Genomic DNA, 57,671 nt, shown 5'->3' on the forward strand with positions numbered 1-57,671 from the left:
AGGAAATCGGTCTTCCCAATACCTATCCAGAACAGCTTCGGGTGCTTGCCGAACAGCCGGTCGATTTTCTGATTACGGTTTTCATAGATGGATTGGACGCCTCCCTGCCGGCCCTGGTCCACCGCCGCGGAGAAAAGACCTACGTAATCGAAGGTGTCGGGATTGTTGATGGAGATGAACAAGGAGTGGAAGCCACCCATCGACAAGCCTGCAATGGCGCGGTGGGCCTTGTCTTTCCGCACGCGATAGGTGCGCTCCACAAACTTGATTACGTCGGGGAAAGCCTGCTCGAAGCAGCCGTCCATCGTCTTGGGCAACATCATGGAAGGCACCTTGAAGCCTTCCGACGTTTCGCCCGGACATGCTTCCTGCGAGATGTTGCCATTGGTCATGACCACAATCATGGGCTTGGCTTTGCCCTGCGCAATGAGATTGTCCATGATTTGGGCAGCCCGGCCCAGTTCGCTCCAGGCATTCTCGTCGCCACCGATACCATGCAGCAGGTAAAGCACGGGATAGTCCTCCTTGCTTGCCTCGTAACCTGCGGGCGTATAGACCGTGCAGCGGCGGGTCAGACCGGCCGTCGGGCTGTCATACCACACCTTCGATACGGTGCCGTGGGGCACCTTGCTCACCTGATAAAGGCCGTCCTTGCCGCCACCTATCATGAAAACATTGAACACACTCGTGATGTCTCGGATGGAATAGACGTTCAAGGGATCGGTCACTTTCACGCCATCTACTATTATATTATAGGTGTAGAGCTCGGGAGCGAGGGCCTCCGAAGTGAACGACCACACCCCTTTGTCGTCCTTGGTCAGGTCTGCCACGCCCGGAGCGTCGTACTCTCCCATCGGCGTCTTCACCTTCTGTGTCGGCAGAAAGTCGCCCGTCACCTGCACCTTCCGGGCCTCCGGGGCCATCATTCGGAAAGTGACGCTGTTGTCTTGGTTCACTTCTGGAGACACCAACGGGTTCTGTCCCCACGTAAGCGCTTGCTGCGCATGGCCGGCCAGTGTCAAAACGGCCAGCATTACGGCTAAGATGATTCTTTTCATTCGCATTTATTTAAAATAGTTTCCTAATCGTTTCATGAACTTCGGGTAGCATTCTTTCCAGAAATTCCAGTCGTGCATGCCCGCCCGCTCGATGTAAGTGTAATTTGAAAGGCCCATCGTCTGCATGCCTTTGCCGAACGGTGCGGCCATGGCATAGACCGTTGCGTCTTCCGTCCCCACCTCGATGGTGATGTCGGGATAGTCATTTGTCTTGAGATTCTTCATCTCATCCTTCAGATTCGTCTTGCCGTTTCCCGTCGCCGGGCTCATGGCATAGGCGCAGCAGAACAGCTCATGGTGCTTGAAAGCATAGAGCAACGTGCCGAATCCGCCCATCGACAAGCCGCCGACGGCACGGGAATTGCGGTCGGTCTTCACGCTATAGGCCTTCTCCACGGCAGGCATCAGTTCCTGAAAGAAGTAGTCTTCATACTTCATAGCTTCCTGAACACCGTTGCTGTAGAAGCTTTGGAGCGCGTCGGGCATGACGACAATCATCTTGCCGACCGTGCCGTCGTCGACGGCTTTGGTGGTCAATGCGGCCAAGTTGCCCTTGTCGAGCCACGCGTTGTTGTCGTCGCCGTAGCCATGAAGCATGTAGAGTACCGGATATTTCTTGTCCGCAGTGTAACCCTCGGGCAAATATATGGAATATTTCATTTCCCTATTACAGTATGTACTCTTTATTTTGAGGTCGCGCAACAGGGTTCCCTTCGCCTCCAAGAGCTCTGCATAGCTGATGTTGAACGGCACGGGCGTCTGGATTTCGGCACCGGTGGCGTCGAGAACCTTTGTGTTTTTGGAGCTGATGGAGTAGAGTGTACGGCCTTCGACGTCCTTGGCGACGGCCAAAGTGACGTCTCCTGCCGCGAGATACTGCTTGTTTCCTTTGGCGTCGGCAATATAGGAGCCACCCGCTACATTATATTGCGGAACGACATAGCCGTTCCCACACAGGCCCGCAGCGGCCGGACTACCCTGAATCTTGTACGTTCCTACCAGTTCGGATGGTTTCAGCTTCTCCTTGGCCACCAGCTCGAACAAGCCGGCCGGCTTGCCTTCGGGGTCACTGAAGGTGACGACATACTTTGTAATACCTGGGATGACGGTCTGTTGGTAGGTCGTCATGTCCATCACCGTGACGGGTTGTGTCTGTACACTCATCATGCAACCGCTGGCTTCGGGGTCGTCCTGGCCCACGACAAAGGGCAGCGTCCCCTGGTAACTCACGTGATACGACTTGCCGTCGGCCGTCTTCACCAATCCGTTCAGGAAGTAGACGCTGTCCACTTGGTTCACGTCGAGGTCGCCTCCGGCTATGGCCGCACCGTTCACCGTGCCCGAATAAGTGTTGGCGGACGAGACTTCGGCCACCGGCGTAAAGCTTCCGCCGGACAAAACCCATTCCTTGCTGCCCAGACGCAATGTCATGGCCTGGTTGTCTGCTCCCGAAAGAGTGATGTTCAGAGCCTTGACGCCCTTGCGAAGCTTATCGGTCGGAGCCACGGCAGCCTTGGTGAAGGCACACTGTCCTACTTCGCTGAACCGTCCTTCCAAATCGCTGACCGCGCTTTCCGTGCATCCTGCGGTGCAAAGGAGCACACACAATGCGAACAAATACTTTATCGTTTTCATGATTCTGTTAGCTTTTTAAATGAGATTACCAATTCGGATTCTGCTTCATGTTGGGGTTCAGGTTGATCTCCTTCAATGGAATGGGCAGCAACTTGTTGCGTTCCTTGAAGCCGTAAGACTCGTTCTTATAGTTCCATTCCACACCCGTGGTCGTGAAAGAAGGTATCTCCTTGCCCTGTCGGCCCAGCATCTTCTCGCCATCCCCCCAGCGCACAAGGTCCTGATAGCGCACGCCTTCCAGGCAAAGTTCCAGCCGCTTCTCGGTCTTGATGGCCTCAAGCGTCACGTCGGAGAGCTGCGGCAGCTTGGCACGCTTGCGTATCTGGTTCACATATTCCAATGCTTTCGCCTTGTTGCCGGCCTGCAGATGGGCCTCGGCAGCGAGCAACAGCACTTCGGCGTAGCGCATCACGCGGTTGTCGGTGTACTGCATGGTCTGGAAAGCGGGGAAGTTGATGATCAGGTCGCTCTGCAATATGCGGTTCTTCCAGAAGAAGTAGCCTTCATTGCCGGGCAGGAACACGCCTGCCTTTAGCGTTATGCCATACGCTTTCATCTGCTCATACGTGCGCATCGTGCTCTTCAGCCGATATCCGTCCTTGCCTTCGGCGGCCACGAAAGCGTCGTAGAGCGACTTGCGGGGTGAGCAGAAGCCGTATGTCCCTTGGGCAATCTCGGCCGCGGCCTGGCCGCTATACTGCAAATGGTCGGTGCGCCAGCCCTGCATGATGTAGGTCATCGACATGAACGTGTTGGCCTGCTTCGGGTCGTTGCGGCTCTGCCATTCAATCATCGACTCGCAGTTGTTGTTGTTCACCGCATGTTGCATCATGTCGTATTCGCCCGTGAAGAGCGCATACTTGCCCGAGGTGATGACTTTCTCCAGTTCGGCGGCCCCTTCCTTGTACTTTCCTTGGAACACGTATGCCTTTCCCAGCAGGGCTTCGGCCAGCTCCCGGGTCACCCGAATGGTCGTTTCCCGGTCGTCGGCGTCCTTCTTCGACGGCAGCGCGTCGGCGTTGATGGCCTCAGTCAGGTCTTTTTCGATGAACGCCCACATCTCTTCAGGCTTGGAATTGCCCGGCCGATACTCGCTCGGAGCAAGCAGATGGTCGACGATGGGGGCCGTTCCCCAGAGGCTGACGAGCTCAAAGTCGGCCCATGCACGATAGAACTTGGCCTCTGCTATGCAGCGTTTCTTCTCGGGGGTGTCGCCTTTCACCTGGTCGACAATCAAGTTGGCTTGGTAGATAATGCCATACATGCTCTGGTAATAGCCGGCAACCGAGCCGTCGTCCGTGCCGAAAGTATATTCATTGAGCTTCTCCAATCCGGCGTTGTCGCCCCGCGAACCGCCGCCGGCCCACACGTCGTCAGAGAGGCAATTCTTCATGAAGAACCAGTTGAAGTAGCTGCCTTTCAATGCAACATACAAACTGGCGAGGGCTTCCTTGGCTTCTTGGTCGGTCTTGTAGAAGTCCGACTGTCCACCCATGTTGCCATGCTTCGCGATATCCAGCCGGTCTTCGCAACTTGACAGGCCACCGGCCAGCAGCACGGACGCCATGGCGATATATAAGAATGACTTTTTCATATTGAGTGATTGATTAAAATTCGATGTTGAAACCTAATACCAACTTCTTCGACAGGGGGTAGGCACCCTTGTCTATGCCCATGCCCGACGTGGCGTTGGTCGACGCTTCGGGGTCGAAACCTTTATATTTAGTGAATGTAAAGAAGTCGTCGAGCGACACGTAGAGGCGCACGTTGTTGAGCGCGGCCCGCCGGACGAGGGCCTTCGGCAAGGTGTAGCCCAGCTGTATCTGCTTGATCTTGAAGTAGGAGCCGTCGAACACCATCGCATCTGACACCGCATACTTGTCCATGTCGGCCGCGCCGGCCTTCGGTTGGGTGGCATTTGTGTGGTCGGGAGTCCATCGGTCGGTGTAGAAAAAGTCCTTCAGTTTGTTGCTGGCAGCGTAGTCCGGGCGGTTCACACAGTTGAAAATCCTGTTGCCGTGTGAGCCTGTACCGAAGACGGTAAGGTCGAATCCCTTCCAGGCGGCGGTCAAAGTGAGTCCATAGGTGTAGTCGGGGATGGCGTCACCGATGTCCGTCAGGTCGCCATCATTCACCGTTCCACTGCCATCGAGGTCGGCAAATGTGGGGTTGCCGGTCTGCGGATCGATGCCTGTGAACCGATAACCGCGGTAGTAATAGACCGGATATCCCTGTTCGAAATAGGTGATTGTATAGGTGTGGAAGGTAGAGCCGGGCAGCCGGGTGATGGACGGGTCGATGTAGGTCACCTTGTTGGTGAGGGTCGCCAGATTGGCTTTCACGCTGTAGTTGAAGTCCTTCACGTGGTCGCGCCAGCCGATTTCGAACTCCAGTCCCTTGTTGCTGACGTTGCCGGCGTTGATGGGCGACGTGGCGCCGCCGATTTCCAACGAGGGCGTCGTGCCGCTGACGAGCAGGTCCTTGGTCTTTTTCACGAAGTAGTCGACGCTGAAATTGAGCCGGCTGTTGAAGAGATAGGTGTCCAGACCGATGTCGGTCTGCTCCGAAGTCTCCCACTTCAGGTCGGGATTGCCCATCGTCGAGGGCTTCACGGCATTGGTGTAGTCGAGGCCGCTGCCGAAGGGATAGAAGCCGCCCTGCGCCATGTCGGTGCTGTAGGAGTAGCCGCCGAGGGCCGCCAGACTGCCGTTCTGTCCCCAGCTGACACGCAGCTTCAGGCTGTTGACAGCGTTGCGGAGCGGCTCGAAGAACCTTTCCTCAGAGACGGTCCAGCCCAACGAGGCGGCGGGGAAGTAGCCCCAGCGGGTCGTCGTGGGCAACTTGGAGAGGTCGGCGGCGTCGGCACGCAGCGAGAACTGCGCGAAATACTTGTTGGCGTAGTTGTAGCCCAGGCGGCCGAAGTACGACAACTTGGCCGAACGGCTCTTCTCGCCACCCGTTCCCTTGGTGGCCGAGGTGGAGGCGTAGTTCAAATAGTAGAACAGCGGGTCGTTCTTCTTGATGGCGTCTTCGTTGTTGGCGCTGAGACTGCCGCTGGTATAGTCGTTCGTAGCCTCCTGATAGGACATGCCCACCATGCCCGTGACGGTGTGAAGGCCCATCCGCCTCATGTAGTTGGCGAAGTTTTCCCACTGATAGTAGATGCTGGTGGAGTTCTGCCCGTTGAGACTTACATAGTCGTTGCCTTGCACGGCATTGCCATAAAAAGGCAGGGAGACGGAGCTCTGGCGGCCGCCGCTCAGGCGATAACCGAAGCGGGAGGTGAGCGTAAGGCCCTTGACGGGCGTGAAGTCGGCATAGATGGAGCCGTTCACATTGAAGCCGCTGTTGCGCGAAAGGCCATTGTCGCGCATGATCATCGGGTGCGTCTGCTCGCCGGCATAGAACTTGGAAATGCCATAGTAGCCACCTTCGGCGTCGGTCATGAGCTTCTTTCCCTGTGCCAAAGCGTAGCGCATGTGGTAAGGCAGGGCGTTGGGGGCATAGGTGTAAGGCGTCAGCGGGTCGAGCACCATGACCGAAGTGAGCAGCGAACCATACTCGTTGTTGCTCGAAACGGAGCGCACATTGTACTTCTCTATCTGGTTGGTGGTGCCCACGGTCAGCCATTTCTTCACCTTGTATTCCGAGTTGATGGTGGCTGTCAGGCGGCGATAGACGTCGGCATTGCCCTTCACAATGCCATTATTATCAAGATAGGTGAGGCTCAGATAGTAGTTGCCGCGCTCGCTTCCGCCCTCGAACGCGATGTTGTGCTTCATCATCTTGCTGCTCCCGAAGGTGCGGTCTATCCAGTCGGTGTTGGTCTTGCCGTCCCAGTTCTTCAGCAAGTAGTCCTTCGTGAATGTCTTTCCTTCGCTCATATATTGGATGTATTCCTCGGCATTCAACATCTTCGGCGTGCGTGCGATGGACTGTCCGGCAAACTGGAAGTCGTAACGGATGCGGCCTTCGCCCACCTTTCCCTTCTTCGTCGTTATCAAAACGACGCCGTTTCCGGCCTCTGCGCCATAGATGGCGGCACTCGCCGCGTCCTTCAGAATCTCCATTGAGGCGATGTCGTTGGGGTCGATGCCGCTGATGTCGCCCAACCGCACGCCGTCAACGACGTACAAAGGTTCGGAACCTACGTTGGAGGAGAAGCCGCGGATGCGCACCGTGGGCGAGGCTCCGGGGGCCGAAGAGGCGGAGATGATCTGCACGCCGGCGGTCTTGCCTTGCAGCGCCGACTTGGCATTGGTGATGGTGCGGTTCTCCATATCGGCCGCCTTCACCTGCGAGATGGCCCCCGTCACGTCGCTCTTCTTCTGCACGCCGTAACCGACGACGACCACATCTTCCAGCGTTTTGGAATCTTCCTTCAATACAATCCTAAGGTCTGTGCCCGCCTTCACTTCCTGCGTGGCGTAACCGATGTAGGAAATGACGAGCGTGGAGCCCTTGTGCGCCTTGAATTTAAACGTGCCGCCGAGGTCTGTCACAGTGCCATTGCAGGTGCCTTTCTCGACGACACTCACGCCGATCATCGGCTCTCGCGAACCGTCGACCACCTTTCCGGCCACACTGACCAGCTCCTGCGCCCATGACGGCAGGCTGACCAGCGCAAAAAAAACAAAGGTTAGATACCTGATAGATTTGATTTTTTTCATGTTGATGGTTTTAGTTTGACAACTGCGGCAAAGTTACTGCATCCCGCCGCCACGCCCTTGCTCACAAATTCTTTTCTGTTTCATTTTTGTTCAACGTGCCTTTCACGGTTGTTCAAAAGTTTTAGAATGCGTGCAAGGCGGCCCATGACTCCGCCGGAGTGGGTCGGTTCCAAAACAAACGCAGCCCTTTTGCACGGGCAAAGGGCTGCTTTTGGATTGCCAAAGGGCTGCTTTGAGCCGCTGAAAGCATGCTGATGAAAACGCAACGGACAAGCGGTGACAAATCGCCGGAGCGGTCATTTGTATTCGCTCGGGGCTACGCCGAACTGGCGCTTGAAGGCCGTGGAGAAGTAGGAAAGCGAACTGAAGCCCGTCATGTCGGATATTTCCGAGACGTTGCAGGTGCCCTCGCGCAGCAATTCAGCCGCCCGGTTGAGCTTGTAGGTGCGGAAGAAAGCCGCCGGTTTCTCGCCCGTCAGCCCCTTCATCTTGTAATAGAACTTGGTGCGCGACATGTGCAACATCTCCGTAACGCGCGTGATGTCGATGTCGGCATTGGAGAGTTCCGACTCCATCACCTCGTACAGCTCCTTCATGAAACGCTGGTCCTGCGGCGCCAACACCTTCTCTACGGCTGCATCGGTCTGTGTCGACTGGTTCAACAGGGCGTGTATCTTCTTCCTGTTTTGCAGCTGCGAGTTGACCAAAGCCAGCAGCAGCTTGGGTTCGAAAGGCTTGGTGATGTAGGCATCGGCCCCCGTGTTGAGCCCCGCAATCTGGTCTTCGACCGTCGTTTTGGCCGTGACGAGCACCACGGGGATGTGGCACAGCTGGGCGTCGGCTTTGATTCGCCGGCAGAACTCGTAGCCGTCCATGCCCGGCATGACCACGTCGCTCAGCACGATGTTGGGGTTTTCCTCGCCCAAAGCCTTGAAAGCGCTCTCTGCATCGAAGCGATAGATGACGCGATAATGGGGCGACAGCAGCGTCTGAAGATAGTTCACCACGTCCGCGTCATCATCGACCACCAGTATCAGCGGCTTTTCCTCGTCCGCATCGCCGCCTGCCACCGGCTGCCGCACGCCGATGGGGTAACGTTTCTCCTGCACTTCGAGCTGCGCTTCGCGCTCTTCCTCGGTGTACATCCGGTCGCCCACGGGCAGCAACAGCGTGAAGACGGCGCCCTGCCCGTTGTCGCGGTTGCCTGCCGTCAGGCTGCCATGGTGCAGCCGGGCCAGCTTGCGGGCGTAGTAGAGGCCTATGCCGGTGCCCCAGTTGAGCGTCCCCGCCGCCTGGTCGTTGAGCTGATAGAAGCGTCGGAAGATGTTTTCGAGTTCGCCGGAGGGAATGCCCTTGCCCGTATCGGCCACGACAATCTTCACAAAACCGTCGTCCACGTCGAGCGTCACGTCGATTCGACCTCCGCTGGGAGTGAACTTCATCGCGTTGGAGAGCAGGTTGCTCACGATCTTGTCGAGCTTGTCGGCGTCCACCCACGTGAGCAGGCAGTCGTCAAGACCATGCTTCTGCATGTCGATTCCCTTCTCGTGGGCGTTGAAAAGGAAGATGTCGCAGATTCGGTTCATCAACGCCGTGACGTCCATCCGCCTGACATTGAGCTTCAAGGTGTCCTGGTCGAGCTTGCTGAAGTCCATCACCTGGTTGACCAGCCTCAGCATGCGCTGAATGCTGTGCTGCACGATGAGCAGCAGATGGCGGTCGTTTCCTTTCAGGTCGGCGCTCTCGCCGAGCATGCTGACAGGCCCGGCAATCATCGTCAGCGGTGTGCGGAACTCATGGGAGATGTTGGCAAAGAAGCTCATGTTCATCTTGTTGACCCGCTGTTCCTGCTCCTTCTCCATCTTTTCGCGCTCCACGGCCCGCTTGTCGGCGGCGATGCGGCGGCGTATCCTGACCGTAAAGTACAGCGCGACAGCCGCCACGACGATGTAGACGAGCCACGCCCACCACGAGTTGAGCGGCGTGGGAGCCACGTAGATTTCGATGGCATTCTCGGAAATGGGCTTCTCCCGGTCGTTGTTGGCCACTTTCACGCGGAACGTGTAATGGCCGGCGGGCAGGTTGGCGTAGGACGCCTCGTGGCTCGTTCCGGCGTCGTTCCAGTAGCAGTCTATGCCTTCGAGCTTGTAGAAATAATGTACACGCTCGAACTCGCTGTAGTCTATGGCCGCGTAGGATATGGAAAAGCTGTTCTGGTCGTGCCGCAGGCGAATCTCGGGATTGTTGTCCATGCTCTTGTCGATACACTCGTCGGCGTAGGCGTGCACCTGTTGGTTGTGCACCTTCAGCGTCTCGAACACCAAAGGCAGGTTGCGGCGGGTGGTGATGTCGATGGGATTGAAGGTGGTGATACCGTGGGTTCCACCGAAGACGAGCGTTCCGTCGGCCAGACGGCAGACCGCACGGTCGTAGAACTGGTTGCCGCCAATGCCGTCGGAGACATAGAACTGCGTCACTTTGCCGACGGTGCGGTCGTATTTGTTGAGCCCGTACATCGTACTGACCCACAGATTGCCCTGGTTGTCCTCGATGATGGCCGACACGTCGGAGCACGACATGCCGCCGATGGCGTCGAGCTTGCGGGTGCGGGGATTGTAGCGCAGCAGGCCGTTGCTGTCGGTTCCTATCCAGACAAGCCCGCCCATGTCCTGATACAGGTCGGTGGGGATGAACGCCGGGCGGCGCATGCAGCTTTTCATCTCCTCCCTGCTGATGGGAAAGTCGGCGACGGTCATGGCGTCGGGACGAATGACCTTGACGTTGTCCATGAAGCTCGCCACGAGCACACGGCCGTCCTTCAGCGACAACAGGCTGGGCGAGAACGAGACGGCGCCGACATCCAGCCGCTCGAAAGCGCCGCTACGGGGGGCGTAGCGTGTGACTTGATTGCCCAGACCGGTGCTCCACACGTCGCCGTGGCGGTCTTGTGTCATGTCGAGTTGCAGTCCGCCGGGATATTGGCGCACCACGCAGAGCGTGCCGCCGTCGACCTTGCACTGCAGCACCCCTTTGCCAGTGGTGACCCAAAGGCCGCCCTGGCGGTCGACAAACAGGAAGTAGGGGCCGGCGGCACGCAGTTCGGGAAGGGCCACGGGGGCCGCTTTCTTGGACTGGATGTCGTAATGGACGAGCCCGCTGTGCTTCGCCAGCACCCACAGGTGCCGCTGCCGGTCGGTGGCCAGCGACAGAACGGGCTGCTGACCGATGTAGTCGTGCAGATGACTGTTGTTGTTGAAGAGCTTGTGGTCGCGATAGTTGATGATGTATCCTTCATCCGTGGAGCCCATCCAGATGTTGTTGCGGGAGTCACGGAACAGACAGGTGGGCCAGAACTTGTCGGCTTTCACGGGGAAATCGGGGCGGTCGGGAGCGGTCAGCGTGTTTCTCCTTATATTATATAGATACATCTTGCCCGCCCCGGTCGATATCAGAATGCTGACCGCGTCGTAGGGGTGGATGCAGAGCGGACGGCTTTTGGCGATGTCGGCGTTGGCCTGCAACACGTCGGGCAGCGGCTCCAGCCGACGGGTGCGGGTGTTGTAGCAGGCCATTCCCGAACGCAGACAAAGCCAGAGCCTGCCGCCGGCGTCCAGATAATGGATGTTGGAGTCGGAACTGTAGAACGGCAACGCCTCGAAAGCCATCTGCCGGAAGCTGCCGTCGAAGCCGTAGAGCCCCTTTTCGGTGGTGACCCAAAGGCAATCGCTCCGGTCTATGACGAGCCTCATGAAGCTTCCCCGCGTCAGGTCGGCGTCGATGGCCGGCTCGAAACGCTCTCTTGCGGCGTCGTAGACCATCACGCCGCCCGAATTGCATACGAAAATGCGCCCGCGACTGTCCTGCGCCAGATTGTTGCAGTTGCCGGTTTCGCGCACGAAAGGCACACGGACGAAGTTGTCCTGGTCGGTTCGGCGGCACACGCCGTTGAGGCTGGCGGCCCACAAGCGGTCCTGACGGTCGACAAGGATGTCGCGAATCTGGTTGTCGGGCAGCCCCGTGCTGTCGTCGTTGCAGAAGTATTGCTGGTACTGGTGGCCGTCAAACTTGTTGAGTCCTCGGAAAGTGGCGATCCAGACGTGGCCTTTGCCGTCTTCGGCAAAGGCGTTGACATGATGGTTGGAGATGGTTTCGGTTATCAGCGGATTGCGTTTCACCTCCCTGTCGCCCTGTTGTGACGGGCCCTGACAGGCGCACAACAATGTTGAGAGACAAACGAAAAACAGATGACGGTGAAGCTTGTGGGAAGGGATTTTCATGTTGTGATGTATTATCAAGGCCCAAAGTTAAGCAATATTTCGAGCAATCCGCTTGCCGAAAAACATGTTTTGAACACAGAGACAAAACTTTATACGCCTGCAAAAGCACGGATGAATGAAAACAAAAGCGAAAAGAATGCAGGCGCATCCCGTGTTCGCCTAATCACACTAACTTTGCGAAAAGGAAACCAAACATCCATCTCTATCTTATGAAAACAAAACGAATCGTTGCGGCCTTGGCCGCGTTGGCGTGCCTGCACGCCTGTGGCCATCTCACGAAAGAAGGACGAACGGCCGCGGAAAACACAAGTGAAGTCGTTGCAGACTCGACCACCATCGTCGCCAAAGTGAAGCAAGGCGAGATAGCGGGCTACCAAACGATGGGCGTCAACGTGTTCAAGGGCGTGCCCTACGCCAAGGCCGAACGCTTCATGCCCCCCACGGCACCCGACAGTTGGACGGGCGTGCGCAGTTGCAGAGCCTACGGCCCCACGTGTCCGCAGGTCGTCCGCACGGGATGGCAAAGCGACGAGGCGGCCTTCGCCTTCAACTGGGACGACGGACACGCCGGAGAAGACTGTCTGCGGCTGAACATCTGGACGCGCGGGCTGGCCGACAACAAGAAACGGGCGGTCATGGTATGGCTTCACGGCGGTGGTTTTGCCGCCGGTTCGGGACAGGAACTGCCCGCATACGACGGCACGAACCTCGCACGGAAGGGCGACGTGGTCGTCGTGACGGTCAACCATCGGCTCAATGTGTTGGGATTTCTGGACTTGTCGGCCTTCGGCGAGAAGTACGGAAAGTCGGGAAATGCCGGCATGCTCGACCTTGTGGAGGCGTTGCGGTGGATCAAGGAGAATGTGGAAAGCTTCGGCGGCGACCCCGACAACGTGACGATTTTCGGGCAGTCGGGCGGCGGCGGCAAAGTGTCGACGCTGCTGGCGACACCGGCCGCCAAGGGATTGTTCCACAAGGCCATCATCGAAAGCGGCTCACAACTCAAGTGCATGGAGCAGCAATACACCCGCAGAATCGGAGCGAACGTGGCGAAAAGACTGGGACTCAACGCCTCCAACATCGACCGCATTGCCGAAATGCCCTACGAAAAGCTGCTCGCCGCAGGAGAAGAGGCCATCAAAGAGGAGAAGGCCGAGGCCTTGAAAGCAGGCTGGAACGGCTTCATCTTCGGCTGGGGGCCTGTCGTCGACGGCGACTTCCTGCCGCAACATCCTTTCTCCCCCGCCGCTCCGGCACAGAGCAAGGACATTCCGCTCATCATAGGAACGACGCTGAACGAGTTCTGTGCCAGCGCTTATGTGCCGGCATTGCGCAACTTGTCGGAAGAGGCTGTCATGCAGCAGGTGAAGCAACGCTACGGAAACTTCGCCGACGACTACCTGAAGGCATTTGCAGAGGCCTATCCCGACCATAAGCCCAACGACCTGTTGGACGTCGACCTCACGTTCCGGCCGATGGCGATGGAGCAGGCCCGGCTGAAGGAAGCGCAGCATGGAGCACCCGTCTACATGTATCTCTTCACGTGGCAGTCGCCCGCCATGAACGGAATCTGGCGTTCCATCCATTGCATGGAGATTCCGTTCGTCTTCGACAACACCGCTTTGCAGGGCGGCATGACCGGCAACGGCCCGCAGGCACGGGCCTTGGCCCAAACCATGAGCCAGGCCTGGATCAACTTTGCCAAGACCGGAAAGCCCACGGCCGGCGGCCTTCCCGCTTGGGAAGCCTACACCGCCGCCAATGGCGCGACCCTCCTGTTTGACAACACCTGCAAAATGCGCTACAACCACGACGCCAAACTCGTCAAGATTGCGCGCCAATGTCCGCAGAAGCCCTTGTGAATCATGGGCGGCGGTTCCACGCACACACCCTGTTTCGCATCGAAGGCCGCATGAGAGCCACACGGTTCCGTTGCGAACGCTACCTCTTCATCTTGGCCCTGCGGGCATATTCGAAGAGGCGCGGAGGCAGATGGCAGTAGCCCGAGGGGTTCTTGTCGAGATAGTCCTGATGGTATTCCTCGGCCGCATAGAAGTTCTTGAGCGGCTCCACCTCCACGACGATCGGCTCCGCATGCTTCCGCTGCTGCGCCTCCATGACGCGGCGAATCGCCGGCAGGTCGGCTTTGTCGGTGTAATAGACGCCCGTTCGGTACTGCGTTCCTTGGTCGTGGCCTTGCCGGTTGAGCGCGGTGGGGTCGATGGCCATGAAGTAGAGGTCGAGCAGAAAGTCGAGACTGACGACAGACGGGTCGTAGCTGACGCGCACAGTCTCGGCAAACCGGGTCCGGCCGGTGCACACTTCCTCGTAGGTGGGGCTCTGCGTCACGCCGTTGGCATAGCCCACTTCGGTGGACGCGACGCCTTCCACCTGCTTGAAGTAGTGCTCCGTGCCCCAGAAGCACCCTCCGGCCAAATAGATTTCCTTCATAGTAGTATGTTGTTGGGTCAATAATTCCAGGTAGGCTCCGTAGCCCTCGGCCTCCATCCGCTCCCGGGGGACGAAGCGGAGGGCCGCGCTGTTGATGCAGTAGCGCAGTCCGCCACGCGCCGTCAGGCCGTCGGGGAAGACATGTCCCAGGTGGGCGCCCCCCACGCGGCTGCGCACTTCAGTGCGCACCATGCCGTGGGAGTGGTCGGCGCGGGCCTCGACGAGTCGGCCGTCGATGGGCTTGGAGAAGGCCGGCCAGCCGCAGCCCGAGTCGTATTTGTCGGTGGAGGCGAAGAGCGGCTGCCCCGTGGTGACGTCAACGTAAATGCCCGGCCTGAACTCATGGTCGTAGGCATTGCTGAAAGGGCGTTCGGTGGCGGCATGCTGCGTCACCTCATACTGTTCGGGCGTGAGCATTTGGCGCAGACGAGCCTCATCGGGCTTCGTGTAGCGGTTGGTGTCTTTGATTTCCATTGTCGAGGAATTGTCCCGGCCCATGCCCGTCTGTCCGTTCGACCGACAGGCCTGCAACAGCAGAATCATGAGCCAGAATGTTGTGTAAACGTACTTCATAGGGGTTGTCGTGTCGGTCAAAGGTACGCAATAATCTTTGTTTCCGCACGCCGTTTGACATTTTTTGGGCCGGCGATAATACATCTTAACGGATGGTGGACAGGCTTTGGAAAGGTAAAAAAGTAAAAAGGTAAAAGGGTAAAAGGACTTGGGAAAGGTAAAAAAGTAAAAAGACAAAAGGGTAAAAGGGCAAAAAAACGCGATGATTATGCAGCGATTATCAATTTTAATCCTACCTTTGCCATCACATCCCCTATTTGGGGGCGGGGAGACAGCTCGACCTTGGCGTCATCCCCATCCATCGGCTGCGGGCCGCGGATCGATGGTTAAAGATTACAAAAAAGCACAGGGGCCGCTTACCCGAACACGGCCCGACAACGTAATAGTAATAAACGCATCATCATTTACAATCGAGAATACAATCAGTATGAAGAAAGCAATGACCCTAGCCTTGATGTTCGTCACCGTCATCCTGGCTCACGCGCAAATGGGCAACCAGCGGTTGAATCCCGTCACGTTCACTTCACAGCTCAAAACCGATGGCAGCGCCAACGCCGAAATCGTCTTCTCGGGCAAGATCCAGGCCGGTTGGCACATCTATTCCACCAATATTCCCGACGGTGGGCCCACCTCGGCCACGTTCAACGTGGGCAAGCTCGAGGGCGTCGAACTGGTCGGCAAGCTGACACCGCGCGGCAAGGAAATCTCGACACACGACCCGCTCTTCGACATGCAGCTGCGCTACTTTGAAGGCAGCGTGCAGTTTGTGCAGAAAATCAAGTTCACGAAACCCGATTACAAGATAGAAGGCTACCTGGAATACGGTGCCTGCAACGACCAGAACTGCATGCCGCCGACGGCCGTCGACTTCAACAAGAGCGGCAAGTCGCCCGCCGTCGCCGAAGGCAAAGCGGGCAAGGGCGCAAAGGCCGCCACGGAGGCTGCGGCAACGGCCGACAACGCCACGGCGACAACAGCCGAGACGGCAGCCGCTGCCGAACAGGAGGGCGAAGCCCTGGCCGCGCAGCGTGCCGACAGCCTTGCCCAAGCCGACTCGGCGGCCGCTTCCGTGCTCTCCGACGCGGACAAGGACGCCCTTTGGCAGCCCGTCGTCAAGCAGTTGCAGCAACTGGGCGGCAGCAACGACCTGTCCAGCCACGGCCTTTTCTACATTTTCTTCATGGGACTCGTCGGCGGTCTGCTGGCCCTCGTCATGCCCTGCATCTGGCCCATCATCCCCATGACGGTGAGTTTCTTCCTCAAACGCGCCAAAGACGACAAGAGAAAGGGAATCAGAGACGCCGTCACCTACGGTATCAGCATTATCGTCATCTACCTCGGACTGGGCCTTCTGGTGACTGCCATCTTCGGTCCGAGCACGCTCAACGCCCTCTCCACCAACGCCGTCTTCAACGTTTTCATCTTCCTTTTGCTCGTGATTTTCGCGGTAAGCTTCTTCGGTTGGTTTGAAATCAAGCTGCCCGACAGCTGGGCCAACGCCGTAGATTCCAAGGCCGGCAATGCGACGGGGCTGCTGTCCATCTTCCTGATGGCCTTCACCCTGGTGCTGGTGAGCTTCTCCTGCACGGCCCCCATCATCGGCTTGCTGCTCGTCGAGACCGTCACCTCGGGCAACTGGGTGGGTCCGGCGGTCGGAATGTTCGGCTTCGCCTTGGCGTTGGCCGTGCCCTTCACGCTCTTCGCCATGTTCCCCACGCTGATGAAGAAGAGTCCCAAGAGCGGTTCGTGGATGAATCAGATCAAGGTTGTCCTCGGCTTCGTCGAACTGGCATTCTCCCTGAAGTTCCTGAGCGTGGCCGACCTGGCCTACGGCTGGCACCTGATGGACCGCGAAGTGTTCCTCAGCCTGTGGATCGTCATCTTCCTGGCATTGGGCTGCTACCTCATCGGATGGCTCAAGTTCCGGACCGACGAGATTGGCGGCGACCTGCGGAAGCCCATGCCCGTGCCGGCCATCATGCTGGGATTGTGCTCCCTGGCCTTCACCGTCTACATGATACCGGGCCTCTGGGGCGCGCCCTGCAAGGCCGTCAGCGCCTTCGCCCCGCCCATCAACACCCAGGACTTCAACCTCAACACCAAGACCGTGGAGGCCAAATACACCAACTACGAGGCCGGCATGGCCGCCGCCAAGACACTGGGCAAACCGGTGCTGATAGACTTCACGGGCTTCGGTTGCGTCAACTGCCGCAAGATGGAGGCCGCCGTCTGGACCGACCCGCAGGTGGCCGACAAGCTGACGAAGGACTACGTGCTCATCTCGCTCTTCGTGGATGACAAGACACCGCTGCCTGAGCAGATCAAGGTCATGGACAACGGACAGCAGCGAACACTGCGCACCGTGGGCGACAAATGGAGCTACTTGCAGAGCCATAAGTTCGGTGCCAACGCGCAACCGTTCTACGTTGCCGTCGACAACGCGGGCAACCCACTGACGGCAAGCCATTCCTATAAGGAGGATGTGGCCGACTATCTCGACTTCCTCAACAAGGGATTGGACGCCTACAAGGCCAACTGACCATCCACAACACACCACATGCCATGATTGATTCAACGACGAAAGAAAGCATTCTCGCCCTCATCAAGAGGGAGGTCGTGCCCGCCGTAGGCTGCACAGAGCCTATGGCGGTGGCCCTCTGCACCGCCAGAGCACGCGAAAACCTGGGCTGCCGCCCCGAGAAAATCACCGTTTTGCTGAGCGCCAATATACTCAAGAACGCCATGGGCGTGGGCATTCCAGGCACGGGAATGATCGGGCTGCCCATCGCCGTCGCCCTGGGCGCGCTCATCGGCAAGTCGGAATACCAGCTGGAGGTCATCAAAGACCTCACGCCCGAAGCCTTGGAGGAGGGCAAAAGCTATATCGCCGACAACCGCATCGATATCAAACTGAAGGAGAATATCACAGAAAAGCTCTATGTGGAAGTGACCTGCGAGGCGGCCGAAGCACGCTCGACGGCCGTCATCGCCTGTGGACACACGAGCTTCGTGTATGAGGAACGCGACGGGAAAGTGCTGCTCGACAAGCGCAAAAGCACAGGCGGCACAGAGCGTGAGGCCGAGACCAAGCTCGACATGAAGACCGTATGGGACTTCGCGCTCACCACACCGGTGAACGACCTGCGCTTCATCCTGCAAACGAAAGAATACAACCTGAAAGCTGCCGAAGAAAGCATGAAGGGCAACTACGGCCACTGCTTGGGCAAAACGATGGAACGCCCCCTCAGCCACGGAATATTCGGCAACAGCATATTCTCGCACATCATCGCCAAGACGGCGTCGGCCTGCGACGCCCGCATGGGCGGCGCCATGATTCCGGTGATGAGCAACAGCGGCTCCGGAAACCAGGGAATATGCGCCACAAACCCCGTGGCGGTGTATGCGACGGAGAACGAAAACACGGAGGAAGAACTCGTCCGGGCGCTCACACTCAGCCATCTGACGGCCATCTACATCAAGCAGAGTCTCGGCAAACTGTCCGCGCTCTGCGGTTGTGTGGTGGCCAGTATCGGCAGCAGCTGCGGTATCACCTATCTGATGGGCGGCGACTACACGCGTGTCTGCCATGCCGTGAAGAACATGATAGCCAACCTCACCGGCATGATTTGCGACGGTGCCAAGCCCAGCTGTGCCCTGAAGATTTCATCGGGCGTCAGCACGGCTCTCCTCTCCGCCCTTCTTTCCATGGAAGGAAAGCACGTGACGGCGGCCGAGGGTATCATCGACGAAGACGTAGACCGCTCCATTCAAAACCTGACGAGTATCGGCAAGGAGGCCATGTGCTCCACCGACGACATGGTTTTGAACATCATGACGAATAAACAGTGCAGGGATTGACGCGTAGGGAGCAGCCTTCTATTCCCTACTCGTCACCGGATTGCGCAATCCTTTCATGCCAACAAGAAACGCTTTGGCAGAACCGAATTTCAGAAACATGTCCAAACGGACGGGCACATGGTTGTCGTCGTCCGTCACGTAGAAGTCGACAATGCGCTTATAGTTGCCGTCATCCAGTTCCATATAGGACAGATGCAGCGTGCGATACTTGACGCCGTTGTCGGCTTTGATTGTCTTCTTGCCGTTGTAGACCAGCCTTGCGGGCGTACGCCCGTTGCCGTCGGCAATCGGGAAGTTGACCACGTTGCCCCGCTTCCACCCTTCGGGGTTGAAGGAGCGGGCCCGCAGGAAGATACTCATCATGTCGTAGATGCAATCATTGTACGTGTGCTTCTCCCAGGAGTGCGTTCCATCGCGGTGCTGGCGGTGCTGGCGCACGTGGCAGTTGCCGTTGGGATAGCTGTAGAAGATTTCGTCCACGGTGTAGCGGCTGCCTTCGAGGGCCCCCTTGCGGTAGTAGAGCGGGGCCAGGTCCAGTGAATTGTAGCACAGCAGCGTGTCGCGCAGCACAAACAGTTCGTCCACCCTGCTGTTGCCGCGGGTCGTCAGGCTGGTCCGGAAAGCCGGTTTGCCGCCATACTGGCTCTGGACGGTGGAGATGGAAGCCGTTCCCGCCTTCACCCACACGAACTTCCAGTTGTAATATAGGTTGTAGGAAAGAAATTCACCGGAGTTGAACGCTGTGTTGCGGAACGTGCACTGGGCTGCCGCCGGCAACGCGGCCAGCAGCAACAAGGCCAATATAAGTCTACGCGTTTGTTTCATTTTCATCTTTTTTTCATGCCGTCATCCTGACGTCTACATATTCTTCTTGACATATTCTATACCCATCTGGGCGGCCCGACGGGCGTTTCGGTTAGCGATTCGCTGCCGTCGGTCGGTCTTCTGCTTCACCAGTTTGCCCGGTTTCTGCTCATACAGCCTTTTGGCCGTAGGGTTCCACGTCTCGGTGATGTCCCATTTGGCCTTGACATTGAACTTGTCGGGATGGTAATAGACCTCTTCGGGCTGGCGGTCTTCGTCGAAGTCGCCCGTGTCCCAACGTCCGTTGCGGTTCTCGTCCACAATCAGACGCATGTAATACTCGCCTTCCCGCAGATAGAAGAACTCCGCCTGGCCGTCGTCCGTCGGCGTCGTCTTCACCACTTTGCCCGAGCCGTCAAGCAGCTGCACCAGCAAATGCTTGCCCGGCAGGCCCGCAACGGTCATCAGAAGCGTGCCGTACTTGTCGTTGCCGTTCACCTTGAAGCCCGTCTTGTAGGGTTTGGAAACGGCACCATACATGTCGGTGAAGGCCAGGCTGTCGAGCTCCAGACTGTATTCTATGTCGGGGCGCCACTCCGCCCGCATCACCAACGCGCGGGCATATTGCAGCGAGTCGGCCCGTGTCAGGCTGTCGCCTTGCAGCAATGGGCGCACGAGTTCGTAATGGGCGCGGTACCACAGCGAGTCGTGCTTGGCGTAGAGGTGTATCAAAGCCGTATCGACGCGCGCCAAAGGCACGTCGGAACGGAACGACAAGTTGCGGTCGGGATCCAACTGCGACGGCACATCCATCGTCAACGCCAGTGGCTTGGGCGGCATGACGCTGTCGTAAGGCTCCCCGCGCTTCTTCTTTTTCTCCTCTCCTTTCTGCCATTTCTCAAATTCCTTTTGGGCCGCTTTCAGCCTTCGGGCGTAGGGTTGCTTTGACAGGAGTTCGAGCGTGTCGACCTGTTCCACGAGCCGGCCCATGCTGTCGGTCATGAGATAGGACATCTGTAGCCGCAACGTGTCCTGATTCACCAGTGCCGTGTCGCGCAGCCAGTAGGTCAGCGTGTCCTTCCGGGCCGACGATTCCATGACGAAGGCGTCGCGCTCGTCGAAGTTAAGCCCCTTGATGACGGGCAGCCGGTCGTTGCCATAGCTGAAAAAGATACTGAAATGATTGGCTTCGGGGCGCTCGCTCTTCACCAGGAAGCGGTCGGTCACAATGGCGTTGAAGGCCCGGAGCGTGATGTCGTCGGGCAGAAAGCGGGTGTAGGGCACCCTGTCGATCGAATGGATGTGCAGCGAGTCGGTCCAGAGCGTGTCCTGACGGATGTCGGGTTTGGAACTGGGCACGACGACATCGTGGTTGAAAGCCACCATTTCGCTCTTCTGGCTGAACATGTAATTGCCGTCGGCGTCCTGCAAGGCATAGCAGCGGTAAGACCCCGGGGCCACTCCCTTGATGACAAAACGGCCTCGGCTGTCGGTACGGCTCACGCGCAGCATGGGCAACTTGTGGAAAGCGCTGTCGGCCAGGTTGGCATACAGTCCGACGAGAATACCCTTCACGGGTTCCAGGTCTTCGGCATTGACCACGTAGCCGGACACTTCCATCGTGTCGATATGGTCGCCGGTGGAGAAGCTGTAGGTGTAGTTGCCCAGCGGGTTGCCCTCGTTGTTGTCGGAAATGGCGTCGCTGAAGTCGATGGTATAAGTGGTGTTGGCCTTCAGCGAGTCCAGCAGTTTCACCTCGATGAACCTGCCCGTCGCCTTGATTTCGGGCATTTCGAGTTGCGGCGGCGACACGATGACGTTCTCCGTGGCATTCTCTATCTTGATGAACTCGTCGAAAGCAATCTTCACTTTCTTCACCGTCACGTTCATGGCGCGGTCGGCCGGCGTGGCGCCCACCACCCTCGGCGGCGTCTCGTCATACCAACCGCCGTCGGGGTTGCCCATGCGGGCACAGCCCATGAGCGTCAGCAGGGCGAGCAAAACGATGTAGTGGAATTTCTTCATATACGTTCCTGTTCGTTGAGTTGCAAGAGTTCTTCCATATTCTTGCGGCTGTTGCTCAGCCGGGGCACCTTGTGCTGGCCTCCCAGCTTGCCGTTCAGCTTCAGCCAGTCGTTGAAGAGACCTTCACGGGCCTTGACGATCTCCAGCGGTTGGAGCGTGATGTCGTGGAAACGCTTGGCCTCGTAGTCACTGTTGACCTCCTGGAGCTTCCTGTCCAGCAGTTCGCCGAAGCGCTGAAGGTCGGCGGGGGCCTTCGAGAACTCGATGAGCCACTGGTGCCTGCACTTGCCATGGCTGTCCATGAACACGGGCGCGGCCGTGTATTCGCTCACCTCGGCGCCGGTCTCCCGGCAGGCGTAGGCCAGCCCTTGCTCGGCATTCTCCATGATGAGTTCCTCTCCGAAGGCATTGATGAAGTACTTGGTGCGGCCCGTGATGATGAATTTATAGGGGTCTTTGCTCGTGAAACGCACGGTGTCGCCGATGAGATAGCGCCACAAGCCGCACGACGTGGTGATGACCAGGGCATAGTTGCGGCCCACTTCGACGCCCTCCAGCGGAACGACCGTCGGCTTCTCGCGCTCGAACTCGTCCATCGGGATGAATTCATAGAACACGTCGTAGTCGGTCATGAGCAGCATGGACGCGTCGGAGGGGTCGTCCTGAATGCCGAAGAAGCCTTCGCTGGCGTTGTAGGTCTCCATGTAACGCATCGACGGGCGCGTGATGATTTTCTCATACTGTGGTCGGTAGGGCGTGAAGGCTATGCCGCCGTGGAAGAACACTTCCAGATTGGGCCACACTTCTTCGATGTGCTGCTTGCCCGAAAGATCCAACACCCGCACCAGCACGCTCAACATCCATGACGGCACGCCGCTGACGTTGGTCACGTTCTTGTTCAGGCACTCCTCGGCGATGCGGTCGCGCTTCACCTCGAAGTCGCTCAGCAGGGCCGTCCGCTTCGTGGGGACGCGCACCAGATTGACCAACGGGTTGACATTCTCTATCAGAATGGCGCTCAAGTCGCCGACCAGTGAGTTGGATATATTATAATTGGGAGAATGGCTTCCGCCCAAAATGAGTCCCTTGCCGTCGAAGAGTCGGCTGTCGGGATGGTTGCGCAGATAGGCTGCCACCACGTCGAAGCCGCCTGCATAATGGATGTGGTGCAGCCCTTCGTGCGACACTGGGATGAACTTGCTCTTGTCGTTGGTGGTGCCGGACGACTTGGCAAACCACCTCACGGTGCCCGGCCACAGCACGTCGGCTTCGCCATGGCGCATGCGGTCGATGTCTTGCTTCAGCTCTTCGTAGGTGTTGACAGGCACGTTTCGCGCAAAATCCTCATACGACAACGTGTTGCCCAGCAGGTGATTGCGGCCGTATTCCGAGGCACCGCCCCGCTCCATGAGCCGGCGCAGCACATCGCGCTGCATGTCGACAGCCTCTCCTTGATAGCGTTCCAAGGCCTTCTGGCGTGGCAAAAACAGTTTTCCTACTATTTTAGTTAAGCTCATGCTTACCTTAATCTTTAGTCGTTTGAGATGCAAAAGTAGCCCAAACTTTTGTAAACGGGAAATTATTTACCCATTTTTAATACCAGACATGAGGACAGAAAGGCCTCAACACATTTTCAGACAGGCTGTTTGCAAGACATAAAGACAATGGAACACATTCGTCAGTTGCTTGCTTTTTAGAAGTGTTGGTGAAGGAGCAAAGAGTATCTATCAGCGTTTCAAGAAAGTTGTACGCTATACAGTCGGCCATGAAGTGATGTTGAAAGATTCCCCTTGCAAAAGAGTTGTGTGCAAGGTAGATGACCAGGTGTTACGTAAAGATGTACTTTCTATGGACGAAATCCAATCACTGATTCAATGTCATTATGAGAATGAGAATCCGAATGTTAGTAATGTAAAGTCGGGAGTTTATTTAAATTTACTGATTTTCAGTATTTACAACAAAGAAAGAGGCACCCATACCTCTAAAACATAAAACTGAATCCTTTCTTTTGCGAATCTTTAAACCTTTCAATCTCCAAAGAAAGCGATTTCTTCAACTGTCCTGCCATAAACAACAAGAACGGTTGATTGGTTTCTTCGTCCCGACATTGGCGCAGGGAAAGAATATATTCCTCTCTATCCTCTTTGAATATCTTGGCGGGAAAAAGATGATGGCAAAATTGGATGTAATTCATTAGCAATCGAGCCGTTCTACCGTTGCCATCCACCCACGGATGTATGGTTGCTAAATTAAGGTGGGCATTAAAACTCAATTCATACTGTTCCCAAAATGTTCCCACGTTCTTTTGCTTCGCTTGCAGTAGGACGCAAAGTTCATCTACCCTGGCAGGAACTTTCAGATAGCTCATATAAGAATGTCCGCCAACACCTGCCGTAACCCCACACAAACGGAAATCCCCTTTTGAAGAATCGAAAGAGCCACCCATCACACTGTGTGTACTGCCTGTAGTATGCATCAACATTGCATTCAATCTTTTCAAAAAAGCAGGAGTTATCGGTACAAGACGGTCAGATTCAGCTTTAGCAAATTCGTACGCTTGCTTTAAATCTTCATTCATCAGATGATGTACAAGCGGTTTTCCTTTCGCTGTCACTCCCTCGTCAAAGAGAAGCTGTGTATCAAGCTCGGTCAATGTGGAGCCTTCTATGGCTGTGGAATGGGTAATGAGAGAATAAAGGTAGTACTTGTCATAGTCCACCGATTCACTGATACCAAGTTGCTGAAACTTCTGGTATAACTGTTCTATCTCTTGCCAAACACAATGCTCCATTGTTTTTTTATTTAATAGGCTTTATTTCTTTTCAAAGGTAGTATATTTACCATGTTTGGCCAAAGGAAATAATGACTTCCTGCTACTTTTTTGCACGTGTGGGGAAAAATCAAACAAAAGAAAAAGCTAAGTATTGATTAGTCAATCACTTAGCTTTCGTCCTCGTACCCAGACCCGGGATCGAACCGGGATGGATTGCTCCACTGGTGTTTGAGACCAGCGCGTCTACCGATTCCGCCATCTGGGCCGCATGGCGTCTTGAAGAAGACGGGTGCAAAGGTAAAGGAAAATTCTGAAACGGCAAACTTTATTTTGTTTTTTTTCCTCAATTCATGAAAACGTCCTATAAATAATACTAATCGCTTTGACGTGTCGGGATAATTGCATATTTTCGTGGCAGATATCAACGAAACCTAAGAACCTATTTATGGAATTGGCCCTTGAAAACAACTTCTGTATCATCTTGGCAGGCGGCAAGGGACGCAGGCTGTGGCCATGCAGCAGGGAGACGCGCCCCAAACAATTCATCGACTTTTTCGGCACCGGGCGGACGCAGTTGCAGCAGACTTTCGACCGGTTTTGCAAGATACTTCCCAAAGAAAACATCTTCATCAATACGAACGCGGCCTACGAAGGGCTGGTCAGGGAGCAGCTGCCGGAGGTGGCGGCCGACCACATCATGGCCGAACCTATCTACCGCAACACGGCGCCGAGCGTGGCCTGGGCCGCACACCGGATAGCGAAGACAAAACCGAAAGCCAACATCATCGTCAGCCCTTCCGACCAGGCGGTGTTCAACGAGGAATCGTTCAGGCAGAACATCATGGACGGACTGGCGTTCGTCACGCGCAACAACATGCTGCTCACACTGGGCGTGAAGCCCACCCGCCCTGAACCGGGCTACGGCTACATACAAATGGGCGACAACATCGACCGAGACGACGTCTACAAGGTAAGGTCGTTCACCGAGAAACCCGACCGGGAGTTTGCCAAAATCTTCATGGAGAGCGACGAATTTCTGTGGAACACGGGGCTTTTCCTGAGCAACATCCACTGCATGGGCATGTGCATGTACAAGTTTCTGCCTGTCGTTTTGCGCACGCTCGACCAAGACAACCCCAACGCCAGCTTTGAGGAAGAGAACGCATTCGTGCAGGAACACTTCCCCTCCTACCCCAACATCTCGCTCGACCACGGCCTGTTGGAAAAGACCGACAAGGCATGTGTCATGAAATGCGACTTCGGGTGGGCCGACCTGGGCACGTGGCACAGCATATTCGAGGCCATGCAGCGCAGCGACGAAGACAACGTGGTCATCAACTCCGACGTCATCATGGACGACGCACGCAACAACATCGTCAAACTGCCCGAAGGACGGCTGGCCGTCATCAACGGACTGGACGGCTACATCATCGCCGAGGAAGACAACGTGCTGCTCATCTGCAAGAAGGAGGACTCCTCGTCGCTCGTCAGGAAATACGTCAACGAAGTGCAACTGAAAAAGGGCGACAAATACATATAGGCCTTTTCACCATCAAAATCACACATTCAACGCTTGCGGAGGGGTGACCTTTGCAAGCTAAAAAGGTCGCTGCTGTGCTTCCAGAGTCCATCGACGCGCCACCCAAAATCAAGATTTGTTGTCACAGGGGTGGCAAAGAGGGTTGATGGCAACGCCCTTCTCGTCACCGTTGGAGACCTCCACGTCCCCACGGCCGACTTTGTGGTAAAGTTTTCCTGGATGAAGAAAAACAGAAAAGACCTTACGCACACATTGAAGGGATGGAAACAGCAAATAGGACAGAACGATTGCATGGAAAAGCGAAAGGCAAATCACTCCGAAAGAACGATGAAAACAACTTGGCCATAGGAAGATGGCCATGGACTGCTGCGGATGCAACTGCGTCATGGAGTACTGCGGATGCAAACGTGTCATGGAGTATTGTGCCAACTACCGCGCAGCGGTCGGTCTTTTTGTAGGACAGGGTTGTGAACGCAGCGAGCTACCCTGCCTAAGCTTTGGAAGTGAGGGAGCTAGGCCGAAGGTCTTGGTCTGTTTCCCTTTGAACCATGGCTCTTTGCGGGGGAAAGCTCGTTTAAAATCAAGACGCATGCCAATCATATCGCCCTTGTCGCTCGTACCTCTACATGCTTCAAAAGCTAATGGCAATCAGGACAATCACCCGCCAAGCACGGCAACAATCACCACAAACGTAAAAAAGACCAAGGTCTTCGGCCTAGTTCCTCTCCGCCACGTGCCATGACCATTATACAATGGTCGCTTTGGGATGAAGACTTGCGTTTCAAATCCCAAAGAACTGACCGATTTGGGATGAAGACCTGCGTTTCAAATCCCAAAGAACTGACCGATTTGGGATGAAGACTTGTGCTTCACATCTCAACGAACTGACCGATTTGGGATGAAGACTTGCGTTTCAAATCCCAAACGACTGACCGCTTTGGAATTAAAGATTTGTATTTTAAATCCTAAATGACCACTTTGCGTTTAACATAAAAAGCACAAAATGGATGAAAATTACCTGTTTTGGATAACTTTCTACAGCTTATTTTTATTAACTTTGCCAATCCCTTTCGAGTTGTTTTCATGTAAACGACTGATTGTTTGAGTGTTATATGAAAACTGACGCAAGGTGAGAGATAGAGAAGTGTCATAAAATGGAAAACTTATAGCTGACATACGATGAAGATAATAAAACGCAATGGCGCGGCGGAAGCTTACGACAACAGGAAGATTGCCGTAGCCATCGGCAAGAGTTTCGGCAGCACGGGCAAGGCAGTTTCCGACAAGGAGATGGCCGAAATGGTGGCCGAGGTGGAGCAGTTCGTCACCGACAATCCGGCCCTGCGCACGGTGGAGGACATCCAGAACCAAGTGGAGAAACGCCTCATGGCCCACGGCTACTACGAGGAGGCCAAGAACTACATCCTCTTTCGCTTCCAGCGGAACGAGCAACGCAAGGCCGTCAACGAGATGGCAGCCGCCGTCGGCGACAGCGGACTGGGCGAAGTGTTGCACGAAGTGGCCCGCGAATACCGAGAACGGGCCTACAGCATGGTCGCGCTGCATGAGAAGTTCGCGAGTTTCTGCAAGTCGGACATGACCGCCAAGGAGGCTTTCGACGCGCTCATCAAGGCGGCCGTGGAACTGACGACGCCCGAGGCGCCGGCCTGGGAGATGATTTCCGCGCGCGTACTTTCTTATTATGCGGCACGCAAGGTGGGCGCGCTGGAGGAAGAATTGGGCATTGCCGGCTTCTACGACAAACTGAAATACATGACGACGGAGGGTCTCTACGGCGACTATATCCTGGCCAACTACACGGAAGATGAAATCAACGAGGCTGCGACGCTGATGCGCCCCGAGCGCGACAAGCTGCTGAACTATTCCGGTCTCGACTTGCTCCTGAAGCGATATGTCATCAAGACCTACGCGGGCAAGGCCTTGGAACGCGTGCAGGAGATGTTTCTCGGTATCGCGCTCCACCTGGCCATGCCCGAGAAAAAGGACTGCCGGCTGATGTGGGTGGGGCGCATCTACGACCTGTTGAGCCGCCTGGAGGTGACCATGGCGACGCCGACGCTCTCCAACGCCCGCAAGCCCAACCACCAACTGTCGAGTTGCTTCATCGACACCGTGCCCGACAGCCTGGACGGTATCTACCGCAGTCTGGACAACTTCTCGCAGGTGAGCAAATTCGGGGGTGGCATGGGCATGTATTTCGGCAAGGTGCGGGCCACGGGTGGCAGCATTCGTGGCTTCAAAGGGGTGGCCGGCGGTGTCGTCAGATGGATGAGGCTGGTGAACGACACGGCCGTGGCCGTAGACCAGTTGGGCATGCGCCAGGGTGCCGTGGCCGTCTATCTGGACGTGTGGCACAAGGACTTGCCCGAGTTTCTGCAGCTCCGCACGAACAACGGCGACGACCGCATGAAGGCGCACGACATCTTTCCGGCCGTGTGCTACCCCGACCTCTTCTGGCGAATGGCCGCGGAAGACCTCAACCAGAACTGGTATCTCTTCTGTCCGAATGAGATCATGCGCCTGAAAGGCTATTGCCTGGAGGATTGCTACGGCGAGGAGTGGGAGCGGAAATACCTCGACTGCGTGCGCGACCGACGCCTTTCGCGCCGTGTCATCAGCGTGAAGGACATCGTGAGGCTGGTGCTTCGCTCGGCCGTCGAGACGGGAACGCCGTTTACCTTCAACCGCGACACGGTGAACCGGGCCAACCCCAACGGGCACAAAGGCATGATCTATTGCTCCAATCTCTGCACGGAAATCGCCCAAAACATGGCTCCCATCGAGAGTGTTTCCAAGACCGTGGAGACGAAGGACGGCGATACGGTGGTGGTGACGACCACCCGTCCGGGCGAGTTCGTGGTCTGCAACCTGGCCAGTCTGTCGCTCGGCCGACTGCCGTTGGAGGACGAGGAGCAGATGAAGGAGAAGGTGGCCACGGTGGTCCGTGCGCTGGACAACGTCATCACGCTCAACTTCTACCCCGTCCCCTACGCCCGCATCACCAACCAACGCTACCGTTCCATCGGCCTCGGGGTCAGCGGCTACCACCATGCCCTGGCCAAACGTCACATCAAATGGGAAAGCGAGGAACACCTGGCGTTTGTGGACAAGGTGTTTGAAACCATCAACCGGGCCGCCATCCTGGCCAGTTCGGAGCTGGCGAATGAGAAGGGCAGCTACCCGTTCTTCGACGGCAGCGACTGGCAGACGGGTGCCTACTTCGACAAGCGCGGCTATACGGGCGCGGCGTGGCAGGCCGTGCGCGACGTGGTTGCCCGTCAGGGCATGCGCAACGCCTATCTCCTGGCCGTGGCGCCGACGAGCAGCACAAGCATCATCGCCGGCACGACGGCGGGTCTGGACCCCATCATGAAGCGCTTCTTCCTCGAAGAGAAGAAGGGCAGCATGTTGCCGCGGGTGGCTCCGGAACTGTCGGACGCCACATATTGGATGTACAAGGGCGCCTATCTGATCGACCAGAAATGGAGCGTGCGGGCGTCGGGCGTGCGCCAACGCCACATCGACCAGGCGCAGAGCATGAACCTCTATATCACCAACGACTTTACGATGAGGCAGGTGCTCGACCTCTATCTCCTGGCTTGGAGGTGCGGCGTGAAGACCATCTACTACGTGCGAAGCAAGTCGTTGGAGGTGGAGGAGTGCGAGAGTTGCTCGTCGTGACAAGGGAGTCGCTTGAGAGGGGAGTGGAAGGAAGCTGTTCGGGAGAGGGGTGAAACTCCAAATCGGTCTTTGAAAAGAGTTATGGTGAACCGTGCAAACGGCCGCCATGTAGTAGTGCACAGTACGGGCGGTAGCATGTGCAATGCCATGACCATGTACCAATGAATCGATTTGGGATAAAAAGACCAAGGCCTTCGGCCTAGATGTCTCTGTCACGTGTCAGGCAGGGTAGCTCGCTGTGCTCGCAACGCTGCCCTTCAAAAGGACCAACCGCTATGCGGTAGCTGGGGCGTATGGAGTTCCGTCTTGACTCCCCAGTGAGCGGAGCGAGTGACAACTCCCTTTGACTCCTTAACTCCTAACAAGCAACTCTCAAACAAGAGAGACTAACATCTTGACTCCCCGGTGAGCAGAGCGAGTGATAACTCCCTTTGGCTCCTTAACTCCTAACAATAACAAATAAACAAAACAATGGAAAATCAACTGAAAAGGAATACGCTTTTCAATCCGTCGGGCGACATAGACCTGCGCTTGAGAAGGATGATTGGTGGCAACACGACCAACCTGAACGACTTCAACAACATGAAGTATGCCTGGGTGAGCGACTGGTATCGGCAGGCAATGAACAACTTCTGGATTCCCGAAGAAATCAACTTATCGCAGGATTTTAAGGACTATCCGCGACTGGACAGGGCCGAACGCACGGCCTACGACAAGATATTGAGCTTCCTGGTCTTCCTCGACTCACTGCAAAGCAACAACCTGCCCGCCGTGAGCGAGTATATCACGGCCAACGAGGTGAACCTCTGCCTGCACATCCAGGCTTTCCAGGAGTGTGTGCACAGCCAAAGCTACAGCTATATGCTCGACACCATCTGCAGTCCCGAGGAGCGGAACGACATCCTCTATCAGTGGAAGACCGACGAACACCTGCTCCGCCGCAACCAGTTCATCGGCGACTGCTACAACGAGTTCCACGAACGGCGCGATAAGTTCAGCCTGATGAAGACGCTCATCGCCAACTTCATCCTCGAAGGCGTCTACTTCTACAGTGGCTTCATGTTCTTCTACAACCTCAGCCGCAACGGCAAGATGTCGGGTTCGGCGCAGGAAATACGCTACATCAACCGTGACGAAAACACCCATCTGTGGCTCTTCCGCAGCATCATCCTGGAGCTGAAGAAGGAGGAACCCGAGATGTTCACGCCCGAAAAGGTGAAGGTCTACGAGGAGATGATGCGCGAGGGCGTGCGCCAGGAGATAGCCTGGGGACAATATGTCATAGGCGACGACGTGCAGGGACTCAACCGGCAGATGGTGTCCGACTACATCCACTACCTGGGCAACCTGCGTTGGTCGGGTCTCGGCTTCGGTTTCCTGTATGAAGACAACCGCAAGGAACCGGAAAACATGAAGTGGGTGAGCCAGTATTCCAACGCGAACATGGTGAAGACCGACTTCTTCGAGGCCAAGAGCACGGCCTACGCCAAGAGCACGGCGTTGATAGACGACCTGTAGGAAGGGCCGTCAGTCCGCCTGTCGATGGAGGATTTCGGTCAGTTCGCGCATACCTTGGCTGGCCCCCTGCCGTATGAAGTGGATGTTCCGGCTGCCGTTGGTCGCCACGGGTTCGGGGTCTATCAGATAGACGGGGACGTCCGGGCGCGTATATCGCAAGAGTCCGGCGGCCGGATAGACGTTGAGCGAGGTGCCGATGATGACGAAGATGTCGGCATTCTGCACCGCTTGCGCGGCTGGTTCAATCATGGGTACGCTCTCGCCGAAGAACACGATGTAGGGGCGGAGCAGCGAACCGTCGGCCGCCAGGGTGCCCGGTGCCACCTGGCAATCGGCTTCGGGTAGGTCGACGACGTACTTGGGGTCGTAGGGGTCGCGGCTGGAGCAGACCTTGGAAAGCTCTCCGTGCAGATGGATGACGTGCTTCGAGCCGGCCCGCTCGTGCAGGTTGTCCACATTCTGCGTGACGACCGTCACGTCGAAGCGGTCCTGCAGGGCGGCCACGAGCCGATGGCCTTCGTTGGGCAAGGCCCGATAGAGCTTTTGGCGCAGCGTGTTGTAGAAGTTGTTGACGAGCGTCGGGTCGGCTTCCCAGCCTTCGTGTGAAGCCACTTGCTCGACGGGGAAGTTCTCCCAGAGGCCGTCCGCGCCCCGGAAAGTCTTGAAACCACTCTCCACGGACATGCCGGCTCCGGTGAGGAAAACAAGCTTTTGCATAATCGGAAGTATTAACGTAGACAAAAATAAGATTTTTCCGTGACACTCCAAGAGCAGCTATGCCTAAAATAGATTAATTTATTTTGCGCAATACAAGATTTCGACTATCTTTGCACCGTTTTAAAACATGATTTTTTTAGATAACCGATTTTAAATCAAAAACAAAGCAATAATTCTTATGGATAAACTCAGTTACGCTTTAGGCCTTGGCATTGGCCGACAGCTGTCGCAGATGGGTGCCGCGGAAATCGTGGCGGAAGACTTCGCGCAGGCCATCAAGGATGTGCTCGCGGGCGCGGAACTCAAGGTGTCTGACGGCGAAGCGCAAACCATCGTCAATAAATTCTTCGAGGAAAAGCAGAACGCGCAGGCGAAATCGGCCAAGGCCGAGGGCGAGAACTTCCTGGCCGAGAATGCCAAGAAGGACGGTGTCGTCGTGTTGCCCAGCGGCTTGCAGTACCAGGTCTTGAAGGAAGGGACGGGCAAGCAGCCCAAGGCCACCGACCAGGTGGAGTGCCACTATGAGGGAACGCTCATCAACGGGCAGGTCTTCGACAGCTCCTACCAGCGCGGACAGACCGCAACGTTCGGCCTGAACCAGGTCATCGCCGGTTGGACGGAAGGCGTTCAGCTGATGAAGGAGGGCGCCAAGTATCGCTTCTTCATCCCCTACAACCTGGCTTACGGCGAGCGTGGTGCAGGCCAGAGCATTCCTCCCTACGCGGCACTCGTGTTCGACGTGGAACTCGTCGCCGTGAAATGACGCATACATTATTATATATATACAGACAAATGAAAAAACTTGCAATCGTAGCCGTCATGGCTATCGCTGCCGGAGCGTTCACTTCGTGCGGCAATTCCACCCCCAAGGCTGACCTCAAGAACGACGTAGACTCGATGAGTTATGCCATGGGCTATTCACAGACTCAAGGTCTGAAGGAATATCTCGTAGGTCGTATGCAGATTGACACGACCTATATGGACGAGTTCATCAAGGGATTGAATGTTGGCGCTTCGGCCGGTGACGACAAGAAAAAGGCCGCCTACTACGCCGGAATCCAGATCGGCCAGCAGATTTCCAACCAAATGATCAAGGGAATCAACACGGAAGTGTTCGGAGGAGACTCCACCAAGAGCATTTCCCTGAAGAACTTCCTCGCCGGTTTCGCCGCGGGAACCACGGGAAAAGGCTCTGTCAAGATGACGATGGAGGAAGCCATGAAGATCGCGCAGACCAAGATGACGCAGATCAAGGCCAAGAGCATGGAGGAACAGTACGGTGGCAACAAGACTGCCGGCGAGAAGTTCCTGAAGGAAAATGCCAAGAAGGCGGGCGTGAAGACGATGAAGTCGGGCTTGCAGTACAAGGTTGTCAAGGTGGGCAACGGCTCCATGCCGAAAGACACCTCGACCGTTGTGGTGAACTATGAAGGCAAAACCATCGACGGAAAGGTCTTTGACAGTTCCTACAAGAACAAGCAGCCGGCCACCATGCGTGTAAACCAGGTGATTCCGGGCTTCACCGAAGCCCTGATGCACATGCCTGCCGGCTCTGTCTGGGAAGTTTACATCCCGCAGAATCTGGCTTACGGCGAGCGTGAAGCAGGTCCGATCAAGCCTTATTCCACGCTGATTTTCAAGATAGAGTTGCTTGAGGTGAAGTAACAACCCGAGCTGACATGAAGAAAATAGCACTATTCCTTGCGTTGTTCCTGGCTTGCGGACAGCTTGTCCTGCTGGCCAAGGACGACAAGAAGGCGAAGCCGGCGAAGAAGGAGCAGTCCTTGAAGCTCGTGACCAAGGCCGACACGTTGAGCTATGCGGCTGGAATGACGATGACCAACGGCCTCCGTCCGTTCCTGGAACAGCAGCTCAAAGTCGACACCAACTACATGGCGGCGTTCAACAGAGGCTTTGCCGAGGCCCGTGTCAAGCTGGGCGACAAGGAGTTCGACGCCTACTTGGCCGGCTTGCGCATCGCGCAGATGATCGTTCCGCAGGTGGAAAAGATGTCGAAAGACCTGCATGAGGCTTCCGTCGACTTGAATACACACATCTTCGACGAAGCTTTCCTGACCGCCGCGGCGGGCAATCCCACGCTGTTGCAGAAGGACTCGGCCGACAAAATGTTCCGTTCGGCCATCGAAGCGGCCGCCGAAGCCGCCTCCGCCGCCTACAAGAAGCGCAACGAACAATGGCTGAAGGACAATGCCGCGAAGGCCGGTGTGAAGACGACTGCCAGCGGATTGCAGTACAAGGTGGTGACGACCGGCAACGGTCCGACGCCGAAAGCGACCGACCGGGTGACCGTGAAGTATGCCGGAAAGACCATCGACGGCGTCGAATTCGACAGCAGTTACAAGCGCAATCCGCAGACGACGACCTTCGGTTGCGGTGAGGTGATCAAGGGATGGACCGAAGCCTTGACGATGATGCCAGTCGGAAGCAAGTGGGAAATCTACATTCCACAGGGCCTGGCTTACGGCGATCGTCCGGCCGGACAGATCAAACCATACTCCACCTTGATATTTACGGTGGAGCTGGTGGCCATCGAGATGCCCGCAGAAAAAAGCAAATAAACATCACTTCGATAATTGACAAAATGCGTGGAAAACGAAAGTTTTTCGCGCATTTTGTTGTTTATATCATTTATAATCTCTATTTTTGCTTCGTTGGTTTCATCTTCCGCATAAATCATCAATCATTTTTATACATGGACAAGATCGACAGTCTGGACAAGAAAATCCTAAGCATACTCTCAAAGAACGCACGTATCCCCTTCAAGGACGTGGCTGCGGAATGCGGCGTGTCGCGCGCGGCCATCCACCAACGGGTGCAACATCTCGTGGAAGGGGGCATCGTCACGGGCAGCGGATTCCACATCAATCCCAAGAGTCTGGGCTATTCCACCTGCACTTACGTAGGGTTGAACCTGGAGCGGGGCAGCATGTATAAGGATGTGGTGGAGCGTCTGGACCAGATTCCCGAAGTGGTGGAATGTCATTTCACGACCGGCCCCTACACCATGCTCGTGAAACTCTACGCCAAGGACAATGAGCAGCTGATGAATCTGCTCAACGGCCAGTTGCAGGAAATCCCCGGCGTGGTGAGCACCGAGACCCTCATTTCGCTGGAACAAAGTATCAAACGCGAGGTTCCGGTGTTGATTGCAGAAAAATAAAGCTTTATGACAGCCCTCCGTTCGTGGGCCTTTTTATGGAAACATTCGATTTAGCGTCGCATTTGAGTTCCGTTTACGCGACATACCCAGAGGCCGATCGTCGTCCGATCATTGGCCTTACCGCCAATTACAGTGACATGGACATTACGCTGCGCGACTGCTACTACAAGCAGGTGGTGGCTGCCGGCGGCGTCCCCGTGGTGCTGCCTCCCGTCGCCGACACGGCCGTTGTCATCAATACGCTGGACCGGTTGGACGGTCTCATCTTCACCGGAGGGGCCGACTACAATCCTTTGTGGGGCGGCGAGCAGCCCGAGCGTGCGTTGGGCAATGTCAATAAGGAACGTGATTTGGCCGAGTTGCTGACCGTGGGGCTGGCCTACAACCGCCAGATTCCCATGCTGGGCATTTGCCGGGGCATGCAGACGCTGGCCTTGGCGTTGGGCGGAAAACTGACACAAGATATTTATTCGACCGATTCCGAACAAGGGAAAGTCCCCCATCGCATCAAGCATAGCCAGGATGCGGCACGCAATGAGGCTACGCACACGGTCGCGTTGGAAGCCGGCAGCATACTGGCCGAACTCTATCAGACCGACCGGCTCTTTGTCAACTCCTTCCACCACCAGGCCGTCGCCGACTGCGGGAAACGTTTCAAGGCGACGGCACAGGCCCCGGATGGCATTGTCGAGGCCATGGAAAGCCGCGAATTCAAGGATATAATGGGCGTGCAATGGCACCCGGAGTGGCTCGAAGAGGACGGACTCAAGCTGTTTGCGTGGCTCGTTCGCAGGGCGAAGGACTTTGCGGAGGCCAAGGATCTGCACCGTCGCGTGCTGACCCTCGACACACATTGCGACACGCCGATGTTCTTTCCGCAGGGCGTTGAGTTCGGTCATCGCGACCCCCGCATCCTCTACGACCTGCACAAGATGGCCGACGGACGACAGGACGCCGTCACGATGGTGGCCTACTTGCCGCAACCGCAGACAGACGAAACCTTCTCCTCCAAGCTCGACCTGCAAGGAATCGCCACGCACAACCCTTTGCTGGCACAGAAATACATGACAAAGGGCGAAGGGGGACGGCTTGAAACAACCCCTGCCGCCTATACGAATCTCATCTTCGACAAGATAGAGGAGATTGTCAACGCCCATCCTCATGCTATAGCTATCGCACGGACGCCCCAGGATTTGTATGACAACAAGCGCAACCAACGCAAGAGTATCATGCTCGGTATCGAGAACGGGTTGGCCATCGAGGATGACCTGGACAATCTCGAACGCTTCAAGCGACGTGGCGTCGTCTACATGACGCTGTGCCACAACGGCGACAACGCTATCTGCGACAGTGCCCGCGGCAGCCATACGCATGGCGGCGTGAGCCTCTTCGGCGAGCAGGTGATACGGGAAATGAACCGCCTGGGCATGATGGTCGACCTGAGCCATGGCGGCGAAAAGAGTTTTTATGACGCCTTGGATATCAGCGACAAGCCCATCGTTTGCAGCCATAGCAACGCAAAGGCGTTGTGCGACGTGCCCCGCAATCTGACCGACGACCAGCTGCGGGCCCTTGCCCGGAAGGGAGGCGTGGCCCATGTCACGCTGTATCACGGCTTTCTGCGGCAGAATGGCGAGGCCACCATCCACGACGTGCTGGCCCATCTGGAGCATTTCATCCGGGTGATGGGTGTCGATCATGTGGGAATCGGCAGCGACTTCGACGGCGACGGCGGCATTCGCGGCTTGGCCGACAGCTCCGAACTGATACAATTCACCATCCGGCTGTTGCGGCGACGCTACAACGAGGACGACATCCGCAGGATATGGGGCGGCAACTGGCTGCGCGTGATGGAACAAGTACAGAACGTATAAAACAAGAAAACGGTAATGAAGAACTCTATGAAGACAATATTGGCACTCGCGGCGGCAGGCCTTCTGGGCGGCGGCGCTTATTTCTATAACGCGTCGAAGGCCGAGACGGCGATGGTGGAAGAGGCGGAAGAGGTGGAGAAGGTGAAGCCGGTAGGCCCTGTTTTCAATGCCGACAGCGCCTTCGCCTTCACGCAGGCGCAGTGCGACTTCGGCTTTCGCGACATGAATTCGGCCGGCCACGACCGTTGCGGCGACTGGATTGTCAGTCGCTTCAAGGCTTTCGGCTGCAAGACCACGAGCCAAAAGATGGATTTGAAGGGCTATGACGGCACCCTGTTGAGGTGCCATAACATCATGGCCAGCTACAATCCGGCCGCCACTACCCGCATCTTGCTCTGCGCCCACTGGGACAGCCGGCCCTGGGCGGACAACGACCCCGACTCCGCCAATTGGCGGAAGCCCATCTTGGCGGCCAACGACGCAGCCAGCGGCGTGGCTGTCATGCTGGAACTGGCCCGCCTGCTCCATACCGACGCTCAGCGGCTGCCGGCCAATCTGGGTGTCGACTTCGTCTGTTTCGACGCCGAAGACTGGGGGACGCCGCAGTGGGCGTCGGTCGCCGATGACGGAAACTCGTGGGCTTTGGGCTCGCAATACTGGAGTGCCCACCTGCCCGAAGGCTACGAAGCCCGCTACGGCATTCTGCTCGACATGGTCGGCGGCGTGGGCGCCAAGTTCCATCGGGAGCAGCTGTCGATGCAATACGCACCGGAGATTGTCAGGAAGGTGTGGCGCGCGGCCCGACAGGCCGGCTACGGCAGCTTCTTCCCCAACAGCGACGGCGGCGCCGTCACCGACGACCACGTTGCCGTGAACCAGGTGGCCCGCATTCCGACCATCGACATCATCCCCTATTATCCCGATTGCGCCCAAAGCAGCTTCGGACCGACGTGGCATACCTTGGCCGACAACATGGACAACATCGACAAGAACACGCTCAAGGCCGTGGGTCAGACGCTTGTGCAGGTGCTGTTTACCGAGCGGTAAAATTCAAGTGATTTATTTTGGAGTTAGCGCTTTTTGCGCTAACTTTGCATCATCAATAACCGAATTAAACTTCCCCTATGAATATTGAAAGTCAAATTAGCGGTTCTGTTATCGCTTCGATAAAAGAACTCTATGGCCAAGATGTGCCTTCCGACATGGCGCAACTTCAGAAAACGCGCAGCGATTTTGAAGGCAATCTGACCTTGGTGGTGTTCCCTTTCCTGAAGATTTCAAAGAAACGGCCGGAAGAAACGGCCCAGGAAATCGGCCAATATCTGGTCGAAAACTGCAAGGCCGTGGCCACGTTCAATGTCGTGAAGGGCTTTCTGAACCTCACGGTGGCCGACGCGGCCTGGGTGGAGCTGCTCAGCGACATCAACGCCGACGAACTTTATGGCGAGAAAAGGGCCGTTGCCGACGCGCCGCTGGTGATGGTCGAGTACAGTTCGCCCAACACCAACAAGCCGCTTCACCTGGGACACGTCCGCAACAACCTGCTCGGCTGGTCGCTGGCGCAAATCATGGAGGCCAACGGCAACAAGGTGGTGAAGACCAATATCGTGAACGATCGCGGCATTCACATCTGCAAGAGCATGCTGGCCTGGCTGAAATGGGGCGACGGAATCACACCCGAGCAGGCCGGAAAGAAGGGCGACCATCTCATCGGCGACTTCTATGTGGCTTTCGACAAGCACTACAAGGCCGAATGTGAGGCCTTGAAGGCGCAGTACATGAGTGAGGGGATGGACGAGGAAGCGGCTTCCGAGAAGGCCAAGAGCGAAGCTCCGCTCATGAAGGAAGCCCGTGAAATGCTCGTGAAATGGGAACGGAACGACCCCGAAGTGCGTGCTTTGTGGAAGAAGATGAACGACTGGGTGTATGCCGGTTTCGATGAAACCTACAAGGCATTGGGCGTCGGTTTCGACAAGATATATTACGAATCAGAGACATACCTCGAGGGAAAGAAGAAGGTGGAGGAGGGTCTCGACAAGGGACTCTTCTACCGGAAGGATGACAACAGTGTATGGGCAGACCTTTCCAACGAAGGTCTGGACCAGAAACTGTTGCTCCGTTCTGACGGCACCTCGGTGTATATGACACAGGATATCGGCACGGCCGAGATGCGTTTCAACGACTTCCCCATCGACAAGATGATTTATGTGGTGGGCAACGAGCAGAACTATCACTTCCAGGTGTTGTCGCTGCTGCTCGACCGCCTAGGTTTCAAGTGGGGCAAGGAGCTGGTTCACTTCTCCTACGGCATGGTGGAACTGCCCAACGGCAAGATGAAGAGCCGCGAGGGTACGGTGGTGGACGCCGACGAACTCATCGCGACGATGATAGACGACGCGCGCCGGACGAGCGACGAACTGGGCAAGTTCAAGGACATGACCGAAGACGAGAAGCGGGAGATAGCCCGCATCGTGGGTCTCGGCGCGCTGAAATACTTCATTCTGAAGGTGGACGCCCGCAAGAACATGCTCTTCAATCCAGCCGAGAGTATCGACTTCAACGGCAATACCGGGCCTTTCATCCAGTACACATACGCCCGCATCCGCAGTATCATGCGCAAGGCGGCCGCCGACAACATCGCTTTGCCCACGGCTTTGCCGACCGACACGCGGCTCAACGCCAAGGAAATAGAGTTGATTCAGAAGGTCAGCGAGTTCGGCGCGGCTGTCGAACAGGCCGGCATGGACTACAGTCCGAGCGGCATAGCCAACTACTGTTACGAACTGACCAAGCTGTTCAACCAGTTCTATCACGACTATAGCATTCTCAATGCCGACAGCCGTGAAGAGAAAGTGGCACGCCTCGTGCTGGCACGGAACGTGGCCAAGACCATCAAGAACGGCATGGCCCTGCTCGGTATCGAAGTTCCTGAACGTATGTAATACACGAAGCCTCCCCCTTGCCCCCTCCGGAAGGAGGGGGAAATATATCGGCAATCATACCACACATGAGCGAGCGCAAAGATGAGTTTGTTTACGAAACGGCGGAACCTGCTTCCTATCATTTGTTGAAGCAGCTTGCCCAGGAAAACAAACTCTTCATGACCGACGCCGAACAAGCGCTTTGGCACATGCTCAAGGGGAATGGCATTGGCCATAAGTTCAGGCGGCAACAAATCATTGGCGATTACATTGCCGACTTCGTCAACCTTCATTATAAACTCGTAGTCGAGGTAGACGGCAAATATCATTTCAAGGGTGAACAACCCGTCAGAGACGAGCTTCGCACGGCCGACCTGAACCGAATGGGCTACACGGTTGTCCGCTTTACCAACGAAGAGGTGCTTGGCAATATCAATAAAGTGGCTTGGCAGCTCAAAGACATTATCCGACACATGGAAATCTCATATCCCAAGAAGCCAGAGACAACTGCCGGCAAAACATCCCATACACTTTCGCAGCCGACAGCCGCCGGCCCTGTCGCCGCTCCCTCTCCCCTTGAAGAGGGCTGGGGAGAGGCCGTCCTCCGCAATGCCTGGGCCGTGGACGCGGCCTGCTCGGGCAATCCCGGACCGATGGAATATCAGGCCATCGACTTGCAGACGGGCGAGCGGGTGTTCCACTTCGGGCCGATGCAAGGCACCAACAACATCGGCGAGTTTCTGGCCATTGTCCATGCGCTGGCCCTCCTGGAGAAGCAGGGAATGCACGACAAGGTGATCTATTCCGACAGTTACAACGCCATCCTGTGGGTCAACAAGAAGCAGTGCAAGACCAAGTTGGCGCGCAACGCGCAGACCGAGCCGGTCTTCCAGATCATCGCCCGCGCCGAAGCATGGCTCCGCACGCATCCTCTCCGCACGCCCATCATCAAATGGGAGACGAAGAAGTGGGGCGAGGTGCCGGCCGATTTCGGGCGGAAAAGCCGATAGTCGGCCGTCACCTGCGCCTTTTCTTCATCCCCCTGTGCCGTTCAGCGGGGCGGCCGTGGCCCCTTAGCGGGGCATGGTGATGGGGAACAGCGGATTGTCGACATGCTCCCGCTTGATGATTTCCACCATCTTTCTTACGATGTCGGGGTGCCGGTCGGCGATGTCGTTATCCTCATGCAGGTCGACTGACAAATCATAGAGGCGGGGGGTTCCTTTCACTACAATCAGTTTCCAGTCTCCCATCCTCACACCGATTTGGTCGGTCTCGGCAAATTCCCAATAAAGATACTCATGCCGTTGCTGCGCCTCGTTCTTGCCCAAGAGCGTCGGGGCGAAGGAGACGCCGTCGAAGTGGTCGACGGGCAGGGCCTTGTTGGCATACTTGCGCACATAGTTCTTCACGCCCGTCAGCTCGCAGAAAGTTGGCATCAAGTCGTAGAAGGCCACTTGCAGGTCGTTCACCGTGCCGGCCGCAATCCGTCCCGGCCAACGGGCGATGAACGGTATTCTGATTCCACCCTCGTAGCACTGCCGTTTCAGTCCGCGCAGCTTGCCGTCGCGGCCGAAGAACGTCGGGTCGGCGCCTCCCTCTTCGTGCGGGCCGTTGTCGCTGGTGAAGATGACCAGCGTGTTGTCGGCTAGTCCTTTCTCTTCGAGCTTCGCCATGATTTGTCCTACATACGCGTCGAGGCGCGTTATCATGGCCGCGAACTGCGCGTGCGTGTGCTCCACGGCGTTGTAGCGCGAGTTTTCCTGGCCTCCCCACGTCCTGTCCGTAAAGAACTTCTTCTTATATGCCTCCACCAGCGAGTCGTCCGGCTGGACCAGTTCGGCGTGGGGCAGCGTGTAGGTGAACACTCCGAAGAAAGGTTTGCGCCCGTCCTGGGCGTCCAGCCATTGCAGGGCACGCCTGTGAATGAGGTCGGCCGAATAGGCCGTGCGCTTGCGATAGTCCTTTCCGAACATCGGATGGGCGATATTGTCGTCCAGCACCACGCGGCTGACAGCCGTGTCGCCGCGTGTCCGGCTGTATTCGTTCAGGAAGTTGGGATAATACAGATGTGCCTGAAACTGACAGATGTAGCCGAAGAACTCGTCCACGCCCCGCTTGTCGGGCGTCGACACCGAGCCTTCGTAGCCGCCGGCCCACTTGCCGAACATGCCCGTCCTGTAGCCGTTGTCCTTCATGATTTCGGGCAGGATGACGTGCCTGGGGTCATACGGATGTTGGCCCACCACACTGTAATCCCGGTTTCGTCCATAGAAAACGGGCTTGCTGTCGGCCCAGTATTCCTTGTTGCCACGCACCTCCGTGTGGCCCGAATGCTGTCCTGTCATCATGCAGGCCCGCGACGGCGCGCTCACCGGCGCGCCGGCATAAGCCTGCGTGAAGCGCATGCCATCGCGGGCCATGCGGTCTATGTTCGGCGTACTGATGTATGGCTGACCATAGCATCCCAGGTCGCCATATCCCATGTCGTCGCACATGATGTAGATGATGTTGGGCCTGGCCGACTTGGCCGGCTTGGCCATCATAGACGGAGCGGCGGCCAATGCCGCCGCTCCTGCTATCCATATAGAAGTCTTCTGTTGCATGTCGTCATTCTCCAAGACCGAACAGTTCGTTGTATCCGGGGTTTTGCGTCAGCTTCCGGTTCAGGACGATCTGGCTCGTCGGCACCATCCTCAAATAGTAGGTGTCCAGCCAGCCGCCTTGCGTCAGCGGACTTTCGTAAGTATAGATCCAACCACTGCCCACGCTGTTGTTCTCCGCGGTCGCCTTGCCGGTGCTCTTGATTTGGTCGTAGTCGACGAACTGTCCCGTATAGGCATTGTTCTTGGGCGCGTAGATGTTGTTTTTGGCCGTCGTCCAGAGGCCGCAAGGCTGGCGGTTGACATAGTAAGCCGCCTTGGCCCAGCGTCGAATGTCGTAGAAAGCGAAGCCTTCGCCAAACAATTCTATTTGGCGTTCACGCCGAATCTCCCACAAAACAGGGTCGACATTGTAGTTTCCGAATTTGCCGCCCTTGCCCGTCCACCAGGGCGCGTTGCCCTTGTCGCGTGCGGGGTCGAAGTTTTCGTTGATGTCGGCCACCGTCATCTTCCCCACGCCCGAGCGTTCGCGCAACTTGTTGATGGTCATATCGGCCACCGTCTGGCTGAACTGGTTGAGTTCCCATGCGGCTTCGGCATAGTTGAGCAGCACTTCCTCTATCTTGAAGATGGGCTTGTCGGCCGTGCAGAAGGCTGAAGAACCGGTGGAGAACTCCCACATGTCGTAGTTCTTCCAGAAGTAGTAGCCGGTCCGGCAGCGCATGTAGGGCACGCGCGAGTCGGTCGTCAGGTTGGGGCTGACCGGTGTCAGCGACGCGCCCCAGTTCTGTCCGGGACACCGCTTCATGCCTTCGCCTCCGGCTGCGCCGCCCCGCACGCACTTCACGTTGGCGCCCATGTGGTCGATGTAGTATCTGTACTTGGCTTCCTCCTCAGCCGTCACGACATGTCCTTGGTTGTTGTTGCCTGCCTTGAGGAACTTCCATGTCCTGAACGTGTTCACGTTGTCGGGCATCTTGTTGTTCGGCGCCACCACATAAGGCGGCTGTATGTTGTGATACAGGCGCGGGTCGCGGTCGGCGAAGGTGTCCCACATGTCCTTTCCCTTGCCACCCTTGTAGCCCGAGGCCGCGTTTGCGATGGGCAGGCCGTTCTTCATCAGGAACATGTCCACCGTGTATTGGGGAACGTCGGCGGCATTGGCCGCAATGTGCTCGAAGTCGTTGTAGCGGTTCATCAGCATGTTGTCGACAAACTCCTTGCAGAGGATGACACCGGGCTTTCCCTTCAGGCTCTCCGTCGTCCACATCTCTCCGTAGCCGGTGGCCGGATTTTGCGTATCCACGCCTTTGTAGAGGGTGGGATAGGCGTCCATCAGTTCCTTCGACACCGTCATGCACTTCTGCAAGTACTTCTCATACGGCTCGTTCAGGCCGTGATACTTGGCCCAGGTGCCTTCGCGGAGCAGAAACCGCGACAGCGCGGCCTTGACGGCGTTGGCCGTTATGGTGTTGTCGCCATCGTTGAATTTGCCGATGTGCGCGGCGGCATACTCCAGGCGTGCCACAATGCTGTCGGCCACTTCGGCGCGTGGCGTGCGCGGGCCGTAAGTCGCTTCGTCGTTCTCACCAATCACCTTGTCAATCCAGGGCACGTCGCCGAAGCGGTCGATCAGCTCCATGTACCAGAAGGCCGAGAAGAAGAAGCCCACCGAACGCCAATGGGCGGCTTGTTCGGGCGTGAGCGCTCCGTCGTTCAGGTGGCTGAGCATGATGTTGATGCGGCGGATATAGCCGAAGTTCCATCCGCCACCATCCGACGTGGCCGTTATCGTTTCGTAGGCGTAAGGGTTGCGGCTGTTGTCGCGGTGCGTCACCAATCCGCCATACCAGTCGCCGTAGAACTGAGCGTTCAGGTAGCTATTGTTGATGCTGGTCATGATGGTCGTGTTGGTGAACATTTCATAACACGGGTTCATGAAAGCCTTGAAGTTGTCATACTCCTTGAAGGCGTTGCCCTCGGTCAAGTCAGTTACAGGGTACTTCTCCAGGAAGTCGTCGTTGCAAGCCGTCAGGGTCAATGCGCCTGCAAGCAGCGCTATCATTACTTTTTTCATGTGAATCTACTCATTAGGTTAGAAAGTGATACTTGCACCCACTGATATGGTGCGATAATAGGGATAACCCCACGAAATGCCGTTGCTCAGCGCGTTGGCAGTGCTCGAAGCCGCCGACCCTTCGGGGTCGTAGCCTTTCGGCAGGTGGCTGAATGTGGCCAGGTTCTCTATGCTGACATACATCTTCGCGTCCTGAACGAACGTCTTCTTCATCCATGTCTTGGGGAAAGTGTAAGAGAGTGTCACATTCTTGATGCGCAGATAGGCGGCGTTCTGCAGGTACTTGTCGCTCACCCGGGTGTTGGAGCCTACGTTGTTGCCCTGTCCGTAGATGCGGAAGAGCTTGCTGTTGGGGTTCACGGGCACCATGTAGTCGCTGCTTTCAGGGTCGTAGCTCTTGGCGGTCCAGTAGTCCGTCTGGTTGTAGTAGAGCGGTTGGAACACGGCGTCGCCCGCGCCCACGCCGGCAAAGGGGAAGAGTGCTGAGCCGCCGAGCCAATAGTCGCGCTTGCCGACGCCTTGGAGCAGCACGTCGAGGCTGAATCCCTTGTAGGAGGCGCCCAGGCTGGCACCGAACTGATAGCGGGCCGCGTCGTTGCCGATGACCTTTCGGTCGCCGGGGTTGTTGACGGTGTTTTCACCCGAGTTGATGATGCCGTCCTGTTTCAAGTCCTTGAACTTCATGTCGCCCGGCTGCGGGTTGAAGCCGTTGATCTTGGCGACGCCTTCCTTCAGCGTCCATGTGTGGTGCTTGGCCGCTTCGGCGTCGAAGTCGTCGAGCGAGTAGTAGCCGTCGGACACGTAGCCCCAGATTTCGCCAATCTTCCTGCCCACGTAGTAGTCGTTGAGCAGTCCCGACTCGTTGTTGTATTTGGTGATTTCGGCCTGGCTGTCGTAGATGTTGAAGCCCAGGCGATAGCTGAAGTCGCCAATCTTGTCGCGCCATGCGAGGCTCAGTTCCCAGCCCTTGTTCTTCATGTCGGCCACGTTCTGCAAGGGTGCGTCTGTTCCCACTACGTCGGGAATCTCGATGCCTGCGGCCAACATGCCCGTCGTCTTGCGGTTGTACCAGTCGAAGGTGGCCGTCAGGCGGTTGTTGAAGGCGTACAGGTCAAAGCCCACGTTGAACGTCGTCACCTTCTCCCACGTGAAGTTGCTGCTCACCAGGCCGGGAGAAGTGATGTAGGTGGTCTTTCCGCCGCCGTCGAGCAGGTAGGTGCCGCTGCTGTTGACGCTCATCGTCGGGGTGAACTGATAGGGGCTGATACGCTGGTTGCCCACCGAGCCGTAGGACAGGCGCAGCTTGAAGTCGTCGAGCCAGCTGCGCGACCATTCCATGAAGGCCTCCTGACCCAGTCGCCAGCCCACGCTCACCGAGGGGAAGAAGCCGAACCGGTGGTCTTTGGGGAACTTCGAGGAACCGTCGTAGCGGCCGTTCAGCTCCAGGAGGTAGCGGTCGGCGAAGGCATAGTTCAACCGTGCGAATCCGCTGCGGATGGTATATTCGGAATATCTGTCGACGATGGTCTTCTCACCGGTGCCTCCCGCGAAGGAAGGTACGCTCGGGACGGCCTGCGCCAGCACGTTGCCGTAGAAGTAGCGGTAGTAGGATTTCTCCTGGTTGAAGCCCACCATCGCCTTGAAGGCATGCTGTCCCCAGGTGTGTTCATAGTTGGAGAAGATGTTCAGGGCGTTGTATTTCGTCGTGGCGTCGGACATGCGGTAGTAGTCCTGGCCCTTTTCGGTGGAATACTTGGCGGCCAGCTGCACGTCGGCGAAGCGAAATCGGCTCGTGTAGAAGTTGTAGTGTTCGTCGGTGCGGTTGTAGGTGTACTCTCCCGTCACGGTCCATCCGGGCAGCGGCTTCAGTATGGAGCGCAGCAACACGCGTGGAACGGAGGTCTCGGTCTGCGCCACGGGGGCGTAGGTGAGCATGTTCAGCGGAGTCTGCGAGGGCAGGTCTTCCTCGATTCCGAGCACTTCGCCGGGGATTTTGCCCTCCGGATAGTAGTTGACGAGGCGCGTGGAGTAGAAGCCGTTCATGTTTCCGATGTTCTGCGGGCTCTGTCGGGTGGAGTTGGTGTAGATGAGCGTGGCCTCCTGGGTGAACCATTTCAGCACGTCGGCCGAGATGAAGCCGCTCACGGTCTTGCGGCGGTACATGTCCTTGTCGGTCACCAGCGGTCCGTTCTCACGGCTCAGGCTTCCCGAAAGGCGATAGCGGATCTTGTCGCTGCCGCCCGACACGGTGAGGTTGTGGTTGTTGATGGATCCCGTCGACAGGATGTTCTTGGCCAGGTTCTTCTCCGACAGCCAGTAGACGCGCCCGTCGGTGTCTTTGAATATGCCGTCGCCGACGGTGTTGAGCGACGAGGGATCCTGCTGATACTGCGTCAGATAGTCGCGCCACTTGGCCACGTCGCCGTTGCCGGCCCAGTAGGAGTTGGAATATCCGGCCTCCAGATAGGCGTCCAGATACTGCTTCAGCGAAGCCTGCTCCAGGTTGTTGAGCGACCGTTCCCAGCCCACGCTGAAATTGTAGTTGGCCGTGAAGCGCTCGTTGGACTTCGGATGCTTCAGTGTCACGAGCACCACGCCGCCTGCCGCACGTGCTCCGTAGATGGCCTGGCTGGCCGCGTCCTTCAATACCGTGACGCTTTCGATGTCTTCGGGGTTGAGCGTGCTGATGTCACCCTCGACGTTGTCGATGAGCACGAGGGGCGAACCGCCGTTGATGGACAAGGTTCCGCGCACGTTCAGCGACTTGGCGAAGCCGGGGCCGGAGCCTCCGCCGATGGTCAGGCCTGGCATGGCGCCCTGCAGGGCGGCCGCGGCGTTCACGACGGGGCGGTCGCCCAGCACGTCGTCCATCTTCACCTGTGCCACCGAACCGGTCAGGTTGGCTTTCTTCTGCGTGCCGTAGCCCACGACCACCACCTCGTCGATGGACTCGACGTTGCTGCTGAGCGTGACGGTCATGCCCTGCTTGGCGCTGACGGTCTTGTCGGCAAAGCCGATGTAGGAGATGGTGAGCGTGCTGCCCACCGGCGCGTCGAGCGTGAAATGGCCGTCGAGGTCGGTGATCGTGCCGTTCTGGGTGCCTTGCTGCTTGATGGTCGCGCCGATGACGGGCTCACCGTGCTCGTCAAGAACCTTGCCCGACACCTTCTTCGCGCCTGCTTGCTGGGGCGCGGGGTGGGCCGCCTGGCGGGTGATGACGATGGACTTGTCCGAAACGAGTTCGTAGCGGAGGTTGAAGTCGGGCAGCACCTGCGTGAGGATGGAGGCCACCGTCACGTTCTGGCGGTTGAGCGACACGCGGCGCGTAGTGCTCACGATGTCGGTCTGATAGGAGAAATGAAGATTGGTTTGCTTCTCAATCGCGCTGAAAAGCGATTGCAACGTAACGTTTTTGACGTTGATGCTCACTTTCTGAGTCTGCGCGTTCACGACGGAAGCGACGAGAAGACAGAAAAGAACTGTCAGAAAACGGCATGTAGACGAAAGGCTTCGTTTCATGTAAAGATAGGTTTTAGTTAATAATATAAGGTAGGAATGAACGCTCATTCTGCAAGTAAGACCGAGCGACGTTCGAAAAGTACCATGCTTTTTTTATGTTCCACAGCATGTACCGATGGCCTTCGACCGTCCTTCCGGCCATCTTTCGGCCCACATGCGCGGGCTTTTCGTTTCCCCGTCTCTTGTCGCGTGCCTTGCCGAAGCTGCCCTTCGGCGTTGCCAAAGCACAGCTTTCAGCGGCTGAAAGCAGTGCTTTGGGAATGTGAAAGCAGCCCTTTGAGAATGTGGAAGCGGCCCTTTGAGGAGGTCAAAGGCCTGCTTTTGTATTTAAGACATAGCCACATGTTCCGCCAACGACTTTAAGACATAAGGACATAAGGACATAAGGACATGTTTCCTTGTTTTGGTTTTAAAGACATAAGGACATAAAGACATGTTTTTTCGAGCAGCAAGGACAAAGACATAAGGGCCGCAAGCGGCCAAGAAAGACATGGGAGTTTCTCTTCTGCCCCCTCGAAGAATTATCAATATAAGACGAAGGAAGCCAACAGCAGTACAATCACAACTGAAAGACCTACCCCGACCCTCCCAAAGGGAGGGAGAACTGACAAATGAATAAGGATGGAAGCCAACAACACAATCACAATGAGCGTGTAAAGTAAACTGTGTCAGGTCGGTGCATAGGAGATAGCCATGGTGCAGGCGGTTGCATGCGCACTGCACCATGATTATGTCCCTATTCGCCGATTGGATATAAAGAATACACCATGGCTATGTCCCCATGAACCGATTGGGTGTCAACAAATGCCTGTCGCAGGCAGCGCAGGCAGTGAAGCCGGAGGCTTCATCGCTCGATAACCCCTGGTCATCTCTGCGAAGCGGAGTGACCAGGGGATAGAAGACCAAGCGGAAATCGACCCTGGAAGGGTCGCCCAGAGATAGTCGTGATGATGGTGGGCGACCCCTCCAGGGTCGACGGATGGGTGGCGGGCACACCTCCCCCGGTCATCCAGCGGCATGACCGGGGGTTACGGAGAGGTGAAGCCGCCGGCTTCAACCCCGCAGGAAAGCCTCGGGGTCAGTCATGTGAGCCTACTCGCCAGCCATCAAGGGGCAGCCGGTGGCAACCATGGCTAACATATCGCCCTTGTGCTTATGCCTCCGCATGCTTCAAAAGTCAATTGGCAATTCCGACGGCTCACCCGTTATATCCAAAAACATCCACCACAAACGTAAAAAAGACCAAGACCTTCGACCTAGCTTTCTCTGTCACTGGCCAGACAGGGTAGCTCACTGCGCTCGCAACCCTGTCCTATAAAAGGACCAACCGCCAAGGCGGTAGTGCGCAGTGCACCATGGCTATGTCCCTATGCACCGACCTGACACAGTTTGCTTTACACGCTCGTTGTGATTGTGTTGTTGGCTTCCATCATCATTCATTCGTCAGCTCTCCCTCCTTTGGGAGGGTCGGGGTAGGTCTTTCTTCCCCTTCCCTGATCAGCGCCAGCAGGTGCTCGACGGCCACCTCCTGCTGTATGTTCTTCTCTACACACACCTGTCCGCGGTAGAGGCTGACCCTGTTGACGCCCGCGCCCACGTAGCCGTAGTCGGCGTCGGCCATCTCGCCGGGGCCGTTCACGATGCAACCCATGATTCCGATCTTCAGCCCTTTCATGTCCTTGGTGGCCTCGCGAATCCTGGCGATGGTCTCCCGAAGGTCGTAGAGGGTGCGTCCGCAGCCCGGACAGGAGATGTATTCGGTCTTACTGACGCGCAGCCGGGCGGCCTGCAGAATGCCGAAGGCCGTGTCGACGACGGTCTCCTGCGGGATGTCGCCGTCGTTCAGCAGCCACAATCCGTCGGTGAGTCCGTCGATCATCAAGGCCCCCATGTCGGCGGCGGCTTCGAGTTGGAAGTCGCTCTTCTCCGCTTTGGCGTGGCGATACATCTGCGCGAAGACCACGGGATTGAAGAGTCCGGCGTTCATCAGCTCGTGAACCAGCGCGCGCTGGTCGCCCAACCGGTTCTGGTGGTTGCTGACACAAACCACCACCACCTCGGGATGGAGACGCAGACAGGCCTGGTATTCCTCGACAGGCGCGCCGAACTTGAGCACCAGAAACTTCACTTCGGCCTTGGCCATGCCGATGAACGGGATGGCGTTGGTGGGGAAGACGGGGGCCAGCCGACCCTCGGCCACCAGCGGCGACCCGGCCTTTTGCAAGGCGATGTACTTGTCGTAATCCACCAGATACTTCTGTGCGGTTTCCAACTTCTCGGGCAACCGGCCGCCCACATACAGGTAGTCGGCCGACTGTCGGTCTGCGCCGACGACGGTGGCACCCTGCTCCTGCGACAGCGAAGCGATGACCACAGGCACGTTGCTGCCGCCAATGCCGGCCACGGCACGCGTCTTGCGCCGTTGCGGATGCAGCCAGTCGAAGTCCTTCGAGGCCGTTGCGGGAACCACCAGATGGCCTGCGTGGGCGCCGATGTAGTCCACCAGGTGGCGTGCCACGGGTATCTCGGCCGCCGGCTCTTCGCTCAGGCTCACCCGAACCGTGTCGCCAATGCCGTCGGCGAGCAGCGCGCCAATGCCCACGGCACTCTTGATGCGGCCGTCTTCGCCCTCGCCCGCCTCCGTCACGCCCAGGTGGAGCGGATAGTGCATGTCCTCCCGGTCCATCGCGGCCGTCAACATGCGCACCGACTGCACCATGACCACCGTGTTGGAAGCCTTCACCGAGATGACCACATCGTTGAAATCCTCCCGCTTGCAGATGCGGAGAAACTCCATGCAGCTCTCCACTATGCCCGCCGGCGTGTCGCCGTAGCGGTTGCGGATGCGGTCGGAGAGCGACCCGTGGTTCACGCCGATGCGCACGGCCGTGTGGTTTTCCTTGCATATCCGCAGGAAGGGGACGAAGCGGTCTTCTATCTTCTTCAGTTCCTGCGCGTACTCCTCGTCCGTATATTCCTGCTTGATGAAGCGGCGGGCGGGGTCTACATAGTTGCCTGGATTGACACGAACCTTCTCCGCGAAGCGTGCGGCCACGTCGGCCACGTTGGGGTTGAAGTGGACGTCGGCCACCAAAGGCGTGTCATATCCGTCGGCCCTGAGCCGCGCGTTGATGTGCTCCAGGTTCTCCGCCTCCCTGGTTCCTTGTGTCGTCAGCCGCACGAGTTCGCCGCCGGCCTTGATGATTTCCTCGGCCTGCGCCACGCAGGCGTCGGTGTCGTTGGTGTTGGTGGTGGTCATGCTCTGCACCCGGATGGGATTGTCGGCACCCATATCAATGGCACCGACATGCACGACCGTCGTGGCGCGACGCTGGAAATTGAACAGATCCGTCATGCTTTACACCTTATACTTATAGTTGATTTGGGCCAGTTCCTTGTTTGCCTTCTCTATCTTCGCGCCCAGTCCGGCCTTCCAGGCGTCCACTTTGGCCGCCACGTCGTCGTCGGTCAAGGCGATCATCTGGGCCGCGAGGATGGCCGCGTTCTGTGCTCCGTTGACGCCGACGGTGGCCACCGGTATGCCGGGAGGCATTTGGATGATGGACAACATGGCGTCGAGACCGTCGAGCATGCCCTTGATGGGTACGCCGATGACGGGCAACGGCGTCGAGGCGGCTATCACGCCGGGCAGCGCGGCAGCCATTCCGGCCGCTGCAATGATGACTTTCACGCCGCGGGCCTTGGCTCCCTTGGCGAAAGCCTCCACCGCGTCGGGCGTGCGATGGGCCGAAAGGGCGTTCACTTCGAAAGGAATTTCGTTGTCGTCGAGCCACTTGCAGGCCTTTTCCATGACGGGCAGGTCACTCGTACTGCCCATGATAATACTTACTAATGGTTTCATATCGGTTGTGTTTGTTGTTTACAAGAGTATCGTGAAGAACGCCACGGCCATTCCCATGCCGAAGCCTACCACCACCTGGGGCAGCGAATGCTGCCGCAGAATCATGCGGCTGGTGCCCACGGCGCCCGCAAGCACCATCACCAGGCAGAACCACCACATGGGATTGAAGGCGAATATCATCGAGAAAGCCATCAAGGCGCCGGCCACACCGCCGATGGCTGCCGTGTGCGTCGACACCTTCCACCAGATGTTGATGAAGGCGCAGGCCACCTGGATGAGCAGCGCCGCCACGAGAATGCTGCCCATGAAGTGGGGCATGTGGAAGGTTTTCATGAGATAGACGCACAGGAAGTAGCACAGAATGGAGATGACGTAGGGCACCATGCGCCGCTCGCGCAGGCCCAGTTCGATGAGCGACCAGCCCTGCGAATTGCGGTAGAAGCGGATGAGCAGGGTGGGGAGCAGCGACGTGAACACGTAGACCAGCGCCAGAACGGTGAACTTGTAGGACATGGGAAGCATGCTCAGATAACTGAAGACGAACAGCGCCACGAGGCCCACCATGGGTAGATAGAACGGATTGAATACCATGCTGACGGCTCTGGCCGCCACGATGATGTCTTTTTCTTTGATCACTTTGCGATTGATTATGTTCTTTTTCCTTTCTTTGGAATTGTTTCCCGTCCGTCAGTCCTTGCGCAGGCGTGCGATGGGAATGCCCATCTGCTCGCGGTACTTGGCCACCGTGCGCCTTGCCACGGGGTAGCCCAGCTTCTTCATCTCGCGCGCCAGGGCCTCGTCGCTCAGCGGCCGCGCCGCGTCTTCCTTGCCGATCATCTCCTTCAGGGCCAGTTTGATTTTGCGGGTGGACGTCTCCTCGCCACTGCCCGTGTCGTAGCCGTCGGTGAAGAAGAAGCGCAGGGGGAACGTTCCCCATCGTGTCTGCACGTATTTCACATTGCTCACGCGGCTGATGGTCGAGATGTCGAGTCCTGTCTTCTCGGCGATGTCTTTCAGAATCATAGGTTTCAGGTCGGCTTCGTCACCGTCGGTGAAGAACCGGTGCTGCCATGCGATGATGGCCTTCATGGTCACGTACATCGTGTGGCGGCGCTGTCGGATGGCGTCGATGAAGTTTCGCGCCTTGTCCACCTTGTCGCGGGCGTAAACGAAGGCCTCCCTGTCCTGCCGGTTCAGCTTTTCCTTGCGCTCCTTGTAGTCGTCCACCAGCTTCGTGAACGAGGACGAGACAGTCAGGTCGGGCAGTCCGCCGTTGTTCATAGAGAAAGTCACGGTGCCGTCGTCGGCCGTGTCGACGATGAAGTCGGGCGTTATCTGTTGCAGGCTGCGGCCGACGGTCTCGCCCATGGCGGCCCCCGGCTTCGGGTTGAGCCGCTTGATTTCCTCCTTCAGGGCCTCCACGGTGGCGTCGGTCAGCTGCAGTTGTTCCTGAATGCGTCCCCACCGCTTGCGCGTGAAGTCGTCGAAGCAGTTGGCGATGACGTCGCGCATGAGGCTTGTCAGCCGTCCGGATTGTCCTTTTTCCTTTTCTTCGTCGCGCATGCGGTCGATTTGCAGCAGCAGACATTCCTGCAAGGAGCGTGCGCCAATGCCCGCGGGGTCGAACGTCTGGAGCTTCCGGAGCACCTCTTCGATGGTCGCCACGCTCACGTCGATGTTCTGGTAGATGGCCAGTTCGTCGCAAATCGTGTCGAGATCCTTGCGCAGCAGCCCGTCGTCGTCCAGGCTTCCGATGATATATTCCATGATGTGCTCCTTCTGGGGCGTCAGCTCCAGTTCGCCCATCTGCTCCTTCAACTTGTCGTAGAACGACACCGTGTCGCCGTAGACGATTTCCTCGTAGTCGGCGTTCTGCCGCTGGTTCCAGTGTGTGTCGGGCATTTGGTCGTCGTAGCCGATACTCTCCAGCGCGTCGTCGAGGGCGTCCTGGCGTTCCTCGCGCTCGTTCTCCGCCTCGAAACCTTCGGGTTCGTCGCCCGCCACGCTGCCGTCGTCGCGCAGGTCGGGCATGTCATCCTCCCCCTCGTCGGCCTTTTCCAGTGCGGGATTGTCGTCGAGCTGGGCGTTCACGTTCTCCTCCAATTCGTTGATGGGCATTTCGAGCAGGTGAACCACCAGCATTTGCTGCTGCGAAAGGCGTTGCAGCTGCGCCAGTTTCTGCTCTTGGATCTGTATGAGTTTCTGTGCCATGCGTTCCGTTATTTGAAATAATCCTTCAGTTGGGCCGCCAGTGCCGCCAGCGTTTCGGGGTTGTCGTTGCCATAGCGTTGCCAGATGTCGCGGCAGGCGGGCAGCAATGGGTCGGCCGCAAGGTCGCCGCGGTTGAGATAAGGGTCGCAGAATTGAAACACCTCCATCACGTTGACGATGAGCGCGGCGGGTATTTTCAGCAGCCGGGCCTCCTCTTGTATCTCCGAAGTGCCCGCAACCATCGTCAGGGGCGTGAGCCGGAAGTAGAGGTCGAGGATGCGGATGAGCATGACGGGGGTGAGCAGTGGTTGCCGCGGGAGTGGCTTGAAGTCCTTTTCAAACGTCTCGTGGATGTCCACTCCCTCATAGAATCCGTCGGCATTGCCGTAGCCTTTCATCCGCCTCACGCGCTTGGCCTCGCGGCTGAGGCGGCTGTGGTGGTCGGCATAGGTGTCCCAAAGCAGTTGCATGCTGGGCGTGTCCTTTCTGCGGATGCGGAAAAGCTGCTGGTAGATATATACGGGCTCAATGTGAAGCTCAAGACTCAAGTCGATCAAAGGTTTGGAATATAAAGCCTTGACGCCTACCGGTTTTTTCATATAGAGTTGCATCAGCAAAATCCAATACTCCTCTTGCCATAAAGAAAGTGTAACCATCATGAGAATGAGATACGTTTGATGCAAAGATAGTGCAAGTGAGCGCAGAGAGAGTTTGCTCTCAATCTGCCGAGCGCCGCCTATCTTATGCAAAGATACGCCAAATGCGTGATATTCCAAAGCGAAAGCACCACTTTTGTGGAGAGGAAAAAGGGAAATTACCGTAATCTACGGACAGGGGAATCCCGTCAGCAAGACCTTCGACGGCAAGCTCGGCCTATGGCGAAGTCCCTTCTGACGCCGGGCATTCATCGACAGGAAGATAAAAAACCGACAATGATGGTTGGTTTTTGTCAAATAATGCTATCTTTGCAGCATTAAATGTTTATTGAATGAAAGATATATGTTGTATAGGGCATGTCACGCGCGATAGAATCGTGACGCCGGAAAAGACCGTCTACATGCCCGGTGGAACTGCATACTACATGGCCTACGGGATGAATCAGCTGCCTCCGAAGGTTTCGTTCCAGTTGTTGACGAAGGTGGGAGAGGACCAGCGCGGTGAAATCGACAAGATGCGGCAGGCCGGCATCGACGTGGTGTGCCACGACAGCGCGCATACCGTGTTTTTCGAGAATCGCTACGGGCGCAACTCCGACCGCCGCACGCAGCGTGTCTTGGCCAAGGCCGACCCCTTTACGATGGATGAATTGGCGCCGTTGCAGGCCCGCGTCTTTCATTTGGGTTCGCTGCTGACCGACGATTTCTCGCCCGAGGTGGTGGCGTCGCTGGCCGAGCGGGGACGCGTTTCCATCGACGTGCAGGGCTTTCTGCGTGAGGTGAGGGGCGAAAGCGTGCGTCCCGTCAACTGGAAACACAAGCATGAAATCCTGCATTACACCCATATGCTGAAACTGAACGAGCACGAAATGGTGGCCATCGGCGGCAGTCGAGACCCGCGCGAACTGTCGCGCGAACTGGCAGCGATGGGTGTCCGCGAAGTCATCATTACGCTGGGCAGCTACGGTTCGTTCATCTATGCGGGTGACAAGTTCTACCAGATTCCCGCCTACAAGCCGTCGGCACGCACCGACGCCACCGGTTGCGGCGACACGTTCTCCACCGGTTATCTCTACATGCGCCTGCAAGGGGCCGACTGTATGGAAGCCGGCAAGTTCGCCGCGGCCATGTGTACCCTCAAGCTGGAGCACAACGGCCCATTCGACGGTACGATGGAAGACATCGAACGCGTGGCGGGGCAGTCCTTCCGGTAGCCTTTCGCGACCGGAAACTACGACGGCATTCGTCTTGACGCGACGTGGAGATTCCGGCGGCATGCGCCGCATCGCAGCGTCGGACGTTTTCCGTCGTTTGCGTTGTCGTCTTCTGACTTTCCGTTTGCAATGTGCACATATTCAGGGCACAAGGACGTGAAAATCTGCAACGTGTGCAGTTCCGCGATTCCTTTGCATGCGCATGGTGCGCCTCGTCGTACATCTCGGCAGAGGGTGGCGATGGTGGCGTCAAGTGCATGGCCGGCACGCTTGAAGCGTAACGTTCATATTTGTATTTTTGTTTGTGGTTATTCAAATATGCAAGAGTAGCCGCGTTTTTTGGCTATCATGCAAGGGTATCAGCATTCTTTTGCTGTCATGCAAGAGTAGCCGCGTTTTTTGGCCATATTGTCACTTGAAATGTCGGATGTCCCCAATTTGTTGCAAAATATTTGGTCAGTTGCTTCAAATGTCGTATCTTTGCCGCATAAAACTTATCCCACGAGGCGTAAGTTGGACTTGTAGCTCAGTTGGTTAGAGCAACAGACTCATAATCTGGAGGTCCCTGGTTCAAGCCCAGGCTGGTCCACACTGAAACTCCTATAAGCAAAATGCTTATGGGAGTTTTTCTTTTTTCCTATAGTTTATGATTCATTTAAAGCAGAAGTACTAAAGAGTAAACAAAAAAGGATGGTACATATAATGTGAAGATTAGAATGACCCACAATAGAGTGGTCAAAGGGATATCTACCAATATTTGTTAGGCAAGAAGATTTAACCAAAACATTCACATCAAAGAATATGATTATGCAGTCTGAAAATAAAAGAAATATGATTATGGAATCTGAAAACAGAATCGTAAGCAACCGACTGGTTGTATTTCGCACCAAAGCTGGAGAAGCATATATCAATGGTCTGCATCGGGTTTGACACATTTGAAAATCAGTATGGAACGTTCGTTTCTTATTTCCACGTTTGCTCCAAATAAAGAACGCAGTTTGTCTTCGGTCTGCCGTCGCGTATAATGGGGAGGGATGAACAGCCCCCGTTTGTCCAAAACCTTTCGCACAAACCAGTCGGCGGGCCTACGTTCTCCCTTGATGTAAAAACATCCGCAAAATGTGCCGCCGGGGTTGAGAACCCGGAAGACCTCGGCAAAGGCCCGTTCCTTTTCAGGGAAGACATGGAAACCATTCATCGAAAGCACGAGGTCGAAGTGTTCACTGGGGAAAGGCAAATCGCCTATGTCGCCTTGCCGCAGAGCGACATGCTTTATTCTCGCTTTGTCGAAGCGCGAACGCGCAATGTCGAGCATCTCCCGCGAGTAGTCCACCCCCGTAATCTCTGCATTTGTCATCTGACGGTATTTGTCGCAGGTAAAAACAGCCGTGCCCACAGGCACGTCCAGCATCGTACCACTAAAATTGTCTGGAATCATTTCCAGCACTTCTCGGGCTACGGCATTGTCGTCGGTTTTCCAAAGGCAGTGCATATACAGCCACGACCACCATTTGCGCCCTGTCATTACATCGTCGTAGCGATTCATCAATCGGGAATAGGAGTTCTTCTGTGTCATTTCCATTGAGTGAGGTTCTAAAAAATAATGCTTGCGCGTGCCTTGCTTCTGCTTGGCCGATATGGCGATGCGAAGATGGATGAAGTTGATGGCAAATATATATCCGTATGCTCAAAATAAGCGAACGAAGGTTTGTTTTTTTGTTTCAAAACCGTCTTTTTACCTAAAAGTAGGTATGTTGCACAGGCTGTTTCTCATTCCATCAGCAAGCGGAAGGCGGCTCTTGCCCAAAAACGGCGCACTTGGCGTTAAATAATATTGATTGATTGCGGCTTCATGGCTTTTTGTGTAATTTTGCAATGTTAAAAGAAAGTAGGTGAGTCTGTCACCCCTCCTATTCCTTTTATATCATTTTTCTATGACAGAGAACACTTCA

Annotated in this window: 37 protein-coding genes, 2 tRNA genes and 1 pseudogene (2 of these 40 running past the window's edge); 19 read left to right on the forward strand and 21 right to left on the reverse strand. The window is 56.7% G+C overall.

Annotated features, from left to right (window positions below):
* The 5 genes from K334_RS0102685 to K334_RS0102705 all read right to left on the reverse strand — a co-directional run.
* Positions 1-1,058: the 5' portion of an esterase gene (locus K334_RS0102685; protein WP_025880112.1), read on the reverse strand. 139 nt of this gene lie to the left of the window's left edge; the window shows 1,058 of its 1,197 coding nt (coding positions 1-1,058); its start codon is at positions 1,056-1,058; the stop codon falls past the left edge of the window.
* A 6-nt stretch (positions 1,059-1,064) separates the two neighbouring features.
* Positions 1,065-2,693 (reverse strand): alpha/beta hydrolase, encoded by a 1,629-nt coding sequence (locus K334_RS14160; protein ID WP_081658012.1) that lies wholly within the window; start codon positions 2,691-2,693, stop codon positions 1,065-1,067.
* A 25-nt stretch (positions 2,694-2,718) separates the two neighbouring features.
* The gene (locus K334_RS0102695) at positions 2,719-4,287 is read right to left on the reverse strand and encodes a RagB/SusD family nutrient uptake outer membrane protein (protein ID WP_027444469.1); all 1,569 of its coding nucleotides are present in this window, start codon (positions 4,285-4,287) and stop codon (positions 2,719-2,721) included.
* A gap of 13 nt (positions 4,288-4,300) precedes the next feature.
* A complete protein-coding gene (locus K334_RS0102700; RefSeq protein ID WP_051218634.1) occupies positions 4,301-7,363 on the reverse strand; it encodes a SusC/RagA family TonB-linked outer membrane protein in 3,063 nt (1,020 codons plus the stop codon).
* A gap of 296 nt (positions 7,364-7,659) precedes the next feature.
* The gene (locus K334_RS0102705) at positions 7,660-11,640 is read right to left on the reverse strand and encodes a two-component regulator propeller domain-containing protein (protein ID WP_027444471.1); all 3,981 of its coding nucleotides are present in this window, start codon (positions 11,638-11,640) and stop codon (positions 7,660-7,662) included.
* A gap of 209 nt (positions 11,641-11,849) precedes the next feature.
* Between K334_RS0102705 and K334_RS0102710 the strand changes: the two genes are divergently transcribed.
* Positions 11,850-13,502, forward strand: a complete 1,653-nt coding sequence (locus K334_RS0102710) for a carboxylesterase/lipase family protein (RefSeq protein WP_025880108.1) — start codon at positions 11,850-11,852, stop codon at positions 13,500-13,502.
* 79 nt (positions 13,503-13,581) lie between these two features.
* Here K334_RS0102710 and K334_RS0102715 read toward each other — a convergent pair whose 3' ends face one another.
* A complete protein-coding gene (locus tag K334_RS0102715) occupies positions 13,582-14,664 on the reverse strand; it encodes a bifunctional methionine sulfoxide reductase B/A protein (RefSeq protein WP_025880107.1) in 1,083 nt (360 codons plus the stop codon).
* 427 nt (positions 14,665-15,091) lie between these two features.
* Between K334_RS0102715 and K334_RS0102725 the strand changes: the two genes are divergently transcribed.
* Both K334_RS0102725 and K334_RS0102730 read left to right on the forward strand, forming a co-directional pair.
* Positions 15,092-17,203: a protein-disulfide reductase DsbD family protein gene (locus K334_RS0102725; RefSeq protein WP_027444472.1), complete on the forward strand. Its 2,112-nt coding sequence runs from the start codon at positions 15,092-15,094 to the stop codon at positions 17,201-17,203.
* Positions 17,204-17,226: 23 nt separating this feature from the next.
* Positions 17,227-18,522, forward strand: coding sequence for an L-cysteine desulfidase family protein (locus K334_RS0102730; protein WP_027444473.1), 1,296 nt, complete (start codon positions 17,227-17,229; stop codon positions 18,520-18,522).
* 18 nt (positions 18,523-18,540) lie between these two features.
* On the opposite strand, the gene K334_RS0102735 is transcribed toward K334_RS0102730, so the two are convergent.
* Genes K334_RS0102735 through K334_RS0102745 form a run of 3 tightly spaced genes read right to left on the reverse strand, consistent with a single transcriptional unit; the run spans position 18,541 to position 22,868 of the window.
* The gene (locus tag K334_RS0102735) at positions 18,541-19,347 is read right to left on the reverse strand and encodes a DUF3108 domain-containing protein (protein WP_025881638.1); all 807 of its coding nucleotides are present in this window, start codon (positions 19,345-19,347) and stop codon (positions 18,541-18,543) included.
* Positions 19,348-19,380: 33 nt separating this feature from the next.
* Positions 19,381-21,351 carry an Ig-like domain-containing domain gene (locus K334_RS13380; protein WP_025881637.1) on the reverse strand — a complete coding sequence of 657 codons (1,971 nt, stop codon included), beginning with the start codon at positions 21,349-21,351 and terminating at the stop codon, positions 19,381-19,383.
* Positions 21,348-22,868, reverse strand: coding sequence for a GH3 auxin-responsive promoter family protein (locus tag K334_RS0102745; RefSeq protein WP_025881636.1), 1,521 nt, complete (start codon positions 22,866-22,868; stop codon positions 21,348-21,350). The genes K334_RS13380 and K334_RS0102745 overlap by 4 nt, the downstream gene beginning before the upstream one ends.
* A gap of 157 nt (positions 22,869-23,025) precedes the next feature.
* Between K334_RS0102745 and K334_RS14355 the strand changes: the two are divergent.
* A pseudogene (locus tag K334_RS14355) lies at positions 23,026-23,256 on the forward strand (site-specific integrase); the annotation flags it as partial.
* 76 nt (positions 23,257-23,332) lie between these two features.
* On the opposite strand, the gene K334_RS0102750 reads toward K334_RS14355, so the two are convergent.
* Together K334_RS0102750 and K334_RS0102755 are read right to left on the reverse strand one after the other, a co-directional pair.
* A complete protein-coding gene (locus K334_RS0102750) occupies positions 23,333-24,142 on the reverse strand; it encodes a Fic family protein (RefSeq protein ID WP_025881635.1) in 810 nt (269 codons plus the stop codon).
* 165 nt (positions 24,143-24,307) lie between these two features.
* A tRNA-Leu gene (locus K334_RS0102755) sits at positions 24,308-24,389 on the reverse strand.
* Between the two features lie 180 nt (positions 24,390-24,569).
* On the opposite strand from K334_RS0102755, the gene K334_RS0102760 reads away from it, so the two are divergent.
* The 3 genes from K334_RS0102760 (at position 24,570) to K334_RS0102775 (ending at position 30,884) form a co-directional block, all read left to right on the forward strand.
* Entirely contained in the window at positions 24,570-25,664 is a 1,095-nt protein-coding gene (locus K334_RS0102760) for a mannose-1-phosphate guanylyltransferase (RefSeq protein WP_025881634.1), read from the forward strand.
* 1,179 nt (positions 25,665-26,843) lie between these two features.
* The gene (locus K334_RS0102770; protein WP_027444474.1) at positions 26,844-29,366 is read left to right on the forward strand and encodes a ribonucleoside-diphosphate reductase subunit alpha; all 2,523 of its coding nucleotides are present in this window, start codon (positions 26,844-26,846) and stop codon (positions 29,364-29,366) included.
* A gap of 471 nt (positions 29,367-29,837) precedes the next feature.
* Positions 29,838-30,884 (forward strand): ribonucleotide-diphosphate reductase subunit beta, encoded by a 1,047-nt coding sequence (locus K334_RS0102775; RefSeq protein WP_025881630.1) that lies wholly within the window; start codon positions 29,838-29,840, stop codon positions 30,882-30,884.
* A 9-nt stretch (positions 30,885-30,893) separates the two neighbouring features.
* Here the strand turns inward: K334_RS0102775 and K334_RS0102780 are convergent, their stop codons facing one another.
* The gene (locus K334_RS0102780; protein WP_025881629.1) at positions 30,894-31,601 is read right to left on the reverse strand and encodes an SIR2 family NAD-dependent protein deacylase; all 708 of its coding nucleotides are present in this window, start codon (positions 31,599-31,601) and stop codon (positions 30,894-30,896) included.
* A gap of 178 nt (positions 31,602-31,779) precedes the next feature.
* Between K334_RS0102780 and K334_RS0102785 the strand changes: the two genes are divergently transcribed.
* The 8 genes from K334_RS0102785 to K334_RS14360 all read left to right on the forward strand — a co-directional run bounded on the left by K334_RS0102785 (position 31,780) and on the right by K334_RS14360 (position 40,587).
* A complete protein-coding gene (locus K334_RS0102785; RefSeq protein ID WP_025881628.1) occupies positions 31,780-32,364 on the forward strand; it encodes a BamJ family beta-barrel-assembly machinery protein in 585 nt (194 codons plus the stop codon).
* Between the two features lie 29 nt (positions 32,365-32,393).
* On the forward strand, positions 32,394-33,266 hold the full coding sequence (locus K334_RS0102790; protein ID WP_027444475.1) for a BamJ family beta-barrel-assembly machinery protein: 873 nt from the start codon (positions 32,394-32,396) through the stop codon (positions 33,264-33,266).
* A gap of 14 nt (positions 33,267-33,280) precedes the next feature.
* On the forward strand, positions 33,281-34,180 hold the full coding sequence (locus tag K334_RS0102795) for a BamJ family beta-barrel-assembly machinery protein (protein WP_027444476.1): 900 nt from the start codon (positions 33,281-33,283) through the stop codon (positions 34,178-34,180).
* Positions 34,181-34,314: 134 nt separating this feature from the next.
* Positions 34,315-34,782, forward strand: coding sequence for an Lrp/AsnC family transcriptional regulator (locus tag K334_RS0102800; RefSeq protein WP_025881624.1), 468 nt, complete (start codon positions 34,315-34,317; stop codon positions 34,780-34,782).
* 35 nt (positions 34,783-34,817) lie between these two features.
* The gene (locus K334_RS0102805) at positions 34,818-36,656 is read left to right on the forward strand and encodes a membrane dipeptidase (protein ID WP_025881623.1); all 1,839 of its coding nucleotides are present in this window, start codon (positions 34,818-34,820) and stop codon (positions 36,654-36,656) included.
* A 15-nt stretch (positions 36,657-36,671) separates the two neighbouring features.
* Positions 36,672-37,703, forward strand: coding sequence for a M28 family peptidase (locus K334_RS0102810; RefSeq protein ID WP_025881622.1), 1,032 nt, complete (start codon positions 36,672-36,674; stop codon positions 37,701-37,703).
* 77 nt (positions 37,704-37,780) lie between these two features.
* The gene (gene argS, locus K334_RS0102815) at positions 37,781-39,598 is read left to right on the forward strand and encodes an arginine--tRNA ligase (protein ID WP_025881620.1); all 1,818 of its coding nucleotides are present in this window, start codon (positions 37,781-37,783) and stop codon (positions 39,596-39,598) included.
* A gap of 65 nt (positions 39,599-39,663) precedes the next feature.
* Positions 39,664-40,587: a DUF559 domain-containing protein gene (locus K334_RS14360; protein ID WP_081658013.1), complete on the forward strand. Its 924-nt coding sequence runs from the start codon at positions 39,664-39,666 to the stop codon at positions 40,585-40,587.
* A gap of 63 nt (positions 40,588-40,650) precedes the next feature.
* On the opposite strand, the gene K334_RS0102825 is transcribed toward K334_RS14360, so the two are convergent.
* The 8 genes from K334_RS0102825 to K334_RS0102865 all read right to left on the reverse strand — a co-directional run bounded on the left by K334_RS0102825 (position 40,651) and on the right by K334_RS0102865 (position 54,505).
* Positions 40,651-42,123: an arylsulfatase gene (locus K334_RS0102825; protein ID WP_051218636.1), complete on the reverse strand. Its 1,473-nt coding sequence runs from the start codon at positions 42,121-42,123 to the stop codon at positions 40,651-40,653.
* A 64-nt stretch (positions 42,124-42,187) separates the two neighbouring features.
* On the reverse strand, positions 42,188-44,257 hold the full coding sequence (locus K334_RS0102830; protein WP_025881619.1) for a RagB/SusD family nutrient uptake outer membrane protein: 2,070 nt from the start codon (positions 44,255-44,257) through the stop codon (positions 42,188-42,190).
* A gap of 18 nt (positions 44,258-44,275) precedes the next feature.
* Positions 44,276-47,776, reverse strand: a complete 3,501-nt coding sequence (locus K334_RS13390; RefSeq protein ID WP_248623497.1) for a SusC/RagA family TonB-linked outer membrane protein — start codon at positions 47,774-47,776, stop codon at positions 44,276-44,278.
* Between the two features lie 1,432 nt (positions 47,777-49,208).
* Positions 49,209-51,131 (reverse strand): 4-hydroxy-3-methylbut-2-en-1-yl diphosphate synthase, encoded by a 1,923-nt coding sequence (locus K334_RS13395; RefSeq protein WP_051218637.1) that lies wholly within the window; start codon positions 51,129-51,131, stop codon positions 49,209-49,211.
* A gap of 3 nt (positions 51,132-51,134) precedes the next feature.
* Complete coding sequence (gene purE, locus K334_RS0102850) at positions 51,135-51,638, reverse strand: 5-(carboxyamino)imidazole ribonucleotide mutase (RefSeq protein ID WP_027444479.1); 504 nt, start codon at positions 51,636-51,638, stop codon at positions 51,135-51,137.
* Between the two features lie 18 nt (positions 51,639-51,656).
* The gene (locus K334_RS0102855) at positions 51,657-52,271 is read right to left on the reverse strand and encodes a phosphatase PAP2 family protein (protein ID WP_025881618.1); all 615 of its coding nucleotides are present in this window, start codon (positions 52,269-52,271) and stop codon (positions 51,657-51,659) included.
* Positions 52,272-52,325: 54 nt separating this feature from the next.
* Complete coding sequence (gene rpoN / locus K334_RS0102860) at positions 52,326-53,849, reverse strand: RNA polymerase factor sigma-54 (RefSeq protein ID WP_025881616.1); 1,524 nt, start codon at positions 53,847-53,849, stop codon at positions 52,326-52,328.
* Between the two features lie 8 nt (positions 53,850-53,857).
* Positions 53,858-54,505 (reverse strand): hypothetical protein, encoded by a 648-nt coding sequence (locus K334_RS0102865; protein WP_025881615.1) that lies wholly within the window; start codon positions 54,503-54,505, stop codon positions 53,858-53,860.
* A gap of 332 nt (positions 54,506-54,837) precedes the next feature.
* Here K334_RS0102865 and K334_RS0102870 point away from each other — a divergent pair, with 332 nt between their 5' ends.
* The 3 genes from K334_RS0102870 (at position 54,838) to K334_RS0102875 (ending at position 56,308) form a co-directional block, all read left to right on the forward strand.
* The gene (locus K334_RS0102870) at positions 54,838-55,719 is read left to right on the forward strand and encodes a PfkB family carbohydrate kinase (protein WP_027444480.1); all 882 of its coding nucleotides are present in this window, start codon (positions 54,838-54,840) and stop codon (positions 55,717-55,719) included.
* Between the two features lie 131 nt (positions 55,720-55,850).
* Positions 55,851-56,000: a hypothetical protein gene (locus K334_RS14715; protein ID WP_154655532.1), complete on the forward strand. Its 150-nt coding sequence runs from the start codon at positions 55,851-55,853 to the stop codon at positions 55,998-56,000.
* A 234-nt stretch (positions 56,001-56,234) separates the two neighbouring features.
* Positions 56,235-56,308 (forward strand) — tRNA-Ile (locus tag K334_RS0102875).
* A 318-nt stretch (positions 56,309-56,626) separates the two neighbouring features.
* Here K334_RS0102875 and K334_RS0102880 read toward each other — a convergent pair.
* Positions 56,627-57,301, reverse strand: coding sequence for a class I SAM-dependent methyltransferase (locus K334_RS0102880; protein ID WP_027444481.1), 675 nt, complete (start codon positions 57,299-57,301; stop codon positions 56,627-56,629).
* Between the two features lie 352 nt (positions 57,302-57,653).
* On the opposite strand from K334_RS0102880, the gene K334_RS0102885 reads away from it, so the two are divergent.
* Positions 57,654-57,671, forward strand: partial view of a calcium-translocating P-type ATPase, PMCA-type gene (locus K334_RS0102885; protein ID WP_027444482.1) — the 5' end (the start) only. 2,568 nt of this gene lie beyond the right edge of the window; 18 of the gene's 2,586 nt are visible here — the first part of the coding sequence; it begins with the start codon at positions 57,654-57,656; its stop codon lies beyond the right edge, outside the window.

The organism is Segatella baroniae DSM 16972 = JCM 13447 (assembly GCF_000426585.1).
In the GTDB taxonomy this organism is placed as follows: domain Bacteria; phylum Bacteroidota; class Bacteroidia; order Bacteroidales; family Bacteroidaceae; genus Prevotella; species Prevotella baroniae.

Bases quoted from the DNA above. Each gene is read 5' to 3' on its own strand.
- K334_RS0102830 (WP_025881619.1), bottom strand. From the start codon at position 44,257: ATGAAAAAAGTAATGATAGCGCTGCTTGCAGGCGCATTGACCCTGACG.
- K334_RS0102725 (WP_027444472.1), top strand. From the start codon at position 15,092: ATGAAGAAAGCAATGACCCTAGCCTTGATGTTCGTCACCGTCATCCTG.
- K334_RS0102790 (WP_027444475.1), top strand. From the start codon at position 32,394: ATGAAAAAACTTGCAATCGTAGCCGTCATGGCTATCGCTGCCGGAGCG.
- K334_RS0102735 (WP_025881638.1), bottom strand. From the start codon at position 19,347: ATGAAACAAACGCGTAGACTTATATTGGCCTTGTTGCTGCTGGCCGCG.
- K334_RS13395 (WP_051218637.1), bottom strand. From the start codon at position 51,131: ATGACGGATCTGTTCAATTTCCAGCGTCGCGCCACGACGGTCGTGCAT.
- K334_RS0102865 (WP_025881615.1), bottom strand. From the start codon at position 54,505: ATGGTTACACTTTCTTTATGGCAAGAGGAGTATTGGATTTTGCTGATG.
- K334_RS0102710 (WP_025880108.1), top strand. From the start codon at position 11,850: ATGAAAACAAAACGAATCGTTGCGGCCTTGGCCGCGTTGGCGTGCCTG.
- K334_RS14360 (WP_081658013.1), top strand. From the start codon at position 39,664: ATGAGCGAGCGCAAAGATGAGTTTGTTTACGAAACGGCGGAACCTGCT.
- K334_RS0102745 (WP_025881636.1), bottom strand. From the start codon at position 22,868: ATGAGCTTAACTAAAATAGTAGGAAAACTGTTTTTGCCACGCCAGAAG.
- K334_RS14160 (WP_081658012.1), bottom strand. From the start codon at position 2,693: ATGAAAACGATAAAGTATTTGTTCGCATTGTGTGTGCTCCTTTGCACC.
- rpoN (WP_025881616.1), bottom strand. From the start codon at position 53,849: ATGGCACAGAAACTCATACAGATCCAAGAGCAGAAACTGGCGCAGCTG.
- K334_RS0102760 (WP_025881634.1), top strand. From the start codon at position 24,570: ATGGAATTGGCCCTTGAAAACAACTTCTGTATCATCTTGGCAGGCGGC.
- K334_RS0102715 (WP_025880107.1), bottom strand. From the start codon at position 14,664: ATGAAGTACGTTTACACAACATTCTGGCTCATGATTCTGCTGTTGCAG.
- K334_RS0102795 (WP_027444476.1), top strand. From the start codon at position 33,281: ATGAAGAAAATAGCACTATTCCTTGCGTTGTTCCTGGCTTGCGGACAG.
- K334_RS0102785 (WP_025881628.1), top strand. From the start codon at position 31,780: ATGGATAAACTCAGTTACGCTTTAGGCCTTGGCATTGGCCGACAGCTG.
- K334_RS13380 (WP_025881637.1), bottom strand. From the start codon at position 21,351: ATGAAGAAATTCCACTACATCGTTTTGCTCGCCCTGCTGACGCTCATG.
- K334_RS0102700 (WP_051218634.1), bottom strand. From the start codon at position 7,363: ATGAAAAAAATCAAATCTATCAGGTATCTAACCTTTGTTTTTTTTGCG.
- K334_RS0102780 (WP_025881629.1), bottom strand. From the start codon at position 31,601: ATGCAAAAGCTTGTTTTCCTCACCGGAGCCGGCATGTCCGTGGAGAGT.
- argS (WP_025881620.1), top strand. From the start codon at position 37,781: ATGAATATTGAAAGTCAAATTAGCGGTTCTGTTATCGCTTCGATAAAA.
- K334_RS0102775 (WP_025881630.1), top strand. From the start codon at position 29,838: ATGGAAAATCAACTGAAAAGGAATACGCTTTTCAATCCGTCGGGCGAC.
- K334_RS0102805 (WP_025881623.1), top strand. From the start codon at position 34,818: ATGGAAACATTCGATTTAGCGTCGCATTTGAGTTCCGTTTACGCGACA.
- K334_RS0102770 (WP_027444474.1), top strand. From the start codon at position 26,844: ATGAAGATAATAAAACGCAATGGCGCGGCGGAAGCTTACGACAACAGG.
- K334_RS0102695 (WP_027444469.1), bottom strand. From the start codon at position 4,287: ATGAAAAAGTCATTCTTATATATCGCCATGGCGTCCGTGCTGCTGGCC.
- K334_RS0102800 (WP_025881624.1), top strand. From the start codon at position 34,315: ATGGACAAGATCGACAGTCTGGACAAGAAAATCCTAAGCATACTCTCA.
- K334_RS0102825 (WP_051218636.1), bottom strand. From the start codon at position 42,123: ATGATGGCCAAGCCGGCCAAGTCGGCCAGGCCCAACATCATCTACATC.
- K334_RS0102730 (WP_027444473.1), top strand. From the start codon at position 17,227: ATGATTGATTCAACGACGAAAGAAAGCATTCTCGCCCTCATCAAGAGG.
- K334_RS0102750 (WP_025881635.1), bottom strand. From the start codon at position 24,142: ATGGAGCATTGTGTTTGGCAAGAGATAGAACAGTTATACCAGAAGTTT.
- K334_RS0102880 (WP_027444481.1), bottom strand. From the start codon at position 57,301: ATGGAAATGACACAGAAGAACTCCTATTCCCGATTGATGAATCGCTAC.
- K334_RS0102870 (WP_027444480.1), top strand. From the start codon at position 54,838: ATGAAAGATATATGTTGTATAGGGCATGTCACGCGCGATAGAATCGTG.
- K334_RS0102810 (WP_025881622.1), top strand. From the start codon at position 36,672: ATGAAGAACTCTATGAAGACAATATTGGCACTCGCGGCGGCAGGCCTT.
- K334_RS13390 (WP_248623497.1), bottom strand. From the start codon at position 47,776: ATGAAACGAAGCCTTTCGTCTACATGCCGTTTTCTGACAGTTCTTTTC.
- purE (WP_027444479.1), bottom strand. From the start codon at position 51,638: ATGAAACCATTAGTAAGTATTATCATGGGCAGTACGAGTGACCTGCCC.
- K334_RS0102705 (WP_027444471.1), bottom strand. From the start codon at position 11,640: ATGAAAATCCCTTCCCACAAGCTTCACCGTCATCTGTTTTTCGTTTGT.